41 protein-coding genes and 1 pseudogene (2 of these 42 cut by a window edge) are annotated in these 57,671 nt (G+C 72.4%); 18 read left to right on the top strand and 24 right to left on the bottom strand.

Features of this window, described 5'->3' with window-relative positions:
* A protein-coding gene (gene glgA / locus A3862_RS23305) for a glycogen synthase GlgA (RefSeq protein ID WP_043761084.1) crosses the window boundary here: on the top strand, window positions 1-111 show its 3' end. 1,428 nt of this gene lie to the left of the window's left edge; only the last 111 of its 1,539 coding nucleotides appear in the window; its start codon lies beyond the left edge, outside the window; it ends in the stop codon at window positions 109-111.
* 62 nt (window positions 112-173) lie between these two features.
* On the opposite strand, the gene glgB is transcribed toward glgA, so the two are convergent.
* The 5 genes from glgB to treZ all read right to left on the bottom strand — a co-directional run bounded on the left by glgB (window position 174) and on the right by treZ (window position 16,337).
* The gene (glgB, locus tag A3862_RS23300) at window positions 174-2,456 is read right to left on the bottom strand and encodes a 1,4-alpha-glucan branching protein GlgB (RefSeq protein WP_111474023.1); all 2,283 of its coding nucleotides are present in this window, start codon (window positions 2,454-2,456) and stop codon (window positions 174-176) included.
* The gene (gene treS / locus A3862_RS23295) at window positions 2,453-5,731 is read right to left on the bottom strand and encodes a maltose alpha-D-glucosyltransferase (RefSeq protein WP_043379728.1); all 3,279 of its coding nucleotides are present in this window, start codon (window positions 5,729-5,731) and stop codon (window positions 2,453-2,455) included. The genes glgB and treS overlap by 4 nt, the downstream gene beginning before the upstream one ends.
* 149 nt (window positions 5,732-5,880) lie before the next feature.
* On the bottom strand, window positions 5,881-9,261 hold the full coding sequence (locus A3862_RS23290; RefSeq protein WP_111474022.1) for a maltotransferase domain-containing protein: 3,381 nt from the start codon (window positions 9,259-9,261) through the stop codon (window positions 5,881-5,883).
* 372 nt (window positions 9,262-9,633) lie between these two features.
* Window positions 9,634-14,535, bottom strand: coding sequence for a malto-oligosyltrehalose synthase (locus tag A3862_RS23285; protein WP_111474021.1), 4,902 nt, complete (start codon window positions 14,533-14,535; stop codon window positions 9,634-9,636).
* Window positions 14,532-16,337 carry a malto-oligosyltrehalose trehalohydrolase gene (gene treZ, locus A3862_RS23280; protein ID WP_111474383.1) on the bottom strand — a complete coding sequence of 602 codons (1,806 nt, stop codon included), beginning with the start codon at window positions 16,335-16,337 and terminating at the stop codon, window positions 14,532-14,534. Before treZ ends, A3862_RS23285 begins: the two co-directional genes overlap by 4 nt.
* A gap of 264 nt (window positions 16,338-16,601) precedes the next feature.
* Here treZ and A3862_RS23275 point away from each other — a divergent pair, with 264 nt between their 5' ends.
* Window positions 16,602-17,471: a hypothetical protein gene (locus A3862_RS23275; RefSeq protein WP_111474020.1), complete on the top strand. Its 870-nt coding sequence runs from the start codon at window positions 16,602-16,604 to the stop codon at window positions 17,469-17,471.
* Between the two features lie 24 nt (window positions 17,472-17,495).
* Here A3862_RS23275 and A3862_RS23270 read toward each other — a convergent pair whose 3' ends face one another.
* Together A3862_RS23270 and A3862_RS23265 are read right to left on the bottom strand one after the other, a co-directional pair.
* Window positions 17,496-17,771: a YiaA/YiaB family inner membrane protein gene (locus A3862_RS23270; protein WP_043357650.1), complete on the bottom strand. Its 276-nt coding sequence runs from the start codon at window positions 17,769-17,771 to the stop codon at window positions 17,496-17,498.
* A gap of 48 nt (window positions 17,772-17,819) precedes the next feature.
* Window positions 17,820-18,506: a PspA/IM30 family protein gene (locus A3862_RS23265; protein ID WP_043357652.1), complete on the bottom strand. Its 687-nt coding sequence runs from the start codon at window positions 18,504-18,506 to the stop codon at window positions 17,820-17,822.
* Window positions 18,507-18,613: 107 nt separating this feature from the next.
* Between A3862_RS23265 and A3862_RS23260 the strand changes: the two genes are divergently transcribed.
* Window positions 18,614-19,240, top strand: coding sequence for a TetR/AcrR family transcriptional regulator (locus tag A3862_RS23260; protein WP_043756762.1), 627 nt, complete (start codon window positions 18,614-18,616; stop codon window positions 19,238-19,240).
* Between the two features lie 228 nt (window positions 19,241-19,468).
* Window positions 19,469-20,509: an ABC transporter substrate-binding protein gene (locus A3862_RS23255; protein ID WP_111474019.1), complete on the top strand. Its 1,041-nt coding sequence runs from the start codon at window positions 19,469-19,471 to the stop codon at window positions 20,507-20,509.
* Window positions 20,510-20,531: 22 nt separating this feature from the next.
* Here A3862_RS23255 and A3862_RS23250 read toward each other — a convergent pair whose 3' ends face one another.
* Complete coding sequence (locus tag A3862_RS23250; RefSeq protein ID WP_043357661.1) at window positions 20,532-22,109, bottom strand: DHA2 family efflux MFS transporter permease subunit; 1,578 nt, start codon at window positions 22,107-22,109, stop codon at window positions 20,532-20,534.
* Window positions 22,106-23,374 (bottom strand): HlyD family secretion protein, encoded by a 1,269-nt coding sequence (locus A3862_RS23245; protein WP_043756763.1) that lies wholly within the window; start codon window positions 23,372-23,374, stop codon window positions 22,106-22,108. Before A3862_RS23245 ends, A3862_RS23250 begins: the two co-directional genes overlap by 4 nt.
* A 77-nt stretch (window positions 23,375-23,451) precedes the next feature.
* Between A3862_RS23245 and A3862_RS23240 the strand changes: the two genes are divergently transcribed.
* Together A3862_RS23240 and A3862_RS23235 are read left to right on the top strand one after the other, a co-directional pair.
* The gene (locus tag A3862_RS23240; protein WP_051044827.1) at window positions 23,452-24,126 is read left to right on the top strand and encodes a TetR/AcrR family transcriptional regulator; all 675 of its coding nucleotides are present in this window, start codon (window positions 23,452-23,454) and stop codon (window positions 24,124-24,126) included.
* 201 nt (window positions 24,127-24,327) lie between these two features.
* The gene (locus tag A3862_RS23235; RefSeq protein WP_043352024.1) at window positions 24,328-25,038 is read left to right on the top strand and encodes a DUF1013 domain-containing protein; all 711 of its coding nucleotides are present in this window, start codon (window positions 24,328-24,330) and stop codon (window positions 25,036-25,038) included.
* Window positions 25,039-25,186: 148 nt separating this feature from the next.
* Here A3862_RS23235 and A3862_RS23230 read toward each other — a convergent pair whose 3' ends face one another.
* From A3862_RS23230 to A3862_RS23220, 3 genes and pseudogenes are all read right to left on the bottom strand, one after another.
* Window positions 25,187-26,536 (bottom strand): MFS transporter, encoded by a 1,350-nt coding sequence (locus tag A3862_RS23230; protein WP_043379718.1) that lies wholly within the window; start codon window positions 26,534-26,536, stop codon window positions 25,187-25,189.
* Between the two features lie 157 nt (window positions 26,537-26,693).
* On the bottom strand, window positions 26,694-27,719 hold the full coding sequence (locus tag A3862_RS23225) for a histone deacetylase family protein (RefSeq protein ID WP_043756765.1): 1,026 nt from the start codon (window positions 27,717-27,719) through the stop codon (window positions 26,694-26,696).
* Window positions 27,720-28,031: 312 nt separating this feature from the next.
* Window positions 28,032-29,132: pseudogene (locus A3862_RS23220) on the bottom strand (HD domain-containing phosphohydrolase); the annotation flags it as partial.
* 576 nt (window positions 29,133-29,708) lie between these two features.
* On the opposite strand from A3862_RS23220, the gene A3862_RS23215 reads away from it, so the two are divergent.
* Window positions 29,709-30,593, top strand: coding sequence for a LysR family transcriptional regulator (locus tag A3862_RS23215; protein WP_100793949.1), 885 nt, complete (start codon window positions 29,709-29,711; stop codon window positions 30,591-30,593).
* A gap of 383 nt (window positions 30,594-30,976) precedes the next feature.
* Here A3862_RS23215 and A3862_RS23205 read toward each other — a convergent pair whose 3' ends face one another.
* Both A3862_RS23205 and A3862_RS23200 read right to left on the bottom strand, forming a co-directional pair.
* The gene (locus A3862_RS23205) at window positions 30,977-31,264 is read right to left on the bottom strand and encodes a hypothetical protein (protein ID WP_043356965.1); all 288 of its coding nucleotides are present in this window, start codon (window positions 31,262-31,264) and stop codon (window positions 30,977-30,979) included.
* 122 nt (window positions 31,265-31,386) lie between these two features.
* The gene (locus A3862_RS23200; protein ID WP_043356963.1) at window positions 31,387-31,797 is read right to left on the bottom strand and encodes a DUF1236 domain-containing protein; all 411 of its coding nucleotides are present in this window, start codon (window positions 31,795-31,797) and stop codon (window positions 31,387-31,389) included.
* A gap of 288 nt (window positions 31,798-32,085) precedes the next feature.
* Here A3862_RS23200 and A3862_RS23195 point away from each other — a divergent pair, with 288 nt between their 5' ends.
* Window positions 32,086-33,774: a thiamine pyrophosphate-binding protein gene (locus A3862_RS23195; RefSeq protein WP_043756766.1), complete on the top strand. Its 1,689-nt coding sequence runs from the start codon at window positions 32,086-32,088 to the stop codon at window positions 33,772-33,774.
* 137 nt (window positions 33,775-33,911) lie between these two features.
* The gene (locus tag A3862_RS23190) at window positions 33,912-34,355 is read left to right on the top strand and encodes a DMT family transporter (RefSeq protein WP_043756769.1); all 444 of its coding nucleotides are present in this window, start codon (window positions 33,912-33,914) and stop codon (window positions 34,353-34,355) included.
* Window positions 34,356-34,402: 47 nt separating this feature from the next.
* On the opposite strand, the gene A3862_RS23185 is transcribed toward A3862_RS23190, so the two are convergent.
* Window positions 34,403-35,731 (bottom strand): Nramp family divalent metal transporter, encoded by a 1,329-nt coding sequence (locus tag A3862_RS23185; protein ID WP_043357949.1) that lies wholly within the window; start codon window positions 35,729-35,731, stop codon window positions 34,403-34,405.
* A 156-nt stretch (window positions 35,732-35,887) separates the two neighbouring features.
* Here A3862_RS23185 and mntR point away from each other — a divergent pair, with 156 nt between their 5' ends.
* Window positions 35,888-36,349 carry a manganese-binding transcriptional regulator MntR gene (gene mntR / locus A3862_RS23180; RefSeq protein WP_020093314.1) on the top strand — a complete coding sequence of 154 codons (462 nt, stop codon included), beginning with the start codon at window positions 35,888-35,890 and terminating at the stop codon, window positions 36,347-36,349.
* Window positions 36,350-36,373: 24 nt separating this feature from the next.
* Here the strand turns inward: mntR and A3862_RS23175 are convergent, their stop codons facing one another.
* Window positions 36,374-37,558, bottom strand: a complete 1,185-nt coding sequence (locus A3862_RS23175; RefSeq protein ID WP_043761089.1) for a zinc-binding metallopeptidase family protein — start codon at window positions 37,556-37,558, stop codon at window positions 36,374-36,376.
* Between the two features lie 218 nt (window positions 37,559-37,776).
* Here A3862_RS23175 and A3862_RS23170 point away from each other — a divergent pair, with 218 nt between their 5' ends.
* From A3862_RS23170 to A3862_RS23160, 3 genes are all read left to right on the top strand, one after another.
* Entirely contained in the window at window positions 37,777-41,055 is a 3,279-nt protein-coding gene (locus A3862_RS23170; protein ID WP_043761091.1) for a transglutaminase family protein, read from the top strand.
* 262 nt (window positions 41,056-41,317) lie between these two features.
* A complete protein-coding gene (locus tag A3862_RS23165) occupies window positions 41,318-43,855 on the top strand; it encodes a circularly permuted type 2 ATP-grasp protein (RefSeq protein ID WP_043756770.1) in 2,538 nt (845 codons plus the stop codon).
* Window positions 43,852-44,751: a transglutaminase family protein gene (locus tag A3862_RS23160; protein ID WP_043357963.1), complete on the top strand. Its 900-nt coding sequence runs from the start codon at window positions 43,852-43,854 to the stop codon at window positions 44,749-44,751. Before A3862_RS23165 ends, A3862_RS23160 begins: the two co-directional genes overlap by 4 nt.
* 95 nt (window positions 44,752-44,846) lie before the next feature.
* Here A3862_RS23160 and A3862_RS23155 read toward each other — a convergent pair whose 3' ends face one another.
* The 3 genes from A3862_RS23155 to A3862_RS23145 form a co-directional block, all read right to left on the bottom strand.
* Entirely contained in the window at window positions 44,847-45,458 is a 612-nt protein-coding gene (locus A3862_RS23155; protein WP_043379707.1) for a pyridoxamine 5'-phosphate oxidase family protein, read from the bottom strand.
* A 22-nt stretch (window positions 45,459-45,480) separates the two neighbouring features.
* Window positions 45,481-47,184, bottom strand: a complete 1,704-nt coding sequence (locus tag A3862_RS23150; protein ID WP_043756775.1) for a lysine--tRNA ligase — start codon at window positions 47,182-47,184, stop codon at window positions 45,481-45,483.
* Window positions 47,185-47,389: 205 nt separating this feature from the next.
* Window positions 47,390-48,259, bottom strand: a complete 870-nt coding sequence (locus tag A3862_RS23145; RefSeq protein ID WP_051975947.1) for a transporter substrate-binding domain-containing protein — start codon at window positions 48,257-48,259, stop codon at window positions 47,390-47,392.
* Window positions 48,260-48,311: 52 nt separating this feature from the next.
* Here A3862_RS23145 and A3862_RS23140 point away from each other — a divergent pair, with 52 nt between their 5' ends.
* From A3862_RS23140 to A3862_RS23120, 4 genes are all read left to right on the top strand, one after another.
* Window positions 48,312-50,309 carry a glycosyltransferase family 2 protein gene (locus A3862_RS23140; RefSeq protein WP_236961460.1) on the top strand — a complete coding sequence of 666 codons (1,998 nt, stop codon included), beginning with the start codon at window positions 48,312-48,314 and terminating at the stop codon, window positions 50,307-50,309.
* A gap of 500 nt (window positions 50,310-50,809) precedes the next feature.
* Entirely contained in the window at window positions 50,810-51,751 is a 942-nt protein-coding gene (gene mazG / locus A3862_RS23130) for a nucleoside triphosphate pyrophosphohydrolase (protein WP_111474018.1), read from the top strand.
* Between the two features lie 208 nt (window positions 51,752-51,959).
* Window positions 51,960-52,337 carry a hypothetical protein gene (locus A3862_RS23125; protein ID WP_043756785.1) on the top strand — a complete coding sequence of 126 codons (378 nt, stop codon included), beginning with the start codon at window positions 51,960-51,962 and terminating at the stop codon, window positions 52,335-52,337.
* Window positions 52,338-52,668: 331 nt separating this feature from the next.
* Window positions 52,669-52,998 carry a hypothetical protein gene (locus A3862_RS23120; protein ID WP_043756788.1) on the top strand — a complete coding sequence of 110 codons (330 nt, stop codon included), beginning with the start codon at window positions 52,669-52,671 and terminating at the stop codon, window positions 52,996-52,998.
* A gap of 67 nt (window positions 52,999-53,065) precedes the next feature.
* Here A3862_RS23120 and A3862_RS23115 read toward each other — a convergent pair whose 3' ends face one another.
* From A3862_RS23115 to pabB, 5 genes are all read right to left on the bottom strand, one after another.
* Window positions 53,066-53,605, bottom strand: coding sequence for a YciE/YciF ferroxidase family protein (locus A3862_RS23115; protein ID WP_043756791.1), 540 nt, complete (start codon window positions 53,603-53,605; stop codon window positions 53,066-53,068).
* A 295-nt stretch (window positions 53,606-53,900) separates the two neighbouring features.
* Complete coding sequence (locus A3862_RS23110; RefSeq protein ID WP_043379683.1) at window positions 53,901-54,407, bottom strand: DoxX family protein; 507 nt, start codon at window positions 54,405-54,407, stop codon at window positions 53,901-53,903.
* The gene (locus A3862_RS23105) at window positions 54,404-55,267 is read right to left on the bottom strand and encodes an aminotransferase class IV (protein ID WP_043756793.1); all 864 of its coding nucleotides are present in this window, start codon (window positions 55,265-55,267) and stop codon (window positions 54,404-54,406) included. The genes A3862_RS23110 and A3862_RS23105 overlap by 4 nt, the downstream gene beginning before the upstream one ends.
* Window positions 55,254-55,859: an anthranilate synthase component II gene (locus tag A3862_RS23100; protein ID WP_043379680.1), complete on the bottom strand. Its 606-nt coding sequence runs from the start codon at window positions 55,857-55,859 to the stop codon at window positions 55,254-55,256. Before A3862_RS23100 ends, A3862_RS23105 begins: the two co-directional genes overlap by 14 nt.
* On the bottom strand, window positions 55,856-57,244 hold the full coding sequence (gene pabB / locus A3862_RS23095; RefSeq protein ID WP_043756796.1) for an aminodeoxychorismate synthase component I: 1,389 nt from the start codon (window positions 57,242-57,244) through the stop codon (window positions 55,856-55,858). The genes A3862_RS23100 and pabB overlap by 4 nt, the downstream gene beginning before the upstream one ends.
* 376 nt (window positions 57,245-57,620) lie before the next feature.
* Here pabB and rimO point away from each other — a divergent pair, with 376 nt between their 5' ends.
* Window positions 57,621-57,671, top strand: partial view of a 30S ribosomal protein S12 methylthiotransferase RimO gene (rimO, locus tag A3862_RS23090; RefSeq protein WP_043761101.1) — the 5' portion only. It continues 1,311 nt past the right edge of the window; only the first 51 of its 1,362 coding nucleotides appear in the window; it begins with the start codon at window positions 57,621-57,623; the stop codon falls past the right edge of the window.

Raw genomic sequence — 57,671 nt, 5'->3', positions numbered from 1 at the left:
CGGCGGGCCATGGCGGCCCGCTTCGGCTGGGATCAGGCCGCCGACAATTATGCCGGGCTCTACGGCCGGGCCATCGGCAACAGCACCGCGCTGCGCTGGCGGGCCGCATAGGGCCTTCTCGCGGACGCAGCCGCCTCAACCCCCTCCCCCCAGAGGGGGGAGGGAGTCTCCGCTCACCCTTCCAGCAGGAAGATCATCGTGGCGAGCGGCGGCAGGGTCAGCGACAGGCTCTGCTCCTGGCCGTGACTCGCCTGATCCTCGGTGCGGCGGCCGCCCTGGTTGCCCAGGTTGGACCCGCCATACACGCCGGCATCCGAGTTGAACGCCTCGCGATAGAACCCCGCCGCAGGCACGCCGATCCGGTAGCCCTCGCGCGGCACGGGCGTGAAGTTCGAGACCACGATCGCCACCTCGCCGGGCTTGGCGCCCTTGCGGGCCCAGGCGATCACGCTGTTGTCCTGATCGTCCGCCACCAGCCACTGGAAGCCGGTATGCTCGACATCACGGCTGTAGAGGGCCGGCGTCGAGACGTAGAGCCGGTTGAGATCGCGCACCACGCTCTGCACGCCCTTGTGCAGCGGGTCGTCGAGGTGGTGCCAGTCCAGGCTGGTGTCGTGGTTCCACTCCCGCTCCTGGCCGAACTCGCCGCCCATGAACAGCAGCTTCTTGCCGGGATGCCCCCACATGAAGCCGTAATAGGCCCGGAGATTCGCGAATTTCTGCCAGCGGTCGCCCGGCATCTTGCCGAGCAGCGAGCCCTTCCCGTGCACGACCTCGTCGTGGGAGAGCGGCAGGACGAAATTCTCCGAGAAGGCGTAAAGCAGCCCGAAGGTCAGGTTGTGGTGGTGGTAGCGGCGGTGGATCGGATCCTCCTGCATGAAATGCAGGGTGTCGTGCATCCAGCCCATGTTCCACTTGAAGCCGAAGCCCAGACCGCCCGTATAGGTCGGGTGCGACACGCCGGGCCAGGAGGTCGATTCCTCCGCCACCGTGATCGTCCCGGGGGCGTGGCTGTAGGTCGCCTCGTTGGTCTTCCGCAGGAAGTCGATGGCGTCGAGGTTCTCGTTGCCGCCGTAGCGGTTCGGGATCCACTCGCCCTGGCGGCGGGAATAGTCGAGGTAGAGCATCGACGCGACGGCATCCACGCGCAGGCCGTCGAGGTGGTAGTGCTCCAGCCAGAACCGGGCGTTGGCGGCGAGGAACGTCGCGACCTCGGTGCGCCCGAAATTGTAGATGTAGGTGCCCCAGTCCTGGTGGAAGCCCTGGCGGGGATCGGCGTGCTCGTAGAGGTGGGTGCCGTCGAACTGGCCGAGCCCGTGGGCGTCGAGGGGGAAGTGGCCCGGCACCCAGTCGAGCAGCACGCCGATCCCGGCCTCGTGGGCGGCGTCCACGAAGGCGGCGAAATCCTCCGGCGTGCCGAAGCGGCTCGTCGGGGCGAACAGCGAGACCGGCTGATAGCCCCAGGACCCGTCGAACGGGAACTCGGTGATCGGCAGCATCTCGATATGGGTGAAGCCCAGATCCTTGACGTAGGGGATCAGCCGTTCGGCGAGCTCCCGGTAGGTCAGGTAGCGGTTCCCCTCCTCGGGCACCCGCGCCCAGGAGCCGAGATGGACCTCGTAGACCGAGATCGCCGCGTGGCGCGGGTCCTTGGCGCCGCGGGTGCTCATCCAGCCCGAATCGCGCCAGTCGAACTCGCCCGACCCGTGGGTGACCGAGGCGGTCTCCGGCGGGTGCTGGGCCGCGAAGGCGACCGGGTCGGCCTTGAGCGGCACCAGGGCGCCGTCGGGGCCGCGGATCTCGAACTTGTAGCGCACGCCGGCCTTGAGGCCCGGCACGAACAGCTCCCAGATGCCGCCGTCCTGCCAGAGGCGCATCGGGTGGCGGCGCCCGTCCCAGTCATTGAAGTCGCCGACGACGCTGACCTTGCGGGCGTTCGGGGCCCAGACGGCGAAGCGGAAGCCGTCGATGCCGTCGAGCTGGCCCGACTGGGCGCCGAGCATCCGGTAGACGAGGTTGGTGCCGACCTCGCGCAGCGTCGCCACGTCGTATTGCTCGATGGAGGAGCCGAAACCATAGGGGTCGTAGCGGCGGCGCTTCGTGCCGTCCCAGGATTCGACCTCGATCTCGTAGAGCGGCCGGTGCTCGCCCTCGACCCGCGCGACCCAGAATCCGTCCGGATGGCGCTTCTCGAACGGCACGGTGCGGCCGTCCATCACCAGGGTGGCGGCCCGCGCCTCGGGAAGCACGGCGCGCACCTCCCAGGCCTTGGGCCCGACCCGGTGGGGGCCCAGCACCGAGAACGGGTCGCCGTGATTGGCCGCCATCAGGGCCGCGATCGCGTCCGGATGGACGCTCGGCGGCTGCGCGACGCCGGAGCCCGGGACATCCGCGTTCCGCGCCGTCCCCGCTTCCGGGGCGGCCCGTCGTGCGAAGGTCTCGTCGATCGCCGTCATTCCAATGCTCCGGGCTCGTGTCCGTCCGTGTCCAGAATGGTCAGAACCCCACGGGCGGGGATTTCGATCCAGTCCGGCCGGTTGTTGGCCTCGTAATCGACCTCGTACAGGGCCTTGGTCAGCAGGCAGAGGCGCAGCAGCCGCGCCCGGCTTCCCAGGTCGGTCACGGCGGCGCGCGAGCCCTCCACCGCGGACTCGTAGCCGGCGAGGAACGCCGCCTCGATCATGCCGCGCCACGCCGTGGCGGCGTCCCGCGCCCGCCCCTCGGAATCGGCGAACCGGGCGGTGATCTCCCGGATCACCGTCTCGGCGCCGTACGCGAAGGAGCGCATCAGCCCGGCGACGTCCCGCAGGGGCATCGACTTGGCCCGGCGCTCGTCGGCCGGACGCGAGGGCTCGCCCTCGAAGTCGACGATGATCAGGTCGTTCTCGGCGACCAGCACCTGTCCCAGGTGGTAGTCACCGTGGATGCGGGTCTTGTGGGCGCCCCGGACCGGCTCGGCGGTGAGCGCGGCGATCAGGGCCTCGACCTCGCCCCGGCGCTGGCCGAGTTCCGCGCAGGCCGGCTTGCCGGCATCGAGCCCCCGGTCGGCCAGGCCCTTGAGCGCCCGGAAGGCACGCTCCGCCTGGTGGCGGGCGTCGCGCGCCAGCACCGCGAGATCGTCCCCGGTGAACGGCTCGGCCGCGAAGGCCGGATCGTCGGTCTCGATCGCCAGCGCCGCGTGCAGCTCGGCGGTGCGCCGCCCGAGCAGATCCGCCCAGGGCCGGTGGGCCTGGAACGCCTCCTCGGGGCTGGCGGCCTCGCTCTCGGGGGTGAGCACGACGGTCTCGAAGTCCCGGCGCAGGCCCTCCAGCATCAGGGTCCAGGCATCGCCCTGGTTCACGACGAATTTCTGAAGGATCGCGAGGGCCGTCCGGGTCCCGTCCTCGGCGACGTGCTCCAGCGTGCCGAGCAGGGCGGGGGTATTGGAGAAACCCGCCTGCTCGGTGAGGAAGCGCCCGACCTCGATCTCGGGATGCAGCCCCGGCTGCAGGCGGCGCAGCAGCTTGAGCATCATCTTCGAGCCGACGGCGATCGAGGTGTTGCTCTGCTCCGCCGACAGCCGGCGGATATCGGCCACGTCGACCGTGACCTCCGGGTCGAAGGCCGAGGTGACGGCGAAGACGAGGCGGCCGCTCTCCGTGGGGATCACACGGCCCTGGCGCATGTCGTCGATGAGGCAGGCGGCGAAGTCGTTGGAGCCGGCCGCGCCGTAGAGCAGCCCGGTCCGCGGGCCGCGGCGCACCCGCGCCACCGCGAAGGGCATCAGCGCCTCGTCCTCGCGGCCCTCCTCGACGCCGACCGGCATGAAGTACTCATGGCTCTCGCCGTTGGCGAGCTGCACCTGCAGCCGCGGCAGCAGGAAGCGCGCGCTCCCGTCGACGTCCTTCAGGGCGGCGCAGTCGACCACCTTCGTGGCCTTGATCCGCGAGCCCTTGGCGCCGAACCAGCGCCGGCTCGTCAGGAACGGCGGCACCACCGTGCGCTCAAAGGCGACGCGCTCACGCCCGCTCATCAGGGTCTCGATCCCGCCGGTGAGCACCAGGGTGAACAGCTCTGGCGGCTCCTGCTGCGGGCCGACCACCCCGGAGCGCGCGGCGCTCAAGCTGAACCAGTAGAAACCGTAGGACGGCAGGGTCAGCAGGTAGGGCAGATCGCCGATCGGCGGGAACTCGGTGCCGCCGGTGAGCTCGATCGGCACCGCGGTGCGCAGTTCCGACAGGTCGAGCTGCACCGCCTGGGGCGCCCGCGACAGGTTCGCCACGCACAGGATCCGCTCGTCCTCGTGCTCGCGGATCCAGGCCAGGACCTTCCGGTTGCTGGGATAGAGGAACTGGATCGTGCCGCGCCCGAGGGCGACGCTGTTGTTGCGGATCGCGATCATGCGCCGCGTCCAGTTCAGCAGGCTCGTCTGCGCCTGGGTCTGCGCCTCGACGTTGATGGCGTCGAAGCCGTAGATCGGGTCCTGGATCGCCGGCAGGAACAACTTCTGGGGGTTCGCCCGGGAGAAGCCGCCGTTGCGGTCCGGGGACCATTGCATGGGCGTGCGCACGCCGTCGCGGTCGCCCAGATAGATGTTGTCGCCCATGCCGATCTCGTCGCCGTAGTAGAGCACCGGCGTGCCGGGCATCGACAGGACGAGGGACTTCATCAATTCGATCTTGCGCCGGTCGTTCTCGAGGAGCGGCGCGAGGCGGCGGCGGATGCCGAGATTGATCCGGGCGCGGCGCTCTGCGGCGTAGAACGACCAGAGGTAGTCACGCTCCTCGGCGGTGACCATTTCGAGCGTCAGCTCGTCGTGGTTGCGCAGGAAGATCGCCCATTGGCAGCCCTCCGGAATCTCCGGGGTCTGGCGCATGATGTCGGTGATCGGGTGCCGGTCCTCCCGGGCGATCGCCATGTACATCCGCGGCATCAGCGGGAAGTGGAACGCCATGTGGCATTCGTCGCCGTCGCCGAAATACTGGGCGGTCTCCTCCGGCCACTGGTTGGCCTCGGCCAGCAGCATCCGGTCGGGGTAGCTGGCATCGAGGGCGGCGCGGATCTTCTTGATGACGTCGTGGGTCTCGGCGAGGTTCTCGCAGTTCGTGCCGTCGCGCTCGATCAGGTAGGGGATCGCATCGAGGCGCAGGCCGTCGACGCCCATGTCGAGCCAGTAGCGCATCACCTCGATGACGGCCTCGAGCACCGCCGGGTTGTCGAAGTTCAGGTCCGGCTGGTGGCTGTAGAACCGGTGCCAGAAATACTGCTTGGCCACCGGGTCCCAGGTCCAGTTGGACGCCTCGGTATCGAGGAAGATGATCCGCGTGTCCCGGTACGGCTCGTCGGTGTCCGACCAGACGTAGAAGTTGCGCTCCGGCGAGCCGGGGGGCGCCTCGCGGGCGGCCTGGAACCAGGGGTGCTGGTCGCTCGTGTGGTTGATCACGAGTTCGGTGATGACCCGCAGGCCCCGGGCGTGCGCCGCCTCCACGAAGGCCTTGAAGGCCTCCATGGTCCCGTAGGACGGGTTGATGTCCCGGTAATCGGCGATGTCGTAGCCGTCGTCGCGGAGCGGCGAGGGATAGAACGGCATCAGCCAGATCGCCGTGACGCCGAGATCGCGGACGTAGTCGAGGCGCTGGGTCAGGCCCTCGAAGTCGCCGATCCCGTCGTTGTTCGAGTCGAAGAACGACTTGACGTGGATCTGGTAGATGATGGCGTCACGGTACCATTGCGGGTCGCTGCGATCGATCATCGCGTCGCTGCCTCATCGGTCGAATCTGACGGGACCGGCGGTGGGAACCGGCCGGGAGCGGGCGGACGACCGCCGCGCGGGTGCAATGGTCGGCGACGGGAAGGCCCGCCGCCGGGGTCAGGTGCCACGGTCAGGTGCCACGGGTGGCCTCAGCCCGCAACCCGCCGCGGCGCCCGCAGGCGCCAGATGACGCAGGATCGCTCGGCCGGATCGAGGGCGATGCGGTGGGATTTGCCGCGCAACTCGAACGTGTAGCCCTGGAGCAGGTCCTCGACCTCGACGGCGCCGTCGTCGGGCAGGCCGAACAGCCAGAGCGGCACCTCGTAGGTGCATTCCTGGCGGTTCTTCGGGTCGAGGTTGACCATGGTGAAGATGCAGTTGTCGCGCTCCGGCGTCGCCTTGGCGTAGGCGATGATCTGGTCGTTGAAGGCCCCGGTGAAGACGACGTTGCGGAAATCCCAGAGGGCGGGGTTCTCGCGCCGGATCGTGTTCAGCTTGACGATGTGCTCGCGGATGTTGCCCGGCCGGTCGTAGTCCCAGGCCTTCAGCTCGTATTTTTCCGAGTTCAGGTACTCCTCCTTGCCCGGATACGGCGCGGCTTCGCACAGCTCGAAGCCGTTGTAGATGCCGTAGACCGACGACAGGGTCGCGGCCAGGGTTCCGCGGATGACGAAGCCGGCGCGTCCGCTGGTCTGAAGGAAGTAGGGATTGATGTCGGGCGTATTCGCAAAGAAATTCGGGCGGTAGTACTCGCCCATCTCGCCGGCCAGCTCCAGGGCGTAGTCGGTCAGCTCCTGCTTGGTGTTGCGCCACGTGAAGTAGGTGTAGCTCTGCTGGTAGCCGGCCTTGGCGAGCTTCTTCATCATCTTCGGCCGGGTGAAGGCCTCGGCGAGGAAGATCGCGTCCGGATAGCGCCCGTTGACCTCGCCGATCACCCATTCCCAGAACGGGATCGGCTTGGTGTGGGGGTTGTCGACCCGGAAGATGCGCACGCCCCGGGCGCACCAGCCGAGCAGGATGTCGCGCAGCTCGATCCACAGCCCGGGCAGGGCGCCGCCGTAGAAGTGGACGTTCGAGATGTCCTCGTACTTCTTCGGGGGGTTCTCGGCGAATTTCAGCGTGCCGTCGGGGCGCCACTCGAACCATTCCTGATGGTTCTTGATCCAGGGATGGTCGGGCGAGCACTGGATCGCGAAGTCGAGGGCGATCTCCATCCCGTAGGCGTGGCTCGCCGCGACCAGCCGCTCGAAATCCTGAAGGGTGCCGAGGTCGGGATGCACGGCCTCGTGGCCGCCCTCCGCCGCGCCCACCGCGTAGACCGAGCCGACATCGCCGGGCTCGGCCGTGAGGGTGTTGTTCTTCCCCTTGCGGTTGGTCCGGCCCACGGGATGGATCGGGGTGAAGTAGAGGACGTCGAAGCCGAGCTCGCGGATCTCGGGCAGGCGCCGGATGACGTCGTCGAAGGTGCCGTGGCGGTTCACGTCCATCGACTGGGAGCGCGGGAAGATCTCGTACCAGGCGGAGAACCGGGCCGCGAGGCGGTCGGCGATCACCGGCAGGGTCACGGGATAGCGGGTCAGGTTCACCCGCTCGGCGTTGCGGCGCACGAGGCTCGACGCGTCGGGCTGGAGGATCCGGTCGAGCTGGGCGGCCGAGCCGGTCTCCTCGGCGGCGAGCGCGGCGACGAGCGCGGCGAGCCGGTCGGCGTCGCGGCCGCCCCGGGTCCGGGCCAGCGAGGCGGCGGTCCCGACCAGGGCCACGCCCTCGATCGTCTCCAGGCGGACATCGACGCCGGCGCCGCGCTTCTTCAGGGTGTCGCGCACCCAGGACGAGAAGGCGTCGCGCCACGCGATCAGGGTGAACTCGTAGCGGGCGTTGCGCTCCAGGGGGAAGTGCCCGGCCCAGCGGTCGTTGTCGACGAAGACCATCGGGTCCTCGCGCCACGCGTCGCTGCCGGCGACCCGCGACAGGATCGCGGCGTCGATGATCTCGTGGCCGTCGGAGAAGATGTCGGCCTCGACCCGCAGGGACTCGCCGACGATCCGCTTCACCGGCGAGCGGCCGCCGTCGAGCTCAGGGCTGACCGCCTCGATCACCACCCGCCCCTCCCCGTCCGGGGTGCCGCGCTCGGGGAGCCGGGCGACCTCCTGGGCGCTGGCCGCCAGGATGCGCAGCTCGCCCGGCATCAGGTCGATGGCGCTGCCGGGATGGAACGCGATCGGCTCGGCGTCGGGCGTCCGGTCGACGAAGGTGCCGAGCATCCCGCCGGTGCGGGCGATGAGCGACCCAGCCTCGACCGGCACCGGCTTGTCGGTCGGGTTGTAGAGCACGATCAGCCCGTGCCGGGCCGAGGCCGGGTGGCCGGTGTCGAAGCGGGCGAGCGCCACGCAGTCGCTGTCGGGGGACGAGATCCGGATCTGCGCGCCCTCGACATTGGCGGCGGGCAGCTCCGCCCGCAGGGCGTTGACCGCCCGGATGAAGCCGGAGATGTCGATGCCGGTCTCGTGCTCGCGGTCGCCCGGGGTGGTCTCGACCACGTGCAGCGCCCGGCGGTAGCCCCATTCGTAGCCGATCGGCATCAGCACGCCGGCCGAGAAGAAGGCGGCCAGCGCGTAGCGGGTGCGCAGATGGGCCGCCACCGCCTCAGGGCCGCCGCCGATCCCGGCGGCGAGCCGCGTCATGTCGTGGTTCTCCGGGAAGGCGATGGAGGGCGCCAGCACCCGCAGGCGCTCGTACTGCTCCAGGGCCCAGGGCTTCTTCAGGTCCCACCACGCGAAGGAGTTGAACAGGTAGTCGAAGCCGGCGCCCGCCGTGGCCCGGGCCTCCTCGAAGGTGCAGCCCAGGGTCTCGGCGGCGAAGAGACAGGCGGGATCGCGCCCCTTGGCCTCCCCGATCAGGACGCGCCAGGTCTCCGGCGGCACCTTGTAGGCCGCATCACAGCGGAAGCCCGCCACGCCGAGGTCCTGGAGCCGGGCCACGTAGGCGCCCCAGATCCGGGTCAGCTCATCCCGGGCAGCCGGCGTGTGGTAGTCGAGTTCGGCTAGGTCGCCCCAGACGGTGCGGATCGACGGATCGTCCGGATCCACCGCCGCCGGGTGCATGATCGAGCCGTCGGGCTCCTTCATGAACAGGTCGGGCCGCTCCGTGGCGAGGCGGGCGTTGTCGGCGGTGTGGTTGATCACGAGGTCGGTCATCACCGACAGGCCGAGGGCCTGCGCGGCCGCGCAGAAGCGCTGGATCTGCGCGTCGTCCGGCGTGCCGTCCGGGTCGCGGAACCGCTCGTCGAGCCGCTCGGGATCGGCCACCGCGTAGAGGCTCCGGGAGCCGCCGGTCTGGTGGAACGGGTTCAGGTAGATCCAGTCGAAGCCGAGCGCGGCGATCCGCGGCAGCTCGGCGGTCCAGTCCGCGACGCGCCCGACCAGGAGCGGGAACAGGTTGTAGATCCGCGGCCCCTCGGCCCGGGGCGCCAGCGCGGCCGGCAGGACGGCCTCGGCCCCGGTCGTCGCAGCGGCTTTGGTCGGTGCGTTCATGCTGGCTTCTGGCTCCCGTTCCTGTGTCGTAACGCCCGAACCGCCCGGGCGTGCCTTCGCGTGGGACGGCGGGGATTGTCAGGTCCGCGCCGTCCGCCTCTCAGCAGATTCGCATGACAGGACCGCGAGGGACCTGCCGACATGGTCTTCGTGGCAGGGACGGACCCGCGCACGCTCCCTCCCGCCGCTGCGGGGAAGGGTGGTCCCCGAAGTCCCGTGACGGGGGCGCGACGGTGCCGGAGAAGGCGGCGGCCTTCATGCCGGCTCCGCCCTTTTCGGAAGCCGGGTTCCCCGCTCCCGACCCGGCCTGACGGCCGGCCCACCCTCCCCCGCGGAGGGGGGGAGGACGATCCGCGGATCCGGCCGCTCCCCTCACGGCTCCCGCCGCAGGACCGCGTAGGGCAGATCCCGCAGGAGTTCGCCGAGGTCGGCCCCCTCCCCCGCCACGATCCGCCCCGAGGCGAGGTCGCGCCAGCGCGTCCCCGCCCCGAGATCGACCCGGGTCCCATTAAAGGCCTCACCCGGCCAGACCGCCTCCCCGACGAAGCCCGCCACCAGCCGCGGTACCGCCACGAACAGGTCGCCGCCCTCCTGGCCGGGATCGGTCCGACGGTAGGCGATCACGTGCCCGGCCCGCGCGCCGGTGGCCGGGACGGGTTCGTAGGCGGCGCTCGCGTAGAAGTCCGGTCGCTCAGCCCGCTCGGCCAGAAGCGCCGCGAGGGTCGCCTGCTTGACCCGCCCGTCCGGCCAGTGCGCCAGCAGCTCCGCGGGCACGCCGCCCTGGTCCAGCATCCGCCCCAGGGCCGGGTAGTCCACCGGGCGGCGGTTGTCGGGATCGACGAAGGAGAAGTCCCAGATCTCCGTGCCCTGGTAGGTGTCGGGCAGGCCCGGCAGGGTGCATTTCAGGACCGTCCGGCCGAGGCTCGCCAGCATGCCGAGATGGGCGAGCCGCCGGGCGAAGGGCCGGAGCTGCGCCAGGAAGTCCGAGCCCGGGGCGATCAGCGCGGTGAACAGCTTCTTGACCGCGCCCTCGTAGACCGCGTCGACATTGACCCAGCTCGACCGGCGCTTGCCCTCGCGCATGGCCTTCTCGCCGTAGGCGATCAGCCGGTCGCGGAAATCCTCGATCGCCCCGGCCTCGTCCCGCTCCAGCAGCTCCAGCGGCCAGGCGCCCAGAATGGCCTGGAAGAACATCCACTGGTCGTTGGCGTCGGGGGCCGGCTCGCCGTCGATGCGGGCGAGGTGCGGGCCGGCGGTGCGCTGCCACAGGTCCCAGGCCTTGGCCCATTCCTCCGGGATCTCCGAGAGGGCGAGCAGCCGCGTGCGGGCATCCTCGCCCCGCTTGGTGTCGTGGGTCGCCGTGGTGATCATGGCGCTCGGCCAGTCCCGGGCGCGGGCGATCTGGAGGTCGTGGAAGTGCTCCGCGTCGATCCCGTACTCGCCCGGATCGCCCCCGACCTCGTTGAGGCCGAGCAGGCACGCGTAGCGGTAGAACAGCGTGTCCTCCAGGCTCTTGGCCATGACCGGGCCGGTGAGCTGCTGGAACCGGCGGCGGAAGCGCAAGGCAACCCGCGGATCCGGCCGGCCCGCCCCGGCGGTCTCGATCCGGCCGAGCAGGACGTCGGCGGCGAAGTCGTGGACCGAGCGGTCCGGCAGGCTCGACCAGCGCTTGGCCTTGGCGACGGCGCCCTCGATCAGGCGCACGTCCTCGGGCTCGACCTCGCCCTCCTCCAGTTCCGGCGGCAGGTAGCTCCGGTAGGTCGGGAAGCGCGCGATGATCTCGATCAGCGCCCGGCGGAGCGCGTTGACGGTGAAGTCGCGGGTCCGCCGGTCGGAATCGGCCACCTCCTTGAGGTCGGTGGTCAGCACCTCCAGCTCGCTCGCGAAGCTGATCTCCAGGATCTCGGCCTTGGCGGCACGGAGCTGGAAGCCGTAGGGCTCGTCGAAGCCCGTGGCCCAGGTGTAGAGGCGCTCGACCTTGCCGCGCTTCCCCTTGTCGACCAGGATCCCGTCGAGCTGGTTGAGCACGTCGTAGCCCGTGGTCCCGGCCACCGGCCAGGGCCGCAGCCGCTCCCCGGGCTCCAGGATTTTCTCCACGACCACGTAGAAGCCCGGCCCGACCGCCGCCTGGAGCGCCCTTGCGTAGCCCAGCGGGTCGGCCAGCCCGTCGATATGGTCGATGCGCAAGCCGTCGATCCGGCCCTCGCGGATGTGCCGGAACACGGTTTCGTGCGAGCGGTGGAAGATGTCGGACAGCTCGACCCGCAGGCCGGCGAGCGAGTTCACGTCGAAGAAGCGGCGGTAGTTGATGTCGCTCGACGCCACCCGCCAATGGGCGAGCCGGTAGGCCTGCGCTTCCAGCAGCCGGTGCAGCGGCCCGAAACTGTCCGGGCGGCCCTTGAAGCCGTTGAGCAGGGCCAGCGTGCTGGCGGTGGCCTCCTGGATCAGCGGCGAGACGCCGTGGATCTCGGCGAGCCGGCGCTTCAGCCCCTCGGCCTCCTCGGGGAAGCCTTTGCGGCGGGTCTCGTCGGTGTCGATCGCCATGGCCCGCAGGCGCTCGGAGATGGCGAGCAGCTCCGCGGTGGTGTCGTCGTCCACCGCCCCGATGGCGGCGATCACCCGGTTGAGGATGGTCGGGTAGCTCAGCGGCCGGATCGGCAGCTGGTGCTCGTAGTGCCAGACGCTGAAGGCGCCCTTCTCGGGATCGAATTTGAGCACCAGGGTGCCCTGCTCCAGGGCCTCGCCGTAGCGCTCGCCCAGGAACGGGATTACGAGGTTGCGCCCGGCCCCGAGCCGCTGCCAGTCGATGTCGAAGGCGTCGGCGAAGGGCGAGAGCGAGCCCCATTCGAGCACCGAGAGCCACCACGGGTTGTCGGACCCGCCGACGCCCATGTGGTTCGGGACGATGTCGAGGAGCAGCTTGATCCCGTGGGCGTGGAGCGTCTCGGAGAGCTGGACGAAGCCCGCCTCGCCGCCGAGTTCCGGGTTGATCGCCCCGTGGTCGACGATGTCGTAGCCGTGGGTCGAGCCGGGCCGTGCCGTCTGGAGCGGCGAGGCGTAGACGTGGCTGATCCCGAGCCGGTGCAGGTAGGGGACGATCCGGCCGGCATCCGCGAAGGTGAAGTCCTTGTGGAACTGCAGCCGGTAGGTCGAGCGCGGCGGCGGCGCGGCGAGCCGCGCGGCCCCCGAGCGCGGTCCCCGTGCCTCCGCCGACAGGGCGGCGGCCAGCTTGGCCAGCGGCCCGCCGGGGGCGGCGATGTCCGCGAGGTCCCGGTCGAGCTTGCGCCGCCAGTTCGGGTAGCCCTCGGTGGAGCCCGGCACGTTGGCCTGGGCGAGTTCGGAGACCACGTCCTCGTACTGCACGGCGGTCAGCATCGAGGGCGCCCGGGCGAGGTAGCGGGCGGCGGCCTCGAAGGGCGCGGCATCCGGGGGCTCGGCCGAGGGGAGCAGCTGCTCGCCGGCCAGCGCCTCGGCGAGGCGGCGGCGCTCGACGACGCGCTCGGCCCGCTCGCCCTCGGCCCGCTCCTGGTCGTAGAGGCCGAGCGACTGGCGGGTGTCGGTGTCGACCCCGCGCCACCAGCCCACGAAGGTCGGCAGGTCGTGGGTGGTGATGGCGGTGAGCGCGTCGCGCGGATAGGCCGACGGCGCCTTGAACCGTCCGTCGCCTTCCCGCTCGAAGGCGAGGATCCGGTAGCTCAGCACCCCGGCCCGCATCAGCGCGTCCGAGAAGCCCTCCGGGGCGGTGCCGAGATCCTCCGCGATGACGAGGCACTTGTTGCGGTGGCTCTCCAGCCGCAGCACCGCCAGCATCGGCTCGAACGGCATGGCCACGTAGGCCCCGGCCTGGGCGCCCGCGCCCAGCGGGATCAGGAACAGGCGGGCGAGCTGGAAGGCGTGGTCGATCCGGATCGCGCCGGCATGGCGCATGTTGGCCTGGACCAGGGTCCGGAAGGCGGCGAGCCCGTCGCGCTCCATCTCCAGCGGGTCGAAGGCCGGCAGGCCCCAGTTCTGGCCCTTGGGCGCCAGCAGATCCGGCGGCGCGCCGATCGACACCTTGTCGGCGAAGCGCTCGGGATGGGACCAGATCTCGGAGCCGCCCCGGTCGGCGCCGACCGCGAGGTCGCGGTAGAGCCCGACCCGCATGCCGGCGCCCAGCGCCGCCGCGGAGGCCTCTTCGAGCTGCCGGTCGGCGAGGTATTGCAGCCAGGCGTGATAGCCGACCGCCTCGGCATGCTCCGCCGCGAAGGCCCGCACCGCCTCCGTGCCGGCCCGGCGGTACGCGTCCGGCCAGTCGCCCAGCCAATGCGCGCCCTGCCCCCGGAAATGCTCCGACAGGGCCTCGAACAGGGCGTGGGATTCGAGATCCTCGCCGCCCGCCTGCCGGAAGCGCGCGAAATCCGCGTCCGTGCCGGCCCGGGCGGGGGAGTCCTCCCAGAGGGCCCGGAGCACCGGGTCGAGCACGTCGTGCACGCCCTGGTGGTCGACCAGCGCCGCCTCGCGGAGCGCCGTGATCGCGTCCGCGCGCGCATCGAGCAGCGCCTCGGCCCGGGAGCCGGCGAGCCCCGGCAGGCTGCGCGGGGCGATGAACAGCGTCTCCAGGAACAGGCGCGAGGAGGGCGAGTAGGGGGAGATCTTGGTCCGGTCGGAACCGAACAGGGCGTGGACCGGGCTGAGCCCTAAGAACGCCGCCCCGCGCAGGGCCGCCTCGCGGGCGGCCTCGCCGGCATCCGCGTAGGTGCCGATGCCGATATTGGTCGCCGAGCGCAGGCCGTAGAGCTGGGCGGCGAGCCCCCAATCGGAGGCCCCCTCATCCGTGTAGGGGCGCGGGCGCCAGCAGCGCTGCGGCGCGGCGATCACCCAGGCCTCGGTGCGGCTCTGGCCGGCCTGCACGATGAGGCGGTGATAGCCCGGGGTCAGCGGCGGCAGCTCGAAGCCGGGATCGGACCCTTGCGGGTTGGCCCGTCCCTCCCGGGCGGTGCCGCGCTCGTCGACGAGGCGCCAGACCAGGGTGTGGGGCGCCCCGTCCTGCAGCCGGACCGGAACGCGGGCGGCCCGGCGGGCCTCCACCGGCAGGAGCGGCGGGATCAGGCCGCGGCGCAGGCGCTCGACCTCGGCGAGGCTCCCGGCGATCGACGCCTCGTCCTGGACCGCGAAGCCCAGGGCCGCCAGCAGGCCGCGGCGCACCGCCAGCGGCGTCTCGACGGGCTTGCCGAAGGCGTCGGTGTAGCCGGCGGCGACGCCGACGAGGTCGGCGAGTTTTTCGAGGGGGCTCACGCGTGGGACTCCGTCAGGAACACGCCCGTCCAGGACGGGAGATCGCGTCCGGCCCCGTCGGGGGCGTTGGTCCAGACCGGCCGGGCACCGCCCGGATCGACCGCGAAGGCCTCGGTCCCGACATTGGCGACGAAGCGCAGGGTGCCGGCGCCGAAGCGCCACGTGCAGTCGACCACGTCCGCGCGCGGCATCGTGGCGGCGGCGCCGTCATAGCCGGACTTCGCCAGCGCCACGACCACGTCGCGGCGCAGCCTCAGGAGGCGCGTCGTCTCCGCCAGCACCTCGCGGTGGGGCGAGCGCTCCCGCTCGGACCAGTCGAGCTTCGAGGCCGCGAAGGTCTCGCGCTCGGTCGGGTCGGGGATCTTGGAGGTGTCGTCCGCGAACGCCGCGAAGCTCTTGAACTCCCGGCGGCGGCCGTCGCGGACCGCCTTGTTCAGGTCCTCGTCCGGCGCGAAGTCGACGAAGAACAGGAACGGCGCCGAGGCCGACCATTCCTCGCCCATCCAGAGCATCGGGATCTGCGGCGCCAGCAGGAGCCCGGCCCGGGCGAGATCGAGTTTCTTCGGATCCGCGAGGTGGTTCAACCGCTCGCCCAGCGCCCGGTTGCCGACCTGATCGTGGTTCTGGAGGAAGGTCACGAAGGCCGAGGGCGGCAGGTGCCCGGAGGGCTCGCCGCGCGGATGGTTGTCGAGCGTGGCGAACGGCTCGCCCTGATACGCGAAACCCTCCGCGAGGCAGCGGGCGAGGTGCGCGACCGGTTTGTCGGCAAAGCTTTTATAGTAGCCGGCGTCCTCGCCCGTCAGCAGGACGTGCCAGCAATGGTGCAGGTCGTCGGCCCACTGGGCATCGTGCATCTTCGGGCGCCCGGCGGCGTCCCGCTCCAGCCAGCGGGCCTGGTTGGCCTCGTTCTCCAGCATCAGGTGGATCTGCCGGTCCGGAAAGGTCTTCCGGACCGTCTCGCCGAGCTCGGCCAGGAAATGACGGGGCGAATCGTCGAGGATCGCGTGGACGGCGTCGAAGCGCAGGCCGTCGAAGCGGTATTCCTCTAGCCAGTAGAGGGCGTTCTGGATGAAGAACTGGCGCACGGTGGCGCCGCTCTCCTTGCCGTCGAAGTTGATGCCCGCGCCCCAGGGGGTCTGGTGGCGCTCGGTGAAGAAGGTCTTGGCGTAGGCGTGGAGGTAGTTCCCGGCCGGACCGAAGTGATTGTAGACCGCGTCGAGATAGACCATCAGCCCGAGCCCGTGGGCGGCGTCGATCAGGCGCTTGAGGTCGTCCGGGCGGCCATAGGCGCCGTCGGGGGCGTAGGGCTGGACGCCGTCGTAGCCCCAGTTGCGCGCGCCCTTGAAGTCGGCGAGCGGCAGCAGCTCGATGGCGGTGACGCCGAGCGCCTTGAGGTCGGGCAGCCGGGCCTGCAGGCCGGCATAGGTGCCCTCCGGCGTCGCGGTGCCGACATGGCACTCGTAGATCACCGCCTCCTCGAAGGGCCGCCCGGTCCAGTCCGCGTCGGACCACGCGAAGGCCCGCGGGTCGATCACCTCGCTGAGGCCCGAGACGTCGTCCGGCTGGAAGCGGGAGGCGGGATCGGGCACCACGAGGTCGCCGTCGATGCGGAAGCCGTAGCGGGCGCCGGGCTTCACCCCGGGCAGGGCGGTGCGGCGCCAGCCGCCGCCGGATTCCGGCAGCGGGTGATCGGCGCCGTCGACGACGAGCGCGACGCTCTTGGCGGTGGGTGCCCAGAGGGCGAAGCGGACGCCGCCCTCGACCATCTCGGCCCCGAAATCCATGCTGTGGGCGCGCCGCATCGGGCCACCGTCCTCGTCATTGGCCGCGCGCACCGGGATGCAAGCGCGGCAGGATCATCTGTCGTGGGAGAAGGCCCCGGGCCCGATCCGGTTCCCGCAGCGCAGCTATGGCGGAGCGGCCGGGTGGCAATGGGTCGACGACTGGGTCGACGAACGGGTTGACGCGCGGGGGCGACGGGCGCGCGGAAACTAAGCCGCAGTTCCGTCCGTGCGGGGCGGCCCTATCTTGAGCCGCCGGCATTCGCGTCGGTCTGGGAGCGGACACTGGGTCGGGCGCACATCATCGGCATCCACGGGCTCGCCAACAAGCCGCCCCGGGATGAGAAGGCCGCCTGGTGGCGCGCCGCGATCCGCGAGGGGCTCGACCGCAATCGCGGGCTCCGGGTGGCGGAGGCCGACCTGCCCTTCACCTTCGTCTACTGGGCGGACCTGCGCTACCCGCAGCCGCTCGCGGGCGACCGCAACCGCGAGCCCTACCGCCCCGATCACGGCCTCGGGCCGTTCCCCTCCCCGGCGGGGGAGCCCGACCGCGCCGAGCCGACCCTCACCGACCGGATCTATCGCGGCCTGTCGCACCTGCAGGAGGCCGCCGGGCTGACGCCGGTGGACGACCTGATCCTGGAATACCGTCTCGACGATCTCTGGGGCTACCACAAGGACGCGGCCTTCCGGGCGGCGGCGCGGGCGCGCCTGCGCGACGTCCTGGCGGCGGCCGCGGCGGATACCGTGCTGATCGCCGCGCACTCGATGGGCGGTCTGATCGCCTACGACGTTCTGCGCGCCGCCGAGGCGGAGGGGACGCCGATGCCCCGCTGCGCCCTGGTCACCCTCGGCGCGCCCCTCGGCCTCGCCGAGCTGAAGCTGAAGCTCGCCGACGCGCACGGCGACCTCCGGGTGCCGGCGGCGCTCACCGCCTGGACCAACCTGATGGACCGCCAGGACATCGCCACGGTGGGCGACGACCTCGCGGCCCTCTACGCGCCGAATGCCGCCGGCGTGCGGGTGCGGGACGTGCCGGTGATCAACGCCTACCGGAGGCCGGACGGCGCCGAGAACCGGCACAAATCCTACGGCTACCTGCGGACCCCGGAATTCTCCCGGGTGGTCGCCGCGTTCCTGGAGGCTGCGGACTGAGCGGCGCCGACCTCGGGGATCGGCTCAGAGCCGGCCCGGCACCGCCTCCCGCAGGACGCGCTCGGTGGCGGCGTCCTCGATCTTGTTGATCAGCCGTTTCGCCTCGTGCTCGTCGCGCAGGGTCTTGGCCAGGGTGAAGGTCGTGCCCGTGAGGAACAGCGACGCCATGGCGAGGTAGCCCTTGATCCAGATATCCGCGGGCAGGAAGAAGATGCCGATCGTCAGCATGGCGGCGGCGGCGGCGAAGCTGACCAGCGTGAAGGTCTTCCAGGCGCCGGTATGGGGCATCTGCGGTGTCATGGTGCGGTCTCCTGAGGAAGGATCGGACGGGGGTTCGTGCGGCGCCGGTCAGGCCCCGGCCCTGAGGCGGTCCAGCACCGCCCGCGGGTCCGTGCGGGGGCGGCCGTAGCCCGCCGCCTCGAGATCGGCCTCGATCCCGCCCGCGGTCCCGGCCTCGAGATCGGCCTCGAGCTCGGTCAGCGCGGCGGCGACGTCCGCCTCGGCCGCCTGCCGCTCGCGCAGGCGCGCCAGCGTCCGCTCGGCCTCCCCGAGGGCTCCCGCCGACAGGGTCGTGACCCGGCGGCCCTCGAGGCCGGCCCGCCGCAGCGCCTCGGTGGTGCGGGCGGTCTGGAGCCCGCGGTCGAGATCCCGCAGCCGCTCGCCGCCCTGGGCGACGAGGCGCTTCAGCCGCTCGACCTCGGCGGCGAAGCGTTCGGCGGCGGCCCGGCGGTCGGCCCGCTCGTCCTCCAGCGCGGCGATGTGGATCGCCGCCCCGGTCCCGAGATCCTCGCGGCCGTCGGCCAGCGCCCGCCGCGCCCCGTCCGACAGGGTGTCGATGCGGGTCCCGATGGCGTCGAGGGCGCGCATCTCGGCGGCGTGGTAGGCCAGGGCGACGGCCAGTTCCCGCCGGGCGGCCGCCAGGGCTCCGGCGGCCTCCCGGATCTGCTGGCGCAGGATCGTCACGGCATGGGCGTCGTGGATCGCCTGGGCGTTGTCGGCGATCACGCCGCGCATCAGGAAGGAGAGGGTCCTCATCACGGTTCACCTCGCGAAGAACGACGGGCCGGATCGCATCCGTAATTTATTGAACGTCGTTCATGAAACAGGTAAAACACGCGGCGCGCCGCGTCGCAAGGGATAAAATGAACGAGGTTCATAAAAAAGTGCGCGGACGGCCGCGGAAGGAGCCGGGCGACCGCGCGGCGGATCGCCGGGCCCTGATCGAAGCCGCGGTGGCGATCTTGAACGCGGGCGGCGCGGCGGCGCTGACCGCCCGCGGCGTCGCGGAGCGGGCCGGCACGGCGGTGGGCTCCGTCTACACGCAGTTCGACAGCCTGGAAGTGCTGCGGCTGGAGGCCAACGCCGTCACCATGCGGCGGCTCCGGGACGCCCTCACGGAGGCGCTGGCGGCCTGTCCGTCGCGGGGGACGGAGGCGCGGCTCCTGTGCCTGGCCGATGCGTATCTCGCCTTCGCGGCGGGGCACCATGCCGCCTGGGCGGCGATCTTCGAGCGCCGCACCGTGGCGGCGCCGGATTCGGTGCAGGCCGACATCGCGGCCCTGTTCGGGATCCTGGAGGGGGTGCTGCGCGACGGCGGCCGCCTCGCCGAGGCGGAGATCCCCGTGATGGCGCGGGCGCTGTGGTCCAGCGTCCACGGCATGACCTATCTCGCCGATCTCGGCAGCCTCGGGCCCCTCGGCGTGGACGACGTGCGGCCGATGATCGACGCGCTGGTGCGGGCGGCGGTCCGGGGCTTCTCGGCGGGCTGAGTGCCCGCGACGGTGGCGGCCCCGGCCCCGGCGCGGGCGCTGCGTCCGGCGGTGCGGAGCCTGCCCGATCGTCGGCTGCGCCGGTCGCGCATCGGGGGACGTTGCCGCGCCGGAATCGGCGCTTCGGGGCGGCGGGGCCTTGCGCGCGCCGACCCGAACCTGTCCACTCGCGCCCAACGACACATCCGGATCGGACACGAATCCGCCGGGGTCACAGGGAGATGCGTCATGGTGGGTACGTCGCGGACGGGCGCGTTGCTGCTGGGCTGCCGCCGGCTCCTGCGGGCAGGACCGGCCCTCCTGCTGGCCGGGCTGGCGCTCGCCTCCCCCGTCCGGGCCGACGACGCCAAGGTGCGGATCAGCCGGCAGCCGGGCTTCGTCTACCTGCCCGCCGTCCTCGCCGAGCAGCACAAGCTGATCGAGAAGCACGCCAAGGCCGCCGGCCTCGGGGACGTCGCGGTGGAGTGGGTCAACCTGACGAGCGGCGCCGCCGGCAACGACGCGCTGCTCTCGGGCAATATCGACATCGTCGACAGCGGCTCCACCAACATGCTGCTGCTCAACGACCGGACGCGGGGCGACGTGAAGGGCCTGTGCGGCGTCGGCACCACGCCGATGCTGCTGCTCACCCGCAACCCGGACGTGAAGACCCTCGGCGACTTCTCCGGCAAGGACAAGATCGCCCTGCCCTCCGTGAAGGTCTCCTCGCAGGCGGTGCTGCTCCAGATCGCCGCCAAGAAGGCCTTCGGGCCCGAGAACGCCACCAAGCTCGACCCGCTCACCGTCCAGCTCGGCCATCCCGACGCGGTGGCGGCGCTGGCGAGCCCGCACAACGAGATCAACAGCCACTTCTCGCTGCCGCCGTTCCAGCAGCGCGAGCTGCAGGATCCGGCGATCCACACGGTGCTGAACTCCTTCGAACTCGTCGGCGAGCCGGTGAGCAACGCGATCCTCTACGCCCGGACCGGCTGGTACACCCGAAACCCCAAGCTCGCCGCCGCCATCGTGGCTGCGATCGACGAGGCCAATGCCGCGATCGCCCGGGACCCGCTCCAGGCCGCCAAGGATTACGTCGCGGCCACCAACGAGAAGACGCCCCCCGAGACCCTGGTCGCGATCATGAAGGAGCCGGGCACGAACTTCTCCACCACCCCCTACGGGATCATGCTCCAGGCCCGGCATTTCTACGCGATGAAGACCATCAAGGCCGAGCCCAAGGACTGGAAGGACACGTTCTTCCCGATCGTCCACAACCTGCCGGGGAAGTAGCCCCCGGCGTCGCATCGGCCCGTCAATGCGCCTCCACCGGCCCGGCGGCGCGCTGGGGCTTCTTGAGGATCGCCACCACGGCGAGGCTCGCCACGAGGCTCACCCCCACCAGCCAGAACCCGTCCGCGTAGGCCATGACGGTGGCCTCGCGGCGGACCTGTTGCGCCAGCATGCCCAGAGCCGCGCCCTTGGCGGCCAGCGGGTCGGCGATGCGGGCGTGCATCCCGGCGGCGAGCGCCGCGAGCCGGTCCTGGGTGCGGGTCGCGTTGACGGTGATCGCCTCGGCCAGCACCGAGAAGTGGAAGTGCTCACGCCGGTCGATCATGGTCGACAGCAGGGCGATGCCGATCGAGCCGCCGAGGTTGCGCATCATGTTGGACAGCGCCGAGGCGTCGGCGGTGTCGCGCGGGCCGAGGCCCACGGTGGAGAGCTGCGAGAGCGGGATCGTGAACAGCGGCTGGCCGATGGCCCGCATGAGCTGCGGCAGGATCAGCTGGTCGGCGCCGACATCGTGGGTCAGGCCGACATTGATCCAGCAGCTCGCGATGAAGAACAGCGTCCCGGTGACCACGAGCAGCCGGGCGTCGACGGCGCGCATGAGCAGGGGCATCATCGGGAACAGGACCAGCTGCGGCAGGCCCGACCACATCACCACGGTGCCGATCTGCTCGGCATTGTAGCCCTGGATCTGCGCGCAATAGACCGGGATGATGTAGATCGACCCGAACGACACCGCGCCCAGCACGGTCATCAGCACGCAGGCGCCCCCGACCGAGCGGTTGGCCAGGACCCGCAGGTTGATGAAGGGCTTGGCCGCCGTCAGCTCGCGGACGATGAAGCCGGTGATCCCGGCGACGGCCAGCCAGCTCGCCTCGACGATCACGGGCGAGCCGAACCAGTCCTTGCGCTGCCCCTCCTCCAGCACGAAGGTCAGGGCCGGCAGCCCGGTCGCCATCAGGCCGATGCCGATCCAGTCGCCCTTGAGCAACTCGCCCCAGCGGGCGGGCGCGGCCTCGAAGGCGCCGAGCTGGATCGCCGCCGCGATCGGCCCGAAGATCAGGTTCAGGTAGAAGATGTAGTGCCAGGACAGGTTGTCGGTGAGCCAGCCGCCCACCGTCGGGCCGATGGCCGGCGCGAAGGTCGCCGTCAGGCCGAACAGCGCGATGCCCACCGCCTGCTGGCTCTTCGGCAGCCGCGTGCGCACGATCACGATGGCGGTGGGGATCAGCACGCCGCCGGTGAAGCCCTGGCCCGCCCGGAACAGGATCATCTGGCTCAAGCTGGTCGAGAGCGCGCAGGCCAGCGAGAAGGCGGTGAACAGCAGGGTGTTCACCGCGAGGTAGCGGCGCAGGCCGATCACCGAGGACAGCCAGCCGGTGAGCGGGATCACGATGATCTCGGCCATCAGGTAGGCGGTGGAGATCCAGCTCCCCTCCTCGGTGGAGGCGCCGAGCGCCCCCTGGATGTCGGCGAGCGAGGCGTTGGTGATCTGGATGTCGAGGATCGCCGTGAAGGCGCCGAGGATCGCGCCGAACACGGCGAGCCAGTCCCGGGCGCTCGCCTTCGCCTCGGGCCCGGCCACGGCCGGCACGGGGCTCATCGGGGCAGGGCCTCGCTGACCAGCGCCGGGGCGGGCTTCGGCCTGCGGCGGGCGGGATCCACCGGCTCCACCGGGTCGGCGGTGTGGACCGTCGCCTCCACCGACAGGCCAGGGCGCAGGCGGCCGACGAGCGGGTCGGCGGGATCGAGGGCGACGCGCACGGGCACGCGCTGCACCACCTTGGTGAAGTTGCCGGTGGCGTTCTCCGGGGGCAGCAGCGCGAATTGCGAGCCGGTGCCCGGGGAGAAGCTCTCGATCCGGCCCTCGAATGCATGGTCGCCGAAGGCGTCGACCGTGACGGTGACGCGCTGGCCCTCGACCATGTGCCCGGTCTGGGTCTCCTTGAAGTTCGCTACGAGGTAGATGTCGCGGCCCATCGGCACGAGGGTCAGGAGCCCGGTGCCGGGGGAGACCACCTGCCCGATCCGCAGCGCCCGGTCGCCGGCCACGCCGTCGATGGGCGCCAGGATGGTGGCGTAGCTGAGGTCGAGCTTCACCCCCTCGACCTTCGCCCGCGCCCCTTCGAGGCTCGCCCGGGTGCTGGCCTCCAGGGCCTTCAGGCTGTCGATCTGCTTCTGCGCGGCGTCGAGCGCGGCGGCGGCCTTGTCGCGGGCGGCGTGGCGCTGGCGCAGGTCGGCATCCGCCTGCTGCTGGCGCTGCACCGTGCCGGAGCCGGTCTGCAGCAGGTTCTGATAGCGGGTGTATTCCTGCTGCGCGAAGGTCAGCGCGGCCTCGGCATTGGCGAGGTCGGCCCGCGACGAGGCGACCTGCGCCTGCTGCTGGATGATCGCGGCGGCGACGCCCAGGACCTGCGCCTTGTCCTTCTCGACCTCGGCCTCGGCCTGCTTGAGCTGGACCCGGTAGGACCGGTCGTCGAGGCGGGCGATGACGTCCCCGGCCTTGACCGGCTGGTTGTCGCCGACCCGCACCTCCGCGACGGTGCCGGCGATGCGCGGGGCCACCGTCACCTTGTCGGACTGGAGATAGGCGTCGTCGGTCACCTCGAGGAAGCGGCCGACGGTCCACCAGTGCCAGCCGTAGGTTCCGGCGCCGCCCAGCGCGAGAACTCCGAGGAGGGGCAGCACGATCCGCGCGCGGCGGCGACGCGGCGCCGATGCGGAGGCCGGCGCAGGGACCTGGGCCGGGGTCTGGGTCTGGGCCGGGACCTGGGCCGGGACCTGGACCGCGGCGGCGACCGGGGCGGGCGCCGGGGCACCCGCGACCGGGTCGGCACTCTTGAAGCTGTCGCTGCGACGTGCGTCCATCGGGTCTGGCCAGAATCAAAACGGTACGGTATCGTTTTGATAATGCGCGGGACGGCTTCGGGCAAGGAGAATCGCGGGTGACGGTCACGGAGATCGCGGGAGCGGAGGCGGGACAGCGGCGGGGCGGCCGGCCGACGCGCGCGGAGGCGGTCCGGCGCGAGGCGCACCTGATCGCCGTGGCGACCACCCTGTTCCTGGAGCGCGGCTTCGACGCCACCTCCATCGACGCGGTGGCCGAGGCCGCCGGGATGAGCAAGCCGACGGTCTATGCCCGCTACCGCGACAAGCGGGCCCTGTTCGAGGCGGTCCTGCGCGAGCGGATCGCCGCGTGGCTGGCGCCGCTCTCCGCCGCCGCCGAGGCCCAGGCCGCGCAGGGCGGGAGCGACGACGTCGAGACCGCCCTGCAGGATCTCAGCCGCACCCTGCTGGCCCACGGGCAATCGCCGGGGGCGGCCATGCTCAAGCGCAACCTCGTGGCCCAGGCCCTGCAGTTTCCCGAACTGGCGCGGCTGGCCCACGAGGAGGGCTGGCTGCGGGGCGTGCGCGCCGTGGCGCAGCTGCTCGACGCCTTCGCCCGGCGCGGCCGGATCGCCGTGGCGGATCCCGAGATCGCGGCCGACCTGTTCCTCAGCCTCGTCCTGGGCCGGTCGTCCCAGGCGGCCCTCTACGGCATCGCCACCGATCCGGAGACGCAGGAGCGGCGGCGGCAGGCGGCGGTGCGGCTGTTCCTCGACGGGGTGCGGCCGCGCTGAGGGGCGGCCGGTCGTCCCGGCCCCCGGTGAATCCGCAGGCGGGCTCTCCGAACCGCCGAACCCGTGATTGCGCCCCTCCCCGCCCGGGCCTATAGTGCCTCATCCCCATTCGACAGCGTGAGACGGGACATCCGGATCGGTCATCCGGAGCCCGCGGCCCGATGCCCGGCCCCCGTCCCGCCAGGCCGGAGCACGAGAGACATGTCCCAGGGTCCGCTGATGCCCAAGGCGACCGCCGTCTGGCTGGTCGAGAACACCTCGCTGGCCTTCGAGCAGATCGCCGATTTCTGCAAGCTGCACCCGCTGGAGGTGAAGGGCATCGCCGACGGCGAGGTCGCGGCCGGCATCAAGGGGCTCGACCCGGTCTCCACCGGCCAGCTCACCCGCGACGAGATCGAGAAGGCCCAGAAGGCGCCGCACTACAAGCTGAAGCCGGCCGTCTCGAAGGTGAAGCTGCCGGAGGTGAAGCGCACCACCAAGGGCCCGCGCTACACCCCCCTCTCCCGCCGCCAGGACCGGCCGAACGCCATCCTGTGGCTGCTGCGCAACCACCCGGAGCTGAAGGATTCGCAGATCATCCGGCTGGTGGGCACCACCAAGTCGACGATCCAGCAGATCCGCGAGCGCACCCACTGGAACTCGGGCTCGCTCCAGCCGATGGACCCGGTGACCCTCGGGCTCACCACCCAGATCAACCTCGACTTCGAGGTCCAGCGCGCGGCGGCCGACCGCCCGGCCGCGGTGGCGGCCGAATCCGGCGCCTCGCTGCTGCCGACGGAGGTCTCCACGGCCCGCGAGGCGGACGAGCGGGAGCACGCGGACGATCACGGCGGCCGCGAGGAGCGGCTCGATGCCGATTCGGTCTTCGCCAAGCTCAAGGGCCGGCACCACGACGAGGACGACGAGGACTAGGACCGGCCTCCGCCCTGCCCCCTGGGCCGGGCGGGCCCATGGCGGCCTGTGCAGGATCCGGCCCCCGCTCCACCGGAGTCGGGGGCCGCTTTGCGTCTGGCCGGGCCCGGGACCGCCGGCCGCCGGCGGGGCGGGACCCGGGATCGATCTATTCCGGCAGCGGCCGGCCCCGCGTCTCCGGCATGAACCACGGCACCACGAGGCCGATCACGTAGACGCTCGACAGGGTCAGAGCCGCCGCGGCGACGCCCCCGAAGGCGGTCACGATCTGCCCGGCGAGGATCGGGAAGATCCAGGCGATCAGCCGCGCGCCGTTGAAGACCACGCTCGCCGCCGTCGCCCGCACCGCCGGGGTGAACAGCTCCGCGAGGTAGATCGCCATCCACGAGAAGGCGAAGCCCAGGGTGAAGAACCCGTTCAGGAAGGCGAGCCCCATGAACGGCACCAGCCCGCCGGTCCAGAGGTAGCAGGCGAGCGACGTGACGATGCAGCCGACATAGGTGACGAGCAGGAAGGCGCGGCGGCCGATCGCGTCGGCCACGAAGCCCGAGATCACGTAGGCGGTGATCGCCCCGACATTGTAGATGATGCCCATGCGCGGGCCCCAGAGGTTGGCCGGCTCGCCCGCGGCCTTGGCCAGCCCCTCCGTGTAGGCCGGCAGCCAGGACGAGACCGCCCACCAGCCCACCGTGGTGGCGAACGACATGGCGGTGGCCAGCAGCACCCGCCGCCGGCTCTCCGGCTCCCGAAAGATCTCCGCCAGGGTGAAGGGGCGTTGCGCGGCCCGCGGGGCGTGGCCGGCATCCTCCGCGGTGGCGGCCCAGCGCTGCGCCTTGAGCGCCTGCATCCACTGCTCGGATTCCTCCAGCGCCCGCCGCAGGTACAGGCAGACGAAGGCCGGCAGGGCACCCAGCGCGAACAGGATCCGCCAGGATTCCGGGCCCAGGGGCTCGGTGGCCGCGAGCACGGCCCACACGATGGCGGCCAGCACCGCGCCGCCGCCGAAGCCCGATTGCAGGAAGCCGCAGCCCTTCGGCCGCGCCCGGTTCGGCCAGGTCTCGGCCACCAGGGCGATGCCGGTGGACCATTCCGAGCCGATGGCGAGCCCCGTGATGAACCGCAGGATCGCGAGCTGCGTGAAGCTCCCGGCGAAGGCGGTCAGCCCGGTGAAGACCGCGTAGCCGAGGATCGAGATCATCATCATGCGCTTGCGGCCGATATAGTCGGCCGCGATCCCGCCCATGAGGCCGCCGATCCCCCAGCCGAGCAGCGTGATGCCGATGGCGAGCCCCACGTAGGAGGCCGGCGCCTGGGCCTGCTCGGGGGTGAGGATCGAGGCCAGCGCCGGACGCAGGGCGTAGACCAGGGCCACCGCCTCGTAGCCGTCGAAGATCCAGCCGAGATAGCTGCCCCACAGGATCCGCCAGTGGCGCCGGGTGAGACCCGCGTACCACGGAGCGCTGGCCGCCTCGCCTAAGCCCACCTCGCCCGCGCCCATCGTCCGTTCCTCCCGCCCGGGACGCGTCGGCGGCGCCCGCCCCGCCCTGATAGGTCGGTTGTGGCATCGGGTCGACCACATCCGGGTAGCCGATCCGGCGCCCCGGCGATCACGATCGCATCACGCCCGCACCGCGGGGGCGGACGCGATGCGGGGCTCAGCGCGCGGCGTCGAAGGCCGCGAGGAAGGCCGCGAGGTTGTCCGGCAGGGCCGCGCAGAGGTAGCCGCCCTCCTGCACCAGGGCCGTGGGCAGCCCGGCCCGGCCGATCCGCTCCGCGGCCCCGACGAATCCCGCCCGGGTCACCGCGAGGGCGCCGATCGGGTCGTCCGCGGCGGCGTCGAGGCCCAGCGCCACCACGAGGGCCCGGGGCCGGTGCGCGGCGACAGCCGCGAGACCCGCCTCCAGGGCCTCGAGCCAGGGCGCGTCCCCCGAGCCCGGCGGCAGCGGCAGGTTGCGGTTGAACCCCGCCCCCGCCCCGGTCCCGGTCTCGTCCGCATAGCCGGCGAAGAACGGGAAGTAGTCGGACGGGTCGGCATGGACCGAGACCGTCAGCACGTCGGCGCGGGCGTAGAAGATCCCCTGCGTGCCGTTGCCGTGATGGACGTCGATGTCGAGGATCGCCACCGGGCCGCCGGTGGCGACGCGCATCCGCTCGGCCGCGATGGCGCTGTTGTTGAGGAAGCAGAAGCCGCCGGCGGACTCCGCGTAGGCGTGGTGGCCGGGCGGGCGGCACAGGGCGTAGGCGTGTCCCGCCGCGAGGGCCGCGTCGGCGGCCGCGACCGCGCATTGCGCCGACCCGTAGACCGCCGCCCAGGTGCCGGCGCGGATCGGCGTCGAGGTGTCGGCGGTGTAGAGGCCCAGCCGCCCGAGGAGGCCGGCGGGTCTCCGGTGCATCTGCGGCCGGGCGAAGGATCCGGTCAGGATCTCGTCGCCGATGTCGGGGATCTCGCCCCGGCGCGCCCAGGCCTCGGCCAGGAACGCCACGTAGTCCGGATCGTGCACCGCCCGGATCGGGTCGAGGCCGTGATCGGCCGGTTCGGCGAGGTCGTGGCCGCCCTGCAGGGCCGCGTCGCGCAGGATCGCGTAGCGGGCGGCCTGCTCGGGATGCGGGATCGGCGTGCCGCGCCGCAGGTAGCGTTCGGGATCGTGCCGGCCTGAATCGGGCGTGTGGAAGATGCGCATGCCGGAAGGTTAGGGGCTCCCGGGGGATGCGTCATCCGCCCGGCCCGCGCTCAGATGAGGTAGACGGTGCCGTCCGCGCGGAACACCTTGGGGCATTTCGCCCCGTCGACCAGGCGCCGGGCCGCGTCCAGGGAGATCCGGCGGGCCAGGGCGATCTCCGGCAGCGTCTTCCAGGTCGTGGTCATGGTGCGGCTCCGTCCGTGATCCGTGCGAGTCCGCGATCAACGGCGCAGACGAGCCCGGGTTCACCGATGGCGTCAGGAGCGCCTCGGGGCTGCTGACGCGCCATCCCGCCGGGGCCGGCGACGGGGCGGCGACCTCGCGGAGCAGGGTCGGCACCCGCGCCCAGGGTTCGGTGACCGGCCCCGCATTCGGCCGCATCCCCGCCCGGTTCTGCCCGCCGGCGATGCGGATGTCCGGGAAGCGCGCGCAGAAGGCCTCCACGCAGGCCGGGTCGAAGTGGCGGCCGCTGTCGGCGCGGATGCAGTCCAGGGCCGCGTCGAAGGGCAGCGCAGCCTTGTAGGGCCGCGCGGTGGTCAGGGCGTCGAACACGTCCGCCACCGCGACGATCCGGGCCGAGAGGGGAATCGCGGCGCCGACGAGCCCGTGCGGGTAGCCGCCGCCGTCCCATTTCTCATGGTGAAACTCGGCGATCTCGGCGGCCAGCCGGATCAGTTCGGAGGCGCTCCCGCCCAGGATGCGCCGGCCGATCGCCGGATGCGTCTTGATCAGGTCGAACTCGTCCCGGTCGAGCCGGCCGGGCTTGAGCAGGACGCCGTCCGGGATGCCGACCTTGCCGACATCGTGCAGGGGCGCCGCGAGATAGAGGTTGCGGCAGAAATCCGGCGCCAGCCCGAGCCCCTCGGCGACGATCTGGCTGTAGCGGGCCACCCGCCATGTGTGATCGCCGGTGTCGTTGTCGCGGTACTCGACCGCCAGCGCCAGGCGGAAGATGATCTCCTCCTCGCGCTCGCGCATGTGGCGCAGGGCGGCCTCCACCGCGCCGTCGAGCCAGGCCGCCTGCTCGGCGAGCCGCCGCACCGCCCGGGCGAGCCGGATCATGTTGCGCAGCCGGACGGTGAGTTCGACGCCCTGCATGGACTTGTCGAGGAAATCGGTCGCCCCCGCCTCCAGGGCGGCGAGCCGCACCGCGTCCGAGATGTCGCTCGTGATCATCACGATCGGCACCTGCGCGTAATGCGGGATGGTCCGCATCTGCCGGATGAAGGCGATCCCGTCGATGCCGGGCATGTGGCAGTCGACCAGGACGATATCGAAGGCCCGCATCCGCGCCTCGACCATCGCGGCGACCGGGTCGCCGTGATCGGTGACGGACATGTCGGGCTTGGCCTCCAGCAGGCGGCGGAGGCGCATCCGCATGGTGGCGCTGTCGTCGACGAGGAGCGCGTCCATCAGCGGTGCCCAGACCGGTTCGCGGGCGTATTGGAGCCGGAGCGCCGCAGGCGATCGCGGGACGGCCGGTCGATCCAATGTTCTGACGCAGAAGCCATCGTCGCGAAGCCTTGCAAGACTATTCGATGATCATTGAGACATGCGGCGTTAACGTCCGGTAAATCTGAATTGAAACAGGATTGCTGATATTTGCAGAATTATTGACTTTTGCGAGGGCCATATTTGGATTGTTCCGAAATTGACCCGGATTTTCTAAGTCGATAGACCGGTGAAATCGCGCGCTATACCGTGCCGGATACCTCGGGACTGGTCCGTCTCTGCCCGGGACCGGCGCGCCCGGCCGTTCCTGCAGCGCCCCCTGGGCTCGGGCTCGGGCCGATGCCGGGGCGCGGCCGGTGGGAATTCCTGACAGACGGGCGGCCGCCCGCTACCGTGGCCCGGCGACGGCCGGGGCCGTCGACGCGCGACCGGGCCAGGAATCGTCCAGAGCCGGGCCAGGGCAGGGCAGGTCCAGGGCCGGTTCCGGGCTGCCCGGGCCGCGCCGGTGCAGATGGCGTGTCGGGAGGCGCCTGCGCGATGATGCGGTTCGATCTCACCGATCTCGGCCTGTTCCGGCACGTGGTCGAGGCCGGTTCGATCACCCACGGGGCCGCGCGGGCGAACCTCGCCCTGGCGGCCGCCTCGACGCGGATCCGGCTGATGGAGGAGTCCCTCGGCGCGGCGCTGCTGACCCGGGGCCGGCAGGGCGTCAGCCCGACCCCGGCCGGGCGCGCCCTCCTCGTCCACGCCCGGGAGGTCCTGGCCGGGGTGGAGCGGTTGCGCGAGGAGATGGCGGCCTTCTCGGGGAGCGCCTTCGGCCAGATCCGGGTGCTGGCCAACACCAACGCGCTGACCGAGTTCCTGCCGGACGCGCTCTCGGCCTTCCTGGCCGATCACCCCGGGATCGGCGTCGAGATCGACGAGCGCACCTCCGAGGAGATCGTCGGGCTGGTGGCCGAGGGGGCGGCCGATCTCGGCATCCTGTCCGGCACGGTGGATACCGGCTCGCTGCGGACCTTCCCGTTCCGGGAGGACCGGTTCGTGCTGGTGGCGGCCCGGGATCACCCCCTGGCGGCGCGCGGGACGATCCCGTTCGCCGAGCTGCTCGGCCACGACCTCGTCGGCCTCGACCGGCGCAGCGCCATCAGCCGGTTCCTCGTCGCCCAGGCGGTGCGGGAGGGGCGGCCGATGCGCCTGCGGGTGCAGCTGCGGGACTTCGACGCCGTCTGCCGGCTCGTCGAGGCACGGGTCGGGCTGGCGGTCCTTCCCGAGAGCGCCGCCGCCCGCGCCGCCCAGGGCCTCGCCCTGGCGGTGGTGCCCCTCGCCGATGCCTGGGCGCGGCGCGACCTGACCCTGTGCCTGCGCGACCTCGACGGGCTGCCGCCGTTCATCCGGGCCTTCGTGGCGCAGCTGCGCGCCTGAGCGTCGCCCGGCCCCCGCCCCGGGCCCGAGGCGGGGAGAGCGCGGAACACCGCGATGGTCGCGGACATGATGCGCGTCGTCCGCGGGCTCGATCCGCATAGGGTTTCCGAAGAGGCCGCCGTTCCGTCCGGTCATGAGTCGCGACGGGTCGGTGGTGATCGGCGACGCCGTCGAGGCCGCCGGCCTGCGACTCCCGCAGCCTGCGCGCCAGCCTCTACGCCCGCGGCCTCGCGGTGGAGACCGGCGCCCTCTGGCGGGCCCAGCGCCTGCGCAACCGCGTCGCCCGCACGGCGACCCGTCTCGCCGATGCCCCCGGGCCCGCGGCGTCCCTGGTGCTCGGCCTGGGGCTGTCTGAGCGTTTGGCGCGCCCTGACGCGGCGGCGTCAGCGCCAGCGCTCCTCCGTGCAGGCCAGCACGTAGACGACGTGCATGCAGCGGGCCTGGGCGGCCTGCGAGGTCGCGTCGCTCATGCACGCCCGCATCCCGGCGGAGAGCAGCCCGCGATCGACGTCCTGATCCCGGGCGCAGGTGAAGATGGGCTGGAAGCCTTCGAACCGGCTCACCTGCCAGAAGATGACCACGAACGCGAGCAGACAGAACGCGCAGACCAGGAGCCGGTTGTCGTAGAACCAGTGTCTCCGATCGGCCTCTGCGGTGTTGCGCGCGCTCATCCCGTCACCGGGGGCGCCGACAGGATCGCAGTCTGGGCCACCTGTGTCCTCCGCAGCGGATCGCCCGCGCCATCTCGCCGAATCCCTCAGCCGCGCCAGCCGCGCCCACCGGCAGGGAACCGTCAGTCGATCACCTCCACGATGCGGCGCGTGCGCGGCTCGACGAGCACCGGATGGCCGTTGACGATCGTGTAGCTGTACTCCGGCAAAGCGAACTCGCGCGGGACATCGTAATACACGACGCCCTCCTCCGGTAGCACGGTTCCGACCCGAACGGGGCCCGCGAGGGCGACGGACGGGCGGCGCTCGCCGAGGGCGTAGATGCGGAAGCGCTCTCGCCGGTCGACGCCGAGGATGCCGTTGGCCGTGCCTACGGCGGCACCGATCGCGCCGCCGACGATCGCCCCGAGGGGGCCCGCCATCTCCTCGCCGCGCGAGGCGCCCTCCTGGGCGCCGCGCTCCAAGCCTTGCGCCTGCGCGATGGCGGGGAGGCCCAGCGTGGCCAGGAGCGCAAGGGGAGCCGCGATCCGCATGGGTGTCGTCCTGGTCGGTGGCATGGACCTTCAGGCCTGCGCCTGAGGGGGCGGGAGCATCCCGGCCACGGCAGGTTACGCCAGAAAGGCTGCCGATCGGTTGCGGCCCGCCGCACGCCGTCCGCAAGGGGGCCGCATCGGGCGCCGGCCCCCTCTTCCGGCCCCCTCTTCACGCTCGGCGTGACGGTTCGGCTCTCGGTCGGCTCTCGGGATGCGGGCGGAGCCGCGGCATTGCCCCGGCCCGCCCATGGTTTAGCCTCCCGCTGATTCCGCCGGAGAGGACAGGGCATGTCGATCGAGACCGTGGAGACCGCCGGCCGGCGCCGGGGCGCCGACCTCCTGGTGGAGGTGCTGCGCTCGGAGGGGGTGCGCTACATCTTCGGCAATCCCGGCACCACCGAATTGCCGCTCATCGACGCGCTCACCGAGGCGCCGGACATCGCCTACATCCTCGCCCTGCAGGAGGCGACCGCGGTGGCGATGGCGGACGGCTACGCGCAGGGCGCCCGGCGGCCCGCCTTCCTCAACCTGCACACGGCGGGCGGCCTCGGCCACGCCATGGGCGGGCTCGTGAATTCCCAGGTCTCCGGCACGCCGCTGGTGGTCACCGCCGGGCAGCAGGATCTCCGCCACGCGCTGACCGACCCGCTGCTGATGGGCGACCTCGTGGCCATCGCCGACCCGGTGATGAAGTGGGCCCGGGAGGTGACGAGCCCGGACCAGATCCCGATCCTGCTGCGCCGGGCCTTCCACGATGCCGCCGCCGCCCCGTCCGGCCCGGTCTTCCTGTCCCTGCCCATGGACGTGATGGAGGCGATGAGCGCCGTACCGGCGGGCGAGACCTCGACCATCGACCAGCGGGCGGTGGCGGGTTCCCTCGACCGGCTGGCGGACAAGCTCGCCGCCATCGCGCCCGGCCGCCTCGCCCTGATCGCCGGCGACGAGATCGACGCCTCGGACGCCTCGGCCCAGATGGTCGCGCTCGCCGACCTGCTGGCGGCGCCGGTCTACGGCTCGTCCTGGCCGGCCCACATCCCCTTTCCCACCGCGCACCCGCTCTGGGCCGGGAACCTGCCGACCCGGGCCGACGCCATCGCCGCCATCCTCGGGCGCTACGACGCGGTGTTCGCGCTGGGCGGCAAGTCGCTGATCACCGTGCTCTACTCGGAGGTCTCGGCGGTGCCGCCGGGGGTGCAGGTCTTCCAGCTCTCGGCCGACGTGCGCGACCTCGGGCGCACCTATGCCACGAGCCTCTCGACCGTGGGCGACATCCGCGCCTCACTGGACGCCCTGCTGCCGCTGCTCCGCCCCCGCCTCGCCGACCGGGCCGAGGCCTTCGCGCAGCTGCGCGCCCAGGCGGTGACCGCCCGGGCCGAGCGGCGGGCGACGCTCGCCGCCGCGGCGGATGCGGCCTTCGAGGATCCGGTGATCGCGCCGCTGGTGGCCGCCCGGGAGGTGGCCCGCGCGGTCGGGGCCGAGACCACCATCGTGGACGAGGCGCCCGCGACGCTGACCCACCTGCGCACCTTCCTCGACAGCCCGTCGGCCCATCAATACGCGGCGATGCGCGGCGGCGTCCTCGGCTGGGGCATGCCGGCCGCGGTGGGGTTTTCCTTGGGGCTCGACCGGGCGCCCGTGGTCTGCGTCGTGGGTGACGGGGCCGCGATGTACTCGCCCCAGGCCCTCTGGACCGCCGCGCACGAAAAACTTCCGGTCACCTTCGTGGTGATCAACAACGCCGAGTACAACATCCTCAAGACCTTCATGAAGGGCCAGGCGCACTACGCCTCGGTGCGGGCCAACCGCTTCATCGCCATGGACCTCACCGACCCGCGCATCGATTTTCCGGCCCTGGCCGCCTCGATGGGGGTCCCCGCGCAGCGCGTGACCCGGGCCGCCGACATCGCCCCGGCGATCGAGGCCGGGATCCGGTCGGGAGGGACCAACCTCGTGGAGGTGGTGGTGCGGGCGACGTGAGGGGCCGCCCCTCCGCCGGCCTCCGAGGGGCGCGGCTTGAGGGCCGTCGCGGCGTTCGGACACAGAGGCTGCCGAGGAACACGGACGTCCGGCCCGGGCTGCCCTAGGGATCGGTTTGACCGGGCGGGATCTCAGCCATGTGGTACCTCTACGGTTTCGCGCTGCTGGCCGGCGTGGCCAACGCCGTCCAGGCCGGACAGAACGGGACGCTGTCGAAGGGGCTGGCCGAATCGCTGGTCGCCGGCCTCGTGGTCGCCGCCGGGACCGCGAGTTGCATCCTCGCGGTGGGGCTCATCACCGGGAGGCTCGCCTGGCCGACGGCCGCGCAAGCCCTCGGGATGCCCTGGTGGGCGTGGTTCGGCGGGGTCCTGGGCGGAGGCATCATTCTGGCGCAGTTCGTCGTGGCCCGCCAGATCGGGGCCGCCCCGTTCCTGGGCCTCCTCGTCACGGCCGGGGTCGCCACATCGATCATGCTGGACAATTTCGGGTGGGTCGGCTTCGAGCGCCACCCCGCCAGTCTCTGGCGCATCCTCGGCGGCGTGCTGATGATCGCCGGCGTCGCCCTCGTCGCGCTGTTCTAGGAGCAAAACCGGGCCGGCCGATCACATCGACCGGCCGCCTCGCGGGCTTACCCCAGCCCCGGCACCGGTATCCCGAAGGCCGCCGCCAGCAGGACCATGTTGAGGGCGAGCACCACGGCCGCCCCCGCGACGGCCGCCGCCTGGGTGAGCGGCCCGTTGGCGAAGGGACCCATCACGCTCCGGCGGCGGGTGAACACCACCAGCGCCACCATCGGCACCGGCAGGGCCAGCGACAGCACCACCTGGGACAGGACCAGCGCCCGGGTCGGATCGACGCCGATCGCCACCACCACGAAGGCGGGCAGCATGGTCACGAGCCGGCGCACGAGGAGCGGGATGCGCCAGCCGGTGAAGCCCTGCATCACCAGCTGGCCGGCGAGCGTCCCCACCACCGAGGAGGAGATCCCGGAGGCGAGCAGCGACACCAGGAAGGCCGCCCCGGCCGCGGGGCCGAGCAGCGGCGTCAGGGTCCGGTAGGCCTCGCCGATCTCGGCGACCCCGCTGTGGCCGGCATGGAAGGCCGCCGCCGCCATGATCACCATCGCCATGTTGACGAGGCCCGCGAGCAGCAGCGCCACCACCACCTCGCGGTTGGAGTAGCGCACCAGAAGGCGCCGGTCGGCCTCGTTTCGCGGGCTGCCGCGCCCCTGGGTCAGGCCGGAATGCAGGAACAGGGCGTGCGGCATCACGGTGGCGCCGATGATCCCCACCGCGATGGTGAGCGCCTCCGCGTCCGGGATCCGCGGGGTGACGAGGCCCTTCGCGGCCTCGCCCCAGGCCACCGGGGCGATCAGCAGCTCGATCGCGTAGCAGAGGCCGATCGTGCCGACCATCGCCCCGATGGCGATCTCCAGGGGCCGGAAGCCCTCGTGCTCCAGGAGCAGGATCGCGTAGGTGACGATCGCGGTGATCGCCATCCCGGCCATCAGCGGCATGCCGGTGAGCAGCGACAGGCCGATGGCGCCGCCGAGGAACTCCGCGAGGTCGGTGGCCATCGCGGCGACCTCGCTGATGCCCCACAGGGTGAGGCGCACCGGCCGCGACGTCGCGTCCCGGCAATGCTCGGCGAGGTTCTTGCCGGTCACGATGCCGAGCTTGGCCGACAGGGCCTGGAACAGCATCGCGGTGAAGTTGGCGAGCAGCACCACCCAGAGCAGCCCGTAGCCGTAGCGGGCGCCGGCCTGGATGTTGGTGGCGAAGTTGCCGGGGTCCATGTAGGCGATCGACGCCGTCACGGCCGGACCCGCGAACAGCAGGAACCGGCCCCGTCCACCCGCCCGCCCTTCGAGGACGTCGCGGATGGCGCTCTCCGTCCGCCGGCTCATCGCCCCGGGCGGGGCGCCCCCGGGGGCCGTCCCGGCGTTCGGCGCCACCATGCTCACCCTCTCCTCAAAGATATAGCTCGGGCTATATTCAGGGCTGCGGCCGCGGGATTCAAGGGGTTTTCCGCGCGCCGCGTGGGACTCCCCTCCGGCCGCCGGTTTTTGCTAGACAGGGGCGGGGCGGCGTGTGCGTGCCGAGAGGGAGAGCCGATGCAGGAACCGTCCGAGCCGGGCTCGCCCGAGACCGCGCTGGTCGATCCCGAGCGGCACGTGGAGAGCTTCCGGCAGGCCCGCGAGGCGCGGCGGTCCGAGCTGGTCGAGGATTACGTCGAGCTGATCGACGACCTGATCGGCGACGGCGGCGAGGCGCGCCAAGTGGACATCGCGGCCCGCCTCGGCGTGGCGCAGCCCACCGTCGCCAAGATGCTCAAGCGTCTGTGCGAGGACGGGTTCGTCCAGCAGCGGCCCTATCGCGGCGTGTTCCTGACCGAGGCCGGCCGCCGGCTCGCCGCCCAGGCGCGGGAGCGCCACCGGATCGTCGAACGCTTCCTGTGCGCGCTGGGGGTGAGCCCCGAGACCGCCCGGCGGGACGCGGAGGGGATCGAGCACCATGTCAGCGCCGAGACCCTGGCGGCGTTCCGCGCCTTCGCGGAACGTCACGGGGGGGCGTGAGGCGCCCGTCCGTCCGCCCTGTCCTCACCCCGTCGGCGCAGGCACCTTCTGGCGCAGGCCCAGGATCACCGCCCGGAGCATCTCGGCGCCCGCCTCGCCGGCATCCGGCAGGATGCCGGTGCGGGAGGCGTAGATCCGCTCGTGCACGAAGGCGAGCTTGGCGATCACCGTCGGCGTCAGCTTGAACGGGTAGAGCGCCGGCTGGCCCATGCTGTGGGAGAGCGAATTGATCGCGTAGGTCAGCGGCAGCCACGCCGCGATCAGCCGGTCGAGATCCTGGGTGTTGTAGGGGTCGAAGTCGATCACGGTCGGTGCCGCCTGCCCGTGGCGCAGGCGCGGGCGCACATGCAGCTCGAAGGTCGAGGCGGTCTCCACCGTGTCGACGATGTGCAGGTAATGCGCGAAGGTCTCGGCGAAGTCCTCCCAGGGATGCGCCGTGGCGTAGGCCGACACGTAGGCCTCGTCCCAGTCGGCGGGCGCGCCCCGCGCGTAATGGTTCTGCAGCGCCTGGACGTAGTTCAGGCGCTCGTCGCCGAACAGCGCCCGGAAGGCCCCCATGGTGGGGCTGTTCATCACCAGCAGGTACCAGAAGTAATGCCCGATCTCGTGCCGGAAATGCCCGAGCAGGGTGCGGTAATGCTCGCCGAACAGGATCCGGCGGCGCTCCCGCTCGACATCGTCGGCCTCGGCGATGTTCATGGTGATCAGGCCGTTGATGTGCCCCGTCAGCACCGGCATTCCGCCGGAGAAGCTCTCGGACGGATCGGCCAGGAAGTCGAAGGCCAGCCCGTCCGTGTACTGGGCGCGGGTGGCGAGCGGCAGGTCCAGGCGCAGCAGCGAATAGAACAGCCTGCGCTTGGCGGCCTCGATCTGGCGCCAGCGGGTGAGGTTCCAGGTCTGCGACAGGTCCGGCACCACGCGGTTGTGGCGGCAGGCGGTGCAGTAGATGTCGGGGCTGTCCTCCGGCACCAGCCAGTTGCAGGCCTCCGAAACGGCGTTGTTGCACAGGCGGTAGCGCCGTCCGGGATCCGCGTAGGCGTGGAAGACCTGCGCGCCGCCCATCAGCGGGTGCGCCGAGGCCCCCTGCGGCTCCAGGGCCGAGACCTCGTGGACCACGCACGTATAGCCCAGCTGCCGCGCACAGCTCTCGCAGGCGGTCGCCTCGAAGGTGACCGGCTGGTCGCAGGCCTGGCACTGGAAGATCTTCATCGCGCGGTCCCGGGCCGGCACCCGGCCCACCTGCCGGTCAAAGCGGGGCCAGGCGGCAAAGTTCCGGCCAGAGGTTCGGAGGCCTGGGCGCCGCCGCACGGAAATTGCTTGTGTCTCGGTTCGTGTCGCATAACCGCGCGGTGGGGGGCGATGGTCGACCCGCCGTGACGTCCGGAACCGGCGCCGAGGCCGGATTCGATCCTTCAGACGGAGCCATCGTGTCGATCAAAGCCGCCCTGCACCACGTCACGCATTACCGCTACGACCGGCCGATCAGCCTGGGCCCCCAGGTGATCCGCCTGCGCCCGGCCCCGCACGCGCGCACCAAGGTTCCGGCCTACGCGCTCACGGTGACGCCCGCCAACCACTTCCTGAACTGGCAGCAGGATCCGAGCGGCAACTGGCTCGCCCGCCTCGTCTTCCCGGAGAAGACCGACGAGCTGAAGATCCAGGTCGACCTCACCGCCGACCTGGCGGTGATCAACCCGTTCGACTTCTTCGTCGAGGATTACGCCCAGACCCACCCCTTCGCGTACGACCCGGACCTCGCCGAGGAGCTGGCCCCCTACCGCGCGCCGGTGGATGCGGATGGCCCCGAGATGGCGGCGCTGCTCGCCCGGCTCCCCGCGGAACCCAGCACCGTGCAGTTCCTGGTGGCGCTCAACGCCCAGATCGCCCGGGAGACCGCCTACGGCGTGCGCATGGAGCCCGGCGTCCAGACGCCCGCCGAGACCCTGCGCCTCAAGAGCGGCTCCTGCCGGGATTCGGCGTGGCTGCTCGTGCAGGTGCTGCGCCGGATCGGGTTCGCCGCCCGGTTCGTCTCCGGCTACCTGATCCAGCTCGTGCCCGACACCGTCGCGGTCGACGGCCCCACCGGCACCGCGTCGGACTTCACCGACCTGCATGCCTGGGCCGAGGTCTACCTGCCGGGCGCCGGCTGGATCGGCATGGACGCGACCTCGGGTCTGCTCACCGGCGAGGGCCATATCCCGCTCGCGGCGACGCCGCATTACCGCTCGGCCGCGCCGATCTCGGGGGCGGTCGAACCGGCCAAGACCGAGTTCGGCTTCGCAATGAGCATCACCCGCGTCGCCGAGACGCCGCGGATCACCAAGCCGTTCTCGGACGCGGTCTGGGCGTCCATGGACGCGCTCGGCGAGCGGATCGATGCCGACCTCGCCGCGCAGGACGTGCGCCTGACCATGGGCGGCGAGCCGACCTTCGTCTCGGTGGACGATTTCGAATCGCCCGAATGGAACATCGCCGCGGTCGGCCCGACCAAGCGGGGGCTCGCCGACACGCTGATCCGGCGCCTGCGCGACCGGTTCGGCCCGGGGGGGCTGCTGCATTACGGCCAGGGCAAGTGGTATCCCGGCGAGAGCCTGCCCCGCTGGGCCTTCGCCCTGTACTGGCGCAAGGACGGCCAGCCGATCTGGCGGGATCCGGACCTGATCGCCCCCGAGGCGGCCGCAGGCCAGGCGGGCGAAGCCACGATCGCGCAGGCCAAGGCCCTCGCCGACGCGCTGGCCCGCCGCCTCGGCCTCGCCGACTACGTCATCCCGGCCTTCGAGGACAGCGAGGTCTGGGAGAAGAAGGCCGCCGAACTGCCGGTCAACGTCACGCCCGCCGCGGCCCGGTCCGGCTCCGTGGAGTTCGACGCCCGGATCAGGCGGGTCTACGAGCGGGGCTTGGCTGAGGCCGCGGGCTACGTCCTGCCGCTGGCGAGCCTGCCCACCGGCAGGGACGGCGATGCCGACCGGGTCTGGATCTCGGAAGCCTGGGACTTCCGGCGCGGCGCCGCCTTCCTGGTGCCGGGCGACTCGCCGGTGGGCTTCCGCCTGCCCCTGTCGTCCCTGCCCTACGTGCCGCCGGAGCACTATCCCTACTACCAGCCGCAGGACCCCCTGGAGTCGCGCCCGCCCCTCACCGACGGGCGTCCCGGCGCGACCACCGTCAACGGTTCAGGGATCACCGGCGTCGCGGTGCGCACGGCGCTCTCGATCGAGCCCCGCGACGGGGTGGTGCGGGTGTTCATGCCGCCGGTGCAGCGCGCCGACGAGTATCTCGAACTCGCCGGCCACCTGGAGGCGGCCGCCGCCGAGCTGAACCTGCCGATCCAGCTGGAAGGCTACGAGCCGCCCTACGACCCGCGGATCGGCGTGATCAAGGTCACCCCCGATCCGGGCGTGATCGAGGTCAACGTCCACCCGGCCGCCTCCTGGCGGGAGGCGGTCGCCATCACCACCGACTTGTATGCCGAGGCGAGGCAAACCCGGCTCGGCGCGGAAAAATTCATGACCGACGGGCGCCACACCGGCACCGGCGGCGGCAACCACGTGGTCATGGGCGGCGTCACGCCGGACGATTCGCCGTTCCTGCGCCGGCCCGACCTGCTCAAGAGCCTCGTGCTCTACTGGCAGCGCCACCCGGCGCTCTCGTACCTGTTCTCGGGCCTCTACATCGGCCCGACGAGCCAGGCCCCCCGCATGGACGAGGCGCGCCACGACGGGCTCTACGAACTGGAGATCGCGCTCGCCCAGATCCCCGCTCCCGACGCGCCCAACATCCCGCGCTGGCTCGTCGACCGGGTGTTCCGCAACATCCTCGTGGACGTCACCGGCAACACCCACCGGGCCGAGATCTGCATCGACAAGCTCTACTCGCCGGACGGGCCCACCGGGCGCCTCGGCCTGCTGGAGTTCCGGGCCTTCGAGATGCCGCCGGACGCCCGGATGAGCCTCGCGCAGCAGCTCCTGCTCCGCGCCCTCGTGGCCTGGCTGTGGCGGGAGCCGCAGACCGGCGGCTGTGTCCGCTGGGGCACGAACCTCCACGATCGGTTCATGCTGCCGCATTTCCTCTGGTCCGACTTCCTCTCGGTGCTGGAGGATCTCCGGGCGGCGGGGTACGCTTTCGATCCGGTCGCCTTCGAGGCGCAGGCCCTGTTCCGGTTCCCGGTCTTCGGCACGGTCGAGCAGGGCGGGGTCCGGATGGAGCTGCGCCAGGCGCTGGAGCCCTGGCACGTGATGGGCGAGGAAGGGACCAGCGGGGGCACCGTGCGCTTCGTCGACAGCTCGGTCGAGCGGCTGCAGGTCAAGGTCGAGGGCTTCGTGCCCGAGCGGCACGTTATTGCCTGCAACGGCCGCCGGCTGCCCATGACCGGCACCGGCCGCGGCGGCGAGGCCGTGGCGGGCCTGCGCTTCAAGGCGTGGCAGCCGGCCTCCTCGCTGCATCCGACGATCCCGGCCCACTCGCCGCTCACCTTCGACATCCTCGATGCCTGGAACGGGCGCTCGCTCGGCGGCTGCCGCTACCACGTCGCCCATCCGGGCGGCCGCAACTACGAGACCCATCCGGTGAACGCCTACGAGGCGGAGGGGCGCCGCCTCGCCCGGTTCCAGCCGCACGGCCATACCCCCGGCCGGATCGACATGCCCCGGCCGGAATCGAGCGCCGAGTTCCCCCTCACCCTCGACCTGCGGATGCCGGCCCCGCAATGATCCGCGATGTCCACACATCTGGGTCGGACACGGACGCGGACGACAGAGCGCGACGCGCCCCCTCTCCCGTGCGGGAGAGGGTTGGGGTGAGGGACGAGAGGCTTCAGGGTCGACGCGCCGGCAGGACGCGCCCCTTTCGGGCAGACCCGACCCCTCACCCTGTCCCTCTCCCGAACGGGAGAGGGGACCCGCGCTCCCTTCTGCGACCGCGTCGCCGTCCACGCTGTGTGGATCCGCAAGCCGCAGTGACCGGGGGGCCGTGATGGAGGCGGCGCTCGCGGGAAGCCGCGGCCGGGCCGAGCGGCCGGAGGGCCCGCGGGAGCGCGTCGCCCGCTGGAGCGCGGGCTACCGCCCCGCCCCCGGCCGGCCGGACGAGTTCCTGGGCCCGGACGGCGCTCCGCGCGGGGCGTGGCCGCGCCTGCTCGACCGTCTCGGCGGCCTCACCGAGCCGGAGATCATGGCCCGCTTCGTCGCGGCGGAGCGGCACATCCGGGACGCGGGCATCTCGTTCCGCATCGCCGGCGACCAGCGGGAGCATCCCTGGCCGCTGGGCTGCCTGCCCCTGGTGATCGAGGGGTCCGAGTGGGCGGCCCTCAGCGCCGGGATCGTCCAGCGCGCGGAGCTGATGGAGGCGATCCTCGCCGACGTCTACGGGGATGGAAGGCTGGTCGCCGAGGGATTGCTGCCCGCCGCGATCGTGGCCGGCACGCCGGAGTTCCTGCACCCGCTCCACGGCGTCACGCCCCCCGGCGGCCATTACCTCAAGCTCTACGCCGCCGATCTCGGCCGGGGCCCGGACGGGCGGTGGCAGGTGCTGGCCGACCGGACGCAGGCCCCCTCGGGCCTCGGCTGGGCGCTGGAGAACCGGATGGTCCTGGCCCGGACCTTCCCGGACTTCTTCCAGGACCTCCACGTCGAGCGCCTGCCGGCCTTCTTCCAGGCCTTTCGCGATGGCCTGGCGCTGGGGGCCGAGCGCGTCGACCCGCGGATCTGCCTGCTGACCTCCGGCCCCTACAGCAGCACCTATGTCGAGCAGGCGGCGCTGGCCCGCTATCTCGGCCTGATGCTGGTGGAGGGCGACGACCTCGTCATGCGGGACGGCCGCCTGCACGTGCGCACCGTCTCGGGCCTGAAGCGGGCCGACGCCCTGTGGCGGCGGATCGACTCCGACTTCCTCGATCCCCTGGAGCTGAATCCGGCTTCGCGGCTCGGCGTGCCCGGGATCCTCGAGGCCCTGCGCAACGGCTCCCTGGTGATGACCAACATGCCGGGCTCGGGCCTCGTCGAGTCGGCCGCGCTCGCCCCCTATCTCGACGGCATCGCCCGACGCGTTCTCGGCGAGCCCCTGCGGCTCGGCCATCCGCGCACGTGGTGGTGCGGCGACCTGGAGGGCTTGGCGCACGCCCAGGCCAACCTCGACAGCCTGACCCTGCGCCCGGCCGCCACGCCCCAGCGCGGGGCGGGGCGCGACGCGATCCTCGCGGGCCCGGTCCTGGCGGCCGAGCGGGAGCGGGTCGTCGCCGCCCTGCGCGACCGGCCCTTCGACTACGTCGCCCAGGAGGCCGCGCCGCTCTCGACCATGCCGGGCTGGGAGCGCGGGCCGGACGGCCTCGTCCTGGTCCCCCGCCCCTTCGTGGTCCGCGTCTTCGCCACGCGGACGCCGCTCGGCTGGCAGGTCATGCCCGGCGGCTTCTGCCGGGTCTCCGAGCGCGAGGACGTCGACCCGATCGAGCTGCGGCTCGGCATCCGCTCCGCCGACGTCTGGGTGCTGTCCGAGAAGCCGGTCGCCGCGCCCCTGATCGGCACGCAGGCGGCCCCGCGGGTGCGGCGGGTCGGGGGCCATCTCCCCGCCCGGGCCGCCGACGGCCTGTTCTGGCTCGGACGCTACCTGGAGCGCGGCGAGGCGGTGATCCGGCTGGTGCTCGCCCATCTGCGCAGCGTCGGCGACGCCGTCGGGACCGACATCTCGGGCGCCCTCGACACGCCCGCGGCCCTGGCGCTCCGGGCCCTCCTGCACGAGTGGGGCGCCATCGGCGCGGCCGACCTGCCCACCGCCCGCCTCGCCCTGGAGGCGCTCGCCGGGCGCGATCGGCCGGGCTCGGCGCGGTCCCACATCCTCGCGGCCCGCCGCAACGCCGCCGCGCTCCGCGCCCGCCTGTCCGGCGAGGCGTGGCGGGTGCTGGCCGACCTGAACGAGTTCCTGTCCCTCAACACCGAGCGGGCCTTCACCGAGTCGCAGCTCGCCGGCCGCGCCGAGCGGGCCCTGAGCCAGCTCGCGGCGCTCGCCGGCCTCACCCACGAGAACATGAGCCGCGCCGAGGGCTGGCACTTCATCGAGCTCGGCCGGCGCATCGAGCGGGCGATCAACACCGGCGCCTTCGCGCTGGCCTTCGCCAACGACGAGGCGACGCCCGGCTGCCTGGGGGTGATGCTGTCGCTGTGCGATTCGCAGATCAGCTACGGGCGGCGCTACCTGCAGGGGGCGGCCCTCGATCCGGTCCGCGACATGGTGCTGCTCGACCCCTACAACCCGCGCTCGATCGCCTTCCAGGCCGAGGCGATCACCCGGCACCTCGCCGACCTGCCGGCGCTGGCCGCGGACGGCATCCCCGAGCCCCATTGCCGCCTCGCCACCCGGATCCTAGCGGAGCTGCGCAGCGGCGAGGCCGCGGATTTCGACGCCGTGCGCCTCACCGTGCTCGCGACCGACCTGGAGCGGCTGGCCGACGGCATCGCGGCCCGCTACTTCCCTACCGGGCCGAACGCGCTGCGCCCCGAGAAGCTGACGGGGCTGGCGTGATCTACACGCTGCGCCACCGCACCACCTACCGCTACGGGCGGCCGGTGCACTTCGCCCGCTGCACCCTGCGGCTCAAGCCGCAGGAGGGCGAGGGCCAGAGCGTGCTGGCGAGCGCCGTCACGATCGACCCGAGCCCGGCCCGCGCGGTGATGCGGCGCGACTATTTCGGGATCGAGGCCGTGGCGATCACCCTGGAGGCGCCGCACACCACCTTCAGCGTCGAGGCGCTCTCCACCGTGCGGGTCGAGCGCCCGGCCCCGCCGCCGCCGGAATCCGGCATGGCCTGGGAGCGGGTCCGCGACGCCGTGGTGGCCGGGCGCGACCTCGCCGGCCGGGCGCCGGTGCATTTCCTGTTCCCGAGCGGCCGGGTGCCGCTGCTGCCCGCGATCACCGACTATGCCCGGCCGAGCTTCTCCGCCGGCCGCAGCGCCTACGGGGCGGCCCACGACCTGATGCTGCGGATCGGCCGGGACTTCCGCTTCGATGCCAAGGCCACCACCGTCTCCACGCCGCTCGCCGAATCCTTCGCGCTCCGGGCCGGGGTCTGCCAGGATTTCGCCCACGTGATGATCGCGGCTCTGCGCGGCATGGGCCTGCCGGCGGCCTATATCAGCGGCTACCTGCGCACCGTGCCGCCGCCGGGCCGCCCGCGCCTGCGCGGGGCGGATGCGAGCCATGCCTGGGTGGCGGTCTGGTGCGGGGACGGCTGGCTCGGCCTCGACCCGACCAACGGCGTGCCGGTGCAGGACGACCACATCGTGGTGGCCCGCGGCCGCGACTACGGCGACGTGGCCCCCGTGGACGGCATCGTCAGCGGCTCGGGCAAGCAGCGCCTCAAGGTCGAGGTCGACGTCATCCCCGATACCGAGACGCAGGATCTCGCTCTGGTGGGGTGAGGGATCCCGGAGCGGCCCGCCGGCTGGTGCCCGAAACGTCCACCCCCCTCAGGATGAGGCAGCGGGTCGGACAGGCCGGCGCCCAGACTCGTCCCTCACCACATCGTCTTGGCCGCCCGCTCCGGCCATTCCGCGTCGTAGCGCTGGCCGCCGACTGCGCCTGCGGTGAGCGCCGCCAGGATCGACCCGGGCGTCGGCAGGCTCGCCGGATCGACGCGGGCATCCGGATCCCACAGCTTGGCCCGGATGATCGCCCGGGCGCACTGGAAGTAGATCTCCGCGACCGTGATCACGATTGCGGTGCGCGGCGCGTGGCCGTCGACCCGGAACGTGGCGAGGAGATCCGGATCGGCCGAGATCACCGCCCGCCCGTTCACCCGGAGCGTCGTGCCCGAGCCCGGGATCAGGAACAGCAGCGCCACCCGCGGATCGCGCACGATGTTGCGGAGCGAGTCGATCCGATTGTTGCCGCGCCGGTCGGGCAGGATCAGCGTGCGCGGATCGGCGACCCGCACGAAGCCCGGCTGGTCCCCGCGGGGGCTGCAATCGAGCCCTTCCGGGCCGCTCGTCGCCAGCACCGCGAAGGGCGAGGCCTCGATCAGCGCCGCGTAGTCCGGCGTGACCGAATCCGCCACCTTGGCGGTGGAGGCGGCCGCCGGGGGGGCGGTGTAGATCGCCTCCAGGGCGGCGAGGCTGTCGACGACCATCACGCCCTCCTGCGGTCCTTGCTCACGCGACCTTGGCCGTGCCGGCCACGAAGGCTTCGTGCTCGGCCACCAGCGCGCCCGAGAGGGCCGCCTCGATCAGGCTCCGGGTCTCCGCCACGCCGTAGAGGGCCACGAAGGAGCCGAAGCGGGGTCCGCGCGCCTCGCCGAACAGCACATTGTAGAGGCTCGTGAACCACGCCTGCGACACGCCGGGCCGCCCGTCCGGGCTCTTGGCCTTGCCGGACGTGTCGGGGAAGTGGCGCCGCCCCACCTCGTAGACCGCCGCCTGCAGGGCCTCCGGATCGGTGGAGCCGGCATGGTCCCTGAGGGTCTCCGACAGATCCTCCAGGGCCGCCCGCTCCTCCGGGGTCGGCGCCCGGTAGGTCTTGGCCGGCCGCACGAAATCCGAGAAGTACTTCAGCGCGTGCTTGACCAGCCGGTCGAGGCCCGGATGGGTCTCCGGCCCGGTCTGCGGCGCGTAGCGGCGGATGAAGCCCCACAGCACCGCCGGATCCTCGGTGTTGGCCACCGCGGCGAGGTTGAGCAGCATCGCGAAGGTCAGGCTCGCGCCCTCGACCGTCTCGGGCTCCGGCGGGGTGCCGGCGTGCAGGTGCCAGACCGGGTTGCCGAGGCGGAGCTTCGCGTCCTGGCCGGCATAGCGGTCGAGGAAGCCGATATACTCGTCGACGTGCCGGGGGATCACGTCGAAGAACAGACGCTTGGCCTCGCGCGGCTTGTTGTACATGAACAGGGCGAGCGATTCCGGCGTGCCGTACTTGAGCCACTCGTCGATGGTCAGGCCGTTGCCCTTCGACTTCGAGATCTTCTGGCCCTTCTCGTCGAGGAACAGCTCGTAGTTGAAGCCCTCCGGCGGCTCGCCGCCGAGCGCCCGGGCGATCTTGGCGGAGAGCTTGACCGAATCGATCAGGTCCTTGCCGGCCATCTCGTAATCGACGCCCAGCGCCACCCAGCGCATCGCCCAGTCGGGCTTCCATTGCAGCTTGGCGTGGCCGCCGGTCACCGGGGTCTCGTAGCGCTCGCCCGTGGCGGGATCGCGCCACGCGATGGTGCCGCTGCCGGCGTTCACCGCGTCGATCGGCACCTGCATCACGTGACCGGTGACCGGGTGGAGCGGCAGGAACGGGGAGTAGCTCGCCGAGCGCTCGGCCCGCAGGGACGGCAGCATGATCTCCATGACGGCGTCGTAGCGCTCCAGCACCCGCAGCAGCGTCGCGTCGAACACGCCCGAGCGGTAGCATTCGGTCGCCGATCGGAACTCGTAGGCGAACCCGAAGGCGTCGAGGAAGCGGCGCAGCTCGGCGTTGTTGTGCGCCCCGAAGCTGTCATGGGTGCCGAACGGGTCCGGCACGCGGGTGAGCGGCTGGTTGAGATGGCCGGCCAGCATCTCGCGGTTCGGCACGTTGTCCGGAACCTTGCGCAGCCCGTCCATGTCGTCCGAGAAGGCGATCAGCCGGGTCGGCACCGCGTCGCGGGTGAGCACCCGGAAGGCGTGGCGCACCATGGAGGTGCGGGCGACCTCCCCGAAGGTGCCGATATGCGGCAGGCCCGAGGGGCCGTAGCCGGTCTCGAACAGCACCTCCGTCTTGCCGGATTTCTCCAGCCGCGCCACGAGCTTGCGCGCCTCCTCGAAGGGCCAAGCGGCGGCGTTGGCGGCGGCCTCGATGATGTCGGGGTCGAGGGTCAGGGCTGGGGGGGCGGCTTGCATGTCTTCGGGGATGAACGCGAATTGGGAGCGCGCACCCTAGAGCGGTTCGCATCGGAGCGGAACGCCTGACGGTGCAATGCGGGGTTCCATCGCGCGCCCGCGCTCGTGGCCTGAGCTCGTGGCCTGAGACTGCGGCGCCCGGCTCCGCCGCCCCGTCCGGCATGAACCGGTCGACGGCGGCATCATCGTCCAGGAGGGAAGTCCGTCAGAACGGGCTCACGGGGAAGAACCGCAGGTACAATTCGGTGTACTTGCCGTCGTCCCAGACCCGCTGGAGCGCGTCGTCCAGGGCCCGGGAGAGGGCGGCGTCCTCCGGGCGGGTGATCAGGCCGATCCCCTCCCCGAAATAGCGGTTCTCCAGATAGTCGCCGCCGATGAGCGCGCAGCACGTCTCCGCGTCCTGGCCGCCGACATAGAGGGCGAGGTTCAGGCCGTCGGCGAACAGGTAGTCGATCTCGCCGCGCTTGAGTGCGCCCTCGGCCGCCGCCAGGTCGGTGAAGTCCTTGGCCACGGCCTTCGGGAAGAACGCCTTCAGGTAGGCCGCATGGGCGCTGCCGGCGATGACCCCGACGCTGCGGCCGGCGAGCGCCACCGCCGAGGGGACGGGCAGGCCCTTGTCGGTCCGGGCGGCGAACCGCGCCGGCCAGCGGAAATACGGCCGCGTCGCCAGGAATTTCTGCCGCAGCGTTGCCGTCAGGGGAATGGCGGCCGCGACCACGTCGCCCTGCCGGCTGTCGAGGGCATCGAGCAGGGTGTCGAAGCGGCGCGCCTGCACCGTGCAGGTGATCGTCAGCTTCTCGCAGACGGCGCGGGCGAGCTCGACCACGAAGCCCGTCGGGTTGCCGTCGGGGCCGGCGAAGTGCAGCGGCGGGAACTCGTCGTCCGTGAGGAAGCGGACCGCCCGGCCGGTCTGGGGCGCCTCGATCCGCTCGCCCCGGCTGCGCGGGTTCCAGAAATCCGGCACCGTGACGGCGGGGGTGGCGGTGACACCTGTGGCCTCGGCGGTGGCACCGGCTGCAGCACCGGCGGGCGCGGCCGGGGCCGCGAGGAGTGCGGCGGCGAGCACGGCCGCCATGCACCGGGATGGGATGCGTGTCCTATCGCCTCTTGACGATCGGGAGGGGGTGGTGCTCCTCTCGGAGCGTGGGGGCGGGGACTGGCTCACCCCCCTCCTCTACCACGTCCTGGGGCCACCGGGGGAGCGCGGCGTGTCGGTCCAGCGCCCGCCCGCGGGGCCGGCGGCCCTGCCGTCGGAGATCGCCTTCCTGCTGGCCGAGGGCGTCGACGGCCGGCTGCTGGTCCGGGCGGCCGCCGCGGCGGCCGCGGCCGGGACCGATGCGGCGACCGCCCTGCTGAATGCCGGTCTGATCGCCGAATCGGCCTATTACGAAGCCCTGGCCCGGGCGCTTGGCGCCCCCTACCTCGACGGCCCGATCCCGTTCGGCCTGGGCCTGCGCTTCCCCGACAGCCTGGTGGCCGGTCTCGCGCCGCTGGCGCCGGGATCGGTGTCGCCCTGGGTGCTGGCGCCCCGGGGGCGGGCGATCGCGGACCTCCTCGACGCCCCGGGCCGCGCTCCGTGCCGCGCCGCCATGCCGGCGATCACCAGCCCCACGCGCCTGCGCGAGGCCGTGTTCGCGGCCATCCCCGAGCAGGTGGCGGATCATGCGGCGCACGACCTGCGGCGGCGCGCGCCCGAGCGGGCGACGGCCCCCGAGCCCGCCCTCCGCTGGCTGCTGGTCCTCGCCCTCGCGGTCACCGCCGCGCTCTGCCTGTGCGCGGCGCTGCCGCCCCCGCTGACGCGCGCGGTGGTGATCGCCGGGCAGATCCTGTTCCTGGCCATGGCGGCCCTCCGGATCGCGGCCCTCGCCATCGCGGCCCCGGTGGAGCCGGAGGCGGTGGCGCCCCTCGCCGAGGCCGACCTGCCGGTCTACACGGTCCTCGTCCCCCTCCACCGCGAGGCGGCGGTGGTGCCGGACCTGCTCAGGGCGCTCTCCGCCCTCGATTATCCGGCCGCCAAGCTCGACATCAAGCTGCTGCTCGAGGCGGACGACGCGGAGACCGCTTCCGCCCTTCCCCGGGACACCCTGCCGGCCCGGTTCGAGGTGATCACGGTGCCCCCGGGCGGCCCGCGCACCAAGCCCCGGGCGCTCAACGCCGCGCTGCCTTTGGCCCGCGGCGCCCTGCTCACGGTCTACGACGCCGAGGACGTGCCCGATCCCGGACAGCTGCGGCTGGCGGCCGCCCTGTTCGCGCGCCTGCCCGCGCGCACCGCCTGCCTCCAGGGGCGGCTCGTGATCGACAATGCCGGCGATTCGTATCTCGCCCGCGTCTTCGCCCTCGAATATGCCGGCCTGTTCGACGTGCTGAACCCGGCCTTCGCCCGCTGCGGCCTGCCGGTCCCCCTCGGCGGCACCTCGATGCACCTGCGCACCGCGGTGGTGCGGGCGCTGCACGGCTGGGATGCCCACAACGTCACCGAGGATGCGGATCTCGGCCTGCGGCTGGCGCTCGCGGGCTACACCGTCGGCGACCTGCCCAGCCCCACCTTCGAGGAGGCCCCCGCCCGTCTCGGACCCTGGCTCGGCCAGCGCACCCGCTGGCTCAAAGGTCTGGTCCAGACCAGCCTCACCCACGGGCGGCGCCCCCTCGACACCGCACGCAGCCTCGGCGGCCTGGAGACGCTCTGCGCCGTCGCGCTGGTCCCGGGGACGGTGGCCTCGGCGCTCGCCTACCCGGTCTGCCTCGTCGCGGCGGCGTGGTCCTTCCTGGTCCTGGAGATCCCGGCCGCGCCCGCCTTCCTGGACAACCTGCCCACCGGGCTCGCCATCACCCTGTTCGGGACGGGGCTCGCCGCCCTGGTCCTGCCCGCCCTCGCCGGCTGCGCCCGGCGCGGCTGGGGGGACCTCGCCCAGTCGGTCCCGTGGATGCCGGTCTACTTCCTGCTGGTCAGCCTGGCCGCGTGGCTGGCGCTGATCGAGCTGGTCCGCGCCCCGCTGCGCTGGAACAAGACCCGGCACGGCCTCGCGCGGACCTCCCGCAGCGGGCGGCGGGCCCGGCGCGGGCGGCCTGCGACACCCTGCGACACGGCGCGCGGGCCGGACGGCGGCGCATGCGCTTCCGCTTGATCTGGATCAGTCGCGCCGACCGGCGGCACCGCTCACGTCGGCGCTTGGCTCGTGCCCGCGCCCCGGGCGGCCGGTGATTCGCCTCGCGGCGGCCCAAGCGATGCCGGCCTTCTGCCTCCGACACACCCTCGAGCATGCGGACGGCCGCTGGGGCCTCGCCTTCGCCAGCGACCATCTGGAGGCGGACGGCGTGGAGGCGGCGATCCGTGGCGCCCGGGAGCTGTGCCGGACCGCCAGCCCCATGCTACCGCCAGCCCCATGCTCCTGACCGGGGCGCGGTGCTGACGGATTCGGTCGGCCGGATCCTCTGGTCGTTCACCCTGGCGCTGGCCCGGGAGCCGCCCTGCGTCCGGGCGACGCGCTGACGGCCGCCGGAGCCGGATGCCCCCGGGGCCCGCGCGTCGATGGCCCGCTGGCGCGGCCGGACCTGCATCGCGATCCCGAGGGGCACGCCGGCGGGCGGATTTCCCTGCGCCGCGCCATGCTCTAACGCCATCCGCATGAGCGAGACACGCGATGCGGGCCGGCCTGGGCCGGGCGGGGCGAAGGCGGCGGGTGCTGCGGAGGAGGCGCCTCTGAGCCGGCTCCTGCGCCTGATGGCGACCCTGCGCGATCCCGTCGCCGGCTGCCCCTGGGACGTGGCGCAGAGCTTCGCCACCATCGTGCCCTACACGATCGAGGAGGCCTACGAGGTCGCCGACGCGGTGGCGCGGGGGGATCTGCGCGACCTGCGGGACGAACTCGGCGACCTGCTGCTCCAAGTGGTGTTCCACGCCCGCATGGCCGAGGAGCAGGGCGCCTTCGCTTTCGACGACGTGGCCCGCGCCATCGGCGACAAGCTGGTCCGGCGCCACCCCCACGTCTTCACCCCGGATGGCACGCCCCTGCCCGCCGGCTCGCCCCTGCGGGATCCGGCCCAGGTCGAGGCCCAGTGGGCGGCGATCAAGGCGCAGGAACGGGCGGCCCGCCAGAAAGAGCGGCAGGAAGAGCGGCAAGAGGCGCGGCAGAATACAGGCGCCGCGCCGGATCCAACGCCGGACCCGCTCGGTGGCGTCGCCCGGGCGCTGCCGGCCCTCGCCCGGGCGGAGAAGATCTCCCGGCGGGCGGCCGCCTACGGCTTCGACTGGGACGAGGCCGCCCAGGTCGTCGACAAGGTCCGCGAGGAGACCGACGAGGTCGCCGAGGCCCTGGCGGCGGGCGACCCGCAGGCCCTGTCCGAGGAGATCGGCGATCTCCTGTTCTCGGTGGCCAACCTCGCCCGGCATGCCGGGATCGACCCGGAGACCGCCCTGCGCGACGGGACCGCCAAGTTCGAGCGCCGCTTCGCCGCCATGGCGCGGCACCTCGCGGCCTCCGGGGGCGCCCTCGGCCACTCCGACCTCGCCGCCATGGAGGCGGCGTGGCAGGCGGCCAAGCGCGACGAGGCGGGGGGTGGGCCGTAGCGGCGCGTGGCCCGGATCCGAATCGGGCGACCGCCTCGCGAGATCCGCGACCGGGACCTTCGTCTGTCCGCATTCGAGCGGCGCTGTCAGGCCGCGCCGCTCGAACGCCCGCGGCCCGATCTGCGGGCCCGTCGCGGCGGATCCGCCGGGCTCCGCAACGGTGACCCGACGCGTTGGCGTTCCGGCCGCCGGGCGTTAAACCCGCGCCATGTTCGATGATGCAGCCGCTCAGCGCTATCTCGCGGGACTGGCTCCCGTGGCGGCGGGATCGGTGCGCTGGCTCATCTACGATCACGACCGGCAATGGGTCTCGGTCGTTGACGGCAATCTCGTGTCCCTGCGGCAGGATTGCCTGCATGTCCTCGGCGCCTCCGCGGAGGCGGACGCCACCGCGTCCCTCGTCGATGCGATCCGCGACTTCCTCGCCGAAGGGACGGATCGCACCCCGCAGATCGTCGCCCTCTCGTGCGCCGTGCTGATGCAGAGCGTCGGGGATCTCGACGCGGTGTTCGATCGGATCCGGTCCGGCGTCATGGCAACCCTCGTCTATGCCGAGGACGTCGTGGTCAGGCGCGTCGCCGCGTAGGGCAAATCGGCACTGCCCGTCCTCACCGCCCGGCACGCCGGCGACGGCGGCCTTCGGGGCAGCCGGGGGCGGCTTGATCCCGCGAGGCACCCGCGCTCTCGACAAGGGGCTTCCGGGCGCGCGTCGGCGGACCGCCGACGCCGGGATTCCCGCTCCGGACGCGCCGGCTCGGATTGAAGGAACCTCCCCCGTCCAGGTTCCGAGGCCGAGCGGTGCCACGTTCCTGATCGACCGCGCCGCGATCCGCGCCGGGGTTACCCGCGGCGATCCTCCGCGGCTCCCCGGCGCGCCGAGGGCTCGACACGGGGCGGTCCGCGGATATGTTCCGCGCATGCGCTTCGCCCTGCCCGTCCTCGCCGCCCTCGCCGTCACCGCCGCCCTGTCCCGGCCCGCCTCGGCCGAGACGGTCGTCCAGGAGCGGTTCGGCTGCCACAGCCAGGAGGTCACCGACCGCCTGTTCAAGCTGGTCATGGCGGGCGACGAATCCGGGTTCGGGCAGTTGCTGAAGGGCAGCCTCGCCAGCGGCGAGTGCCGGTCCTTCAAGCCCGGCGAGGAAGTCCAGCTCGAGTCCCGGACGATGAGCTACGGCTGCCTCGCCCTGAAGGACGCGCAGGACCGCTGCTACTGGACGCCGCTCAGCGCCATCGAGAAGGCGAACTGAGCCGGGCCCGGCCGGAGGGCGGCCCCGCTGTCCGGCACCCGCGAGGGGCGCCGGGCCCCGTGGGCGATCAGGCGCCCTTCTTGCCCTTGCCCTTCGCCGGTTCCGCCTCGCCCTCCCCGGCATCGGCCGCCGCGTTGATCGTCCCGGCGATCCGGGAGAGCAGCGCGTCGGTGGTCTTCTCCTCCTGCAGGGTCTCGTCCAGGAGCTTGGCGGCATCCGCGTAGCCGAGCTGCGCGGCCCAGGTCTTCAGGGTGCCGTAGCGGGCGATCTCGTAATGCTCCACCGCCTGGGCGCAGGCGGCCAGAACCGCGTCGGCGGCCGGGCTGCCCGCGAAGTCGTCGAGGTCCTCCTCCATCTCGGAGACGATCCCCTGCATCGCCTCGCAGGTCTTGGCCCGGGCCGGCTTGCCGATGATCTCGAAGACCTGCGTCAGGCGCTCCACCTGCTGGGCGCTCTCCTCCGCATGGGTCTCGAAGGCTTGGCGCAACGCGTCGTGCTCCGCCGCCTTGGCGGACTTCTTGAGCGCCTTCACCGACTGCTTTTCGGCATAGTAGACGTCCTTCAGGGTCTCATAGAACGCGTCCTGCAGCGTCTTCTGCTTGGCCATGGCGGTCTGTCTCCGTTGAAGGGCCGCCGTCGGTGTCGGCGGCCTCCTCGGTGAACCCCGGTCCGGCCGGCTGTATCCGGGCGATATCTTCGGCCTGTGGAGGAACCTTTCGGGGTTTCGAAGGCGCCCCCCACCGCGTCGGGCAGAGACGGGCGGGCCCGGGTCGCGACGCGTCGGCCTGTCGTCCGCCGTTCGGGGCCGGGGGGCGGTCTTCCGGGCCGCCTGGCGGCCGGTCCATCGCCCGGGATCCTGTGATCAGGGCCTGCCGGGATCCGGGGATCCGGGGATCCTGTGATCAGGGGTCCCGGATGGGGGCCTGCGCGTCCCGTCCCGGTGGCGTCGGCGGGCGCTGCGGAGCGCGGGCGGTCCGGGGCGCGGCGCCGGCAGATCCGCGGTCCCCGCCGAACGGCCAGTCGATCAGCCCGCCGGCCCAGAGCGCCGCCCAGACGAAGACCGGCTGAAACGCCAGGCGCGGGCCGTGGTACCACCAGGAATCCGGGATGCCGGCGATGGCGACGTGGTCGAAGGCGTGCTTGAGGTTCGCCGGGTAGACGCAGACCGCGTAGAGGGCGAGGCCGAGCGCGGCCGCCCGGCGGAACCGGCCCGTCAGCAGGCCGACGGCGCCGGCGATCTCGCACAGGCCGGTCGCCAGGATGACGAGCCGCGGCTGCGGCACCCAGTCGGGCATCAGCGGCAGCATCGCGTCGGTCGCCACGAGATGCACCACCCCGATGAAGGCGTAGAGGGCCGCGAGCCCGTAGCGGAGCCGGCGGCGGCCCGTCTCGACCGCTTGCCCGGTCACGCGACGGACTCCTCCGTCACCCCGCAGGCGCGGGCCACCGACTCGCGGAGCGCCGCCCTGAGGCGGAGGACCGCCGTGTGCCCGAGGCTGGCGAAGGCCGTCTCGCCCACCGCCGTCACGGGGGCGAGGAGCCGCAGGGAATTGGTCAGGAACACGGCCTCGGCGCCCATCAGGTCGGGCAGGCTCAGCGACCGCTCCTCCGCCCGGAGCCCGCATCCGGCGGCGAGCGCCAGGATCTCCGCCCGCACGATCCCGGCGAGGACGCCGTCGGTCAGCGGCGGCGTCACCAGGATCTCCCCGAACAGGCCGAACAGGTTGCCGGTGCCCGCGCATGCGACGCGTCCCCGGGTGTTGCAGAACAGCGCCTCGTCGAACCCCGCCGCGGCGGCGTCGCGGGCGGCCAGCACCGCGTCGCCGTAGCCCAAGGTCTTCAGCCGGGCGGCCGGGGACGTGTCGTTGCGGGCGATCGAAGTCGGCCACAGGCGCAGGGGCGCGAAGGCCGCGCTGCGGGCGCTCGGCGCCGCGGTGGCGAACAGGGTCGGGCTCGGATCCTCCGGCGGCTTCAGGCCGCGCGGGCCGGAGCCGCGGGTGAGGGTGGTGCGGATCGCGAGCCGCTCCCCGGTCCCGCCCCCCGCGCCGGCCAGCGCCCGCATGGCCTCCCGGATCCGGTCCGGCGCGGCGGGGATCCCCAGCGCGTCCGCGGAGGTCACGAGCCGGGCGATGTGGGCCTCCGCGAAGGCGACCCGGCCGCCCAGCGCCAGCGCCGTGTCGAACAGGCCGTCGCCCAGCGTCAGGCCGCGGTCGGTGAGGTCCAGTGGCGCGGTCGTCCCCGCGACGAGGGCGCCGTCACGCCACAGCATCGCGCTGTCCCTCCCGCCAGGCCCGGGCCAGCCCCAGAAAATTGGCGAACAGGGCGTGGCCGCCCTCGGTCAGGACCGATTCCGGGTGGAACTGGATGCCGTAGGTCGGGTGGGTCCGGTGCGACAGGGCCATCACCTCGCCCTCCTGCGAGACCGCGTCGACGGAGAGGTGCTTCTCCATCTCGGGGCCGGGGGTCACCACGAGCGAGTGGTAGCGCCCCACCGGCATCGGCGCCGGCAGCCCGGAAAACAGCCGCTCGCCCGTATGGGCGATCGGCGTCATCTGCCCGTGCAGGGGCCGCTGCGCCCGCGCCACCGTGCCGCCGAAGGCCGCGCCGATCGCCTGGTGGCCGAGGCAGACGCCGAGGATCGGCACCGCCCCCGACAGCTCCCGGATCGCCGGCAGGGAGATGCCGGCCTCCGCCGGGGTGCAGGGGCCGGGCGAGACCACCAGGGCCTCGGGGGCCAGCGCCCGGATGCCGGCGACGTCCAGGGCGTCGTTGCGCACGACCCGGACCTCCTCGCCCAGCTCCTCCAGGTAGCGGACGACGTTGAAGACGAAGGAATCGTAGTTGTCGAGGACGAGGATCATGCGAAGGCCTCGAAGACGCGGGCGGCCTTGGCGAGGGTCTCGTCGTATTCCGGGCCGGGCTCCGACAGCAGGGTCACCCCGCCCCCGGCCTGCAGGACCGCCTGTCGGTCGTCCATGAACACCGTGCGGATCGCGATCGCGGTATCGAGCGCCCCGTCGAAGCCGATCCGGCCGATGGCGCCGCAATAGAGTTCCCGGGCGTCGCCCTCGATCTCGGTGATGATGTCCATGGCGCGGATCTTCGGGGCGCCGGTGATCGAGCCCCCCGGGAAGGTCCCTTCCAGGAGGTCGAGGGCGTCGAGCCCGTCGCGGAGCTCTCCGGTCACCACCGACACCAGATGGTGGACGTTGGCGTAGGTCTCCAGGCCGCAGAGCGTCGGCACGGCGACGCTGCCCGGCGCGCAGACCCGGGACAGATCGTTGCGCAGCAGGTCGACGATCATGACGTTCTCGGCCCGCTCCTTCACGCTGGCCTGGAGCGCCTCGGCCGCCGCCCGGTCGGCCGCCGGGTCGTCCGAGGGGTTATCCGCGCGGCGGGCGGTGCCCTTGATCGGCCGGGTCTCCACGTGACGGCCGTCGAGGCGGATGAACCGCTCGGGCGAGGACGAGGCGACGGTCAGGCCCTCCAGCTCCAGATAGGCGCCGAAGGTCGCCGGGTTGGTGGCGCGCAGCCGCCGGTAGAGGGCGAACGGATCGAAGCCGGCCGGGAGATCGGCGGTGAAACGCTGGGCGATGTTGGCTTGGTAGATGTCGCCCGCCCGGATGTAGGCGCGGACCTTTTCGACAGCCTCTTCATAGGTTTGTCGGTCGAAGTTCGAGCGCCATGTGAGCGGCTCCGGCGCTCCGGCGGCGGCCGCGCTCGGGATTTCCGCGCCGCCGAGCCGGTCGGCGAATCGGGCGAGCCGCGCCTCCGCGCGGGCCTGCCGCTGGGCCGGTGCGGTCTCCGGGAACCCCGTGGCGACGAGCCGGCAAGTGCCCGCGGCGTGATCGATCACCAGGGCCGTGTCGTAGAAGTTCAGGGCGATGTCGTCGGTGAGCCCCGCCCGCCGGGCCGGCGGCGCCACCCGTTCCAGCGATGCCCCGAGGTCATAGGCCAGATAGCCGATCGCCCCGCCGGGGAAGGGTTCTTCGGCGTCCGGTTCGATCCGGTACGGCGCGAGGCACGCCCGCAGAGCCGCGAAGGGACCGCCCGGCACCGGATTTCCGTCGAGGGTCGCCCGCCCGTCGCGGTAGCGGAAGCGTGCGAACGGCTCGGCGGCCACGATCGAATGGCGACCCAGGGAGTCGTGCCGCATGGCACTGTCGAGGAAGGCGAGCCCGGGCAGGGGGCGCAGCCGGGCCGCCGCCGCGACGGGATCGATGAAGGGGATCTCTCGGGTCCACATGACCGGGTTCGGGCTGTTGTCCTGGGCGAGGGCGGGGCAGATCCTGTCACGCTGCCGTCGCACAGGCGATGCCGCGGGGGAAGCGGCAGTTGCACGCAGGGACCGCCCTGGGGGGCAGACAGGGCGTGCTTCCGACGCAGACCGCGTCCCCGCGGCTTCATGTGGGATGTCAGGGCAGGCGCGCAAAGTCCTGGTCAAACAGCCAAGTTTCCGGTTCTGCGTCAGCGGCGCGCGCCGGTCCGGTCACCCCTGCGGCGGCCGGTCTCGCGCGGCGGCGCGGGAGCTTGTATAAGAACCGCGATCCCGAATTCCCGTCCTCGCGCTTCGAGCGACCGATCCTCGGTTGCCCGCGCCGGGCCTGTCCGACCCGAATGCCATGACCGCCACGCCTGCTCCCCGCGGCCCCGCTTCCGGAGCCGAATCCAAA

Source organism: Methylobacterium sp. XJLW (genome assembly GCF_003254375.1).
GTDB lineage: Bacteria > Pseudomonadota > Alphaproteobacteria > Rhizobiales > Beijerinckiaceae > Methylobacterium > Methylobacterium fujisawaense.
The sequence above is the reverse complement of the archived record's forward strand: the minus strand, read 5'-3'. Positions and strand labels throughout refer to the sequence as shown.

Excerpts from the sequence above, each read along its gene's own strand:
- glgB (WP_111474023.1), bottom strand. The coding sequence starts at position 2,456 with ATGACGGCGATCGACGAGACCTTCGCACGACGGGCCGCCCCGGAAGCG.
- treS (WP_043379728.1), bottom strand. The coding sequence starts at position 5,731 with ATGATCGATCGCAGCGACCCGCAATGGTACCGTGACGCCATCATCTAC.
- A3862_RS23290 (WP_111474022.1), bottom strand. The coding sequence starts at position 9,261 with ATGAACGCACCGACCAAAGCCGCTGCGACGACCGGGGCCGAGGCCGTC.
- treZ (WP_111474383.1), bottom strand. The coding sequence starts at position 16,337 with ATGCGGCGCGCCCACAGCATGGATTTCGGGGCCGAGATGGTCGAGGGC.
- A3862_RS23270 (WP_043357650.1), bottom strand. The coding sequence starts at position 17,771 with ATGACACCGCAGATGCCCCATACCGGCGCCTGGAAGACCTTCACGCTG.
- A3862_RS23265 (WP_043357652.1), bottom strand. The coding sequence starts at position 18,506 with ATGAGGACCCTCTCCTTCCTGATGCGCGGCGTGATCGCCGACAACGCC.
- A3862_RS23260 (WP_043756762.1), top strand. The coding sequence starts at position 18,614 with ATGAACGAGGTTCATAAAAAAGTGCGCGGACGGCCGCGGAAGGAGCCG.
- A3862_RS23255 (WP_111474019.1), top strand. The coding sequence starts at position 19,469 with ATGGTGGGTACGTCGCGGACGGGCGCGTTGCTGCTGGGCTGCCGCCGG.
- A3862_RS23250 (WP_043357661.1), bottom strand. The coding sequence starts at position 22,109 with ATGAGCCCCGTGCCGGCCGTGGCCGGGCCCGAGGCGAAGGCGAGCGCC.
- A3862_RS23245 (WP_043756763.1), bottom strand. The coding sequence starts at position 23,374 with ATGGACGCACGTCGCAGCGACAGCTTCAAGAGTGCCGACCCGGTCGCG.
- A3862_RS23235 (WP_043352024.1), top strand. The coding sequence starts at position 24,328 with ATGTCCCAGGGTCCGCTGATGCCCAAGGCGACCGCCGTCTGGCTGGTC.
- A3862_RS23230 (WP_043379718.1), bottom strand. The coding sequence starts at position 26,536 with ATGGGCGCGGGCGAGGTGGGCTTAGGCGAGGCGGCCAGCGCTCCGTGG.
- A3862_RS23225 (WP_043756765.1), bottom strand. The coding sequence starts at position 27,719 with ATGCGCATCTTCCACACGCCCGATTCAGGCCGGCACGATCCCGAACGC.
- A3862_RS23215 (WP_100793949.1), top strand. The coding sequence starts at position 29,709 with ATGATGCGGTTCGATCTCACCGATCTCGGCCTGTTCCGGCACGTGGTC.
- A3862_RS23205 (WP_043356965.1), bottom strand. The coding sequence starts at position 31,264 with ATGAGCGCGCGCAACACCGCAGAGGCCGATCGGAGACACTGGTTCTAC.
- A3862_RS23200 (WP_043356963.1), bottom strand. The coding sequence starts at position 31,797 with ATGCGGATCGCGGCTCCCCTTGCGCTCCTGGCCACGCTGGGCCTCCCC.
- A3862_RS23195 (WP_043756766.1), top strand. The coding sequence starts at position 32,086 with ATGTCGATCGAGACCGTGGAGACCGCCGGCCGGCGCCGGGGCGCCGAC.
- A3862_RS23190 (WP_043756769.1), top strand. The coding sequence starts at position 33,912 with ATGTGGTACCTCTACGGTTTCGCGCTGCTGGCCGGCGTGGCCAACGCC.
- A3862_RS23185 (WP_043357949.1), bottom strand. The coding sequence starts at position 35,731 with ATGGTGGCGCCGAACGCCGGGACGGCCCCCGGGGGCGCCCCGCCCGGG.
- mntR (WP_020093314.1), top strand. The coding sequence starts at position 35,888 with ATGCAGGAACCGTCCGAGCCGGGCTCGCCCGAGACCGCGCTGGTCGAT.
- A3862_RS23175 (WP_043761089.1), bottom strand. The coding sequence starts at position 37,558 with ATGAAGATCTTCCAGTGCCAGGCCTGCGACCAGCCGGTCACCTTCGAG.
- A3862_RS23165 (WP_043756770.1), top strand. The coding sequence starts at position 41,318 with ATGGAGGCGGCGCTCGCGGGAAGCCGCGGCCGGGCCGAGCGGCCGGAG.
- A3862_RS23155 (WP_043379707.1), bottom strand. The coding sequence starts at position 45,458 with ATGGTCGTCGACAGCCTCGCCGCCCTGGAGGCGATCTACACCGCCCCC.
- A3862_RS23150 (WP_043756775.1), bottom strand. The coding sequence starts at position 47,184 with ATGCAAGCCGCCCCCCCAGCCCTGACCCTCGACCCCGACATCATCGAG.
- A3862_RS23145 (WP_051975947.1), bottom strand. The coding sequence starts at position 48,259 with ATGGCGGCCGTGCTCGCCGCCGCACTCCTCGCGGCCCCGGCCGCGCCC.
- mazG (WP_111474018.1), top strand. The coding sequence starts at position 50,810 with ATGAGCGAGACACGCGATGCGGGCCGGCCTGGGCCGGGCGGGGCGAAG.
- A3862_RS23125 (WP_043756785.1), top strand. The coding sequence starts at position 51,960 with ATGTTCGATGATGCAGCCGCTCAGCGCTATCTCGCGGGACTGGCTCCC.
- A3862_RS23120 (WP_043756788.1), top strand. The coding sequence starts at position 52,669 with ATGCGCTTCGCCCTGCCCGTCCTCGCCGCCCTCGCCGTCACCGCCGCC.
- A3862_RS23115 (WP_043756791.1), bottom strand. The coding sequence starts at position 53,605 with ATGGCCAAGCAGAAGACGCTGCAGGACGCGTTCTATGAGACCCTGAAG.
- A3862_RS23105 (WP_043756793.1), bottom strand. The coding sequence starts at position 55,267 with ATGCTGTGGCGTGACGGCGCCCTCGTCGCGGGGACGACCGCGCCACTG.
- A3862_RS23100 (WP_043379680.1), bottom strand. The coding sequence starts at position 55,859 with ATGATCCTCGTCCTCGACAACTACGATTCCTTCGTCTTCAACGTCGTC.
- pabB (WP_043756796.1), bottom strand. The coding sequence starts at position 57,244 with ATGTGGACCCGAGAGATCCCCTTCATCGATCCCGTCGCGGCGGCGGCC.